The sequence below is a fragment of the Streptomyces luteoverticillatus genome, from assembly GCF_003970715.1.
Taxonomy (GTDB): domain Bacteria; phylum Actinomycetota; class Actinomycetes; order Streptomycetales; family Streptomycetaceae; genus Streptomyces; species Streptomyces abikoensis.
Map to the genome: position 1 here is coordinate 4,251,979 of NZ_CP034587.1, position 54,795 is coordinate 4,306,773.

The 54,795-nt window shown below is 72.6% G+C and carries 55 protein-coding genes and 1 tRNA gene (2 of these 56 cut by a window edge); 23 read left to right on the forward strand and 33 right to left on the reverse strand.

Annotated elements, in window-relative coordinates:
* On the forward strand, nt 1–25 hold the 3' portion of the coding sequence (locus EKH77_RS18880; RefSeq protein WP_126915510.1) for a hypothetical protein. 953 nt of this gene lie to the left of the window's left edge; only the last 25 of its 978 coding nucleotides appear in the window; its start codon lies beyond the left edge, outside the window; the stop codon is at nt 23–25.
* 111 nt (nt 26–136) lie between these two features.
* Here EKH77_RS18880 and EKH77_RS18885 read toward each other — a convergent pair whose 3' ends face one another.
* The 3 genes from EKH77_RS18885 to EKH77_RS18895 are packed head-to-tail and all read right to left on the reverse strand — an operon-like array spanning nt 137 to nt 3,026.
* Entirely contained in the window at nt 137–946 is an 810-nt protein-coding gene (locus EKH77_RS18885; protein ID WP_126915511.1) for an ABC transporter ATP-binding protein, read from the reverse strand.
* Nucleotides 943–1,998 carry a FecCD family ABC transporter permease gene (locus EKH77_RS18890; RefSeq protein WP_126915512.1) on the reverse strand — a complete coding sequence of 352 codons (1,056 nt, stop codon included), beginning with the start codon at nt 1,996–1,998 and terminating at the stop codon, nt 943–945. The genes EKH77_RS18885 and EKH77_RS18890 overlap by 4 nt, the downstream gene beginning before the upstream one ends.
* On the reverse strand, nt 1,995–3,026 hold the full coding sequence (locus EKH77_RS18895; RefSeq protein WP_126915513.1) for a FecCD family ABC transporter permease: 1,032 nt from the start codon (nt 3,024–3,026) through the stop codon (nt 1,995–1,997). The genes EKH77_RS18890 and EKH77_RS18895 overlap by 4 nt, the downstream gene beginning before the upstream one ends.
* A gap of 137 nt (nt 3,027–3,163) precedes the next feature.
* Between EKH77_RS18895 and EKH77_RS18900 the strand changes: the two genes are divergently transcribed.
* On the forward strand, nt 3,164–3,826 hold the full coding sequence (locus EKH77_RS18900) for an HAD family hydrolase (protein WP_126915514.1): 663 nt from the start codon (nt 3,164–3,166) through the stop codon (nt 3,824–3,826).
* 46 nt (nt 3,827–3,872) lie between these two features.
* Here EKH77_RS18900 and EKH77_RS18905 read toward each other — a convergent pair whose 3' ends face one another.
* Complete coding sequence (locus EKH77_RS18905) at nt 3,873–4,121, reverse strand: hypothetical protein (protein ID WP_126915515.1); 249 nt, start codon at nt 4,119–4,121, stop codon at nt 3,873–3,875.
* Nucleotides 4,122–4,363: 242 nt separating this feature from the next.
* On the opposite strand from EKH77_RS18905, the gene EKH77_RS34360 reads away from it, so the two are divergent.
* Entirely contained in the window at nt 4,364–4,747 is a 384-nt protein-coding gene (locus tag EKH77_RS34360; protein ID WP_126915516.1) for a cold-shock protein, read from the forward strand.
* A gap of 18 nt (nt 4,748–4,765) precedes the next feature.
* Here the strand turns inward: EKH77_RS34360 and EKH77_RS18915 are convergent, their stop codons facing one another.
* Genes EKH77_RS18915 through EKH77_RS18930 form a run of 4 tightly spaced genes read right to left on the reverse strand, consistent with a single transcriptional unit; the run spans nt 4,766 to nt 8,343 of the window.
* Nucleotides 4,766–5,626 (reverse strand): 1,4-dihydroxy-6-naphthoate synthase, encoded by an 861-nt coding sequence (locus EKH77_RS18915; protein WP_126915517.1) that lies wholly within the window; start codon nt 5,624–5,626, stop codon nt 4,766–4,768.
* A 1-nt stretch (nt 5,627) separates the two neighbouring features.
* The gene (locus EKH77_RS18920) at nt 5,628–6,416 is read right to left on the reverse strand and encodes a futalosine hydrolase (RefSeq protein WP_126915518.1); all 789 of its coding nucleotides are present in this window, start codon (nt 6,414–6,416) and stop codon (nt 5,628–5,630) included.
* 11 nt (nt 6,417–6,427) lie between these two features.
* Entirely contained in the window at nt 6,428–6,943 is a 516-nt protein-coding gene (locus EKH77_RS18925) for a DUF2771 domain-containing protein (RefSeq protein ID WP_126915520.1), read from the reverse strand.
* A 26-nt stretch (nt 6,944–6,969) separates the two neighbouring features.
* Nucleotides 6,970–8,343: an MFS transporter gene (locus tag EKH77_RS18930; protein ID WP_126915521.1), complete on the reverse strand. Its 1,374-nt coding sequence runs from the start codon at nt 8,341–8,343 to the stop codon at nt 6,970–6,972.
* 372 nt (nt 8,344–8,715) lie between these two features.
* Between EKH77_RS18930 and EKH77_RS18935 the strand changes: the two genes are divergently transcribed.
* From EKH77_RS18935 to EKH77_RS18950, 4 genes are all read left to right on the forward strand, one after another.
* Nucleotides 8,716–9,612, forward strand: coding sequence for a DUF3027 domain-containing protein (locus tag EKH77_RS18935; protein WP_126915522.1), 897 nt, complete (start codon nt 8,716–8,718; stop codon nt 9,610–9,612).
* Between the two features lie 295 nt (nt 9,613–9,907).
* Nucleotides 9,908–13,207, forward strand: a complete 3,300-nt coding sequence (locus EKH77_RS18940; protein ID WP_126915523.1) for a sacsin N-terminal ATP-binding-like domain-containing protein — start codon at nt 9,908–9,910, stop codon at nt 13,205–13,207.
* A gap of 56 nt (nt 13,208–13,263) precedes the next feature.
* Nucleotides 13,264–14,121 carry a poly-gamma-glutamate hydrolase family protein gene (locus tag EKH77_RS18945; RefSeq protein WP_126915524.1) on the forward strand — a complete coding sequence of 286 codons (858 nt, stop codon included), beginning with the start codon at nt 13,264–13,266 and terminating at the stop codon, nt 14,119–14,121.
* Nucleotides 14,122–14,183: 62 nt separating this feature from the next.
* Nucleotides 14,184–15,911 (forward strand): serine/threonine-protein kinase, encoded by a 1,728-nt coding sequence (locus EKH77_RS18950; RefSeq protein ID WP_126915525.1) that lies wholly within the window; start codon nt 14,184–14,186, stop codon nt 15,909–15,911.
* A gap of 58 nt (nt 15,912–15,969) precedes the next feature.
* Here the strand turns inward: EKH77_RS18950 and EKH77_RS18955 are convergent, their stop codons facing one another.
* The gene (locus tag EKH77_RS18955) at nt 15,970–16,164 is read right to left on the reverse strand and encodes a hypothetical protein (RefSeq protein WP_126915526.1); all 195 of its coding nucleotides are present in this window, start codon (nt 16,162–16,164) and stop codon (nt 15,970–15,972) included.
* 204 nt (nt 16,165–16,368) lie between these two features.
* Here EKH77_RS18955 and EKH77_RS18960 point away from each other — a divergent pair, with 204 nt between their 5' ends.
* The gene (locus EKH77_RS18960) at nt 16,369–16,563 is read left to right on the forward strand and encodes a DUF1059 domain-containing protein (protein ID WP_126915527.1); all 195 of its coding nucleotides are present in this window, start codon (nt 16,369–16,371) and stop codon (nt 16,561–16,563) included.
* 76 nt (nt 16,564–16,639) lie between these two features.
* Here EKH77_RS18960 and EKH77_RS18965 read toward each other — a convergent pair whose 3' ends face one another.
* Together EKH77_RS18965 and EKH77_RS18970 are read right to left on the reverse strand one after the other, a co-directional pair.
* Entirely contained in the window at nt 16,640–16,864 is a 225-nt protein-coding gene (locus EKH77_RS18965) for a DUF397 domain-containing protein (RefSeq protein ID WP_126915529.1), read from the reverse strand.
* On the reverse strand, nt 16,857–17,735 hold the full coding sequence (locus EKH77_RS18970; RefSeq protein WP_126918152.1) for a helix-turn-helix domain-containing protein: 879 nt from the start codon (nt 17,733–17,735) through the stop codon (nt 16,857–16,859). The genes EKH77_RS18965 and EKH77_RS18970 overlap by 8 nt, the downstream gene beginning before the upstream one ends.
* Nucleotides 17,736–18,010: 275 nt before the next feature.
* Between EKH77_RS18970 and EKH77_RS18975 the strand changes: the two genes are divergently transcribed.
* The 3 genes from EKH77_RS18975 to EKH77_RS18985 all read left to right on the forward strand — a co-directional run bounded on the left by EKH77_RS18975 (nt 18,011) and on the right by EKH77_RS18985 (nt 19,954).
* Nucleotides 18,011–18,628: a DUF6415 family natural product biosynthesis protein gene (locus EKH77_RS18975; RefSeq protein WP_126915531.1), complete on the forward strand. Its 618-nt coding sequence runs from the start codon at nt 18,011–18,013 to the stop codon at nt 18,626–18,628.
* 92 nt (nt 18,629–18,720) lie between these two features.
* A complete protein-coding gene (locus EKH77_RS18980) occupies nt 18,721–19,215 on the forward strand; it encodes a cupin domain-containing protein (RefSeq protein WP_126915532.1) in 495 nt (164 codons plus the stop codon).
* 70 nt (nt 19,216–19,285) lie between these two features.
* Complete coding sequence (locus tag EKH77_RS18985; RefSeq protein ID WP_240667419.1) at nt 19,286–19,954, forward strand: pentapeptide repeat-containing protein; 669 nt, start codon at nt 19,286–19,288, stop codon at nt 19,952–19,954.
* A gap of 4 nt (nt 19,955–19,958) precedes the next feature.
* Here the strand turns inward: EKH77_RS18985 and EKH77_RS18990 are convergent, their stop codons facing one another.
* Nucleotides 19,959–20,330: a hypothetical protein gene (locus EKH77_RS18990; RefSeq protein ID WP_126915534.1), complete on the reverse strand. Its 372-nt coding sequence runs from the start codon at nt 20,328–20,330 to the stop codon at nt 19,959–19,961.
* 161 nt (nt 20,331–20,491) lie between these two features.
* On the opposite strand from EKH77_RS18990, the gene EKH77_RS18995 reads away from it, so the two are divergent.
* Entirely contained in the window at nt 20,492–21,463 is a 972-nt protein-coding gene (locus EKH77_RS18995; protein ID WP_164737817.1) for an ArsR/SmtB family transcription factor, read from the forward strand.
* A 39-nt stretch (nt 21,464–21,502) separates the two neighbouring features.
* Here the strand turns inward: EKH77_RS18995 and EKH77_RS19000 are convergent, their stop codons facing one another.
* The 3 genes from EKH77_RS19000 to EKH77_RS19010 form a co-directional block, all read right to left on the reverse strand.
* On the reverse strand, nt 21,503–21,934 hold the full coding sequence (locus tag EKH77_RS19000) for a hypothetical protein (protein WP_126915537.1): 432 nt from the start codon (nt 21,932–21,934) through the stop codon (nt 21,503–21,505).
* Between the two features lie 33 nt (nt 21,935–21,967).
* Nucleotides 21,968–23,167, reverse strand: coding sequence for an amidase domain-containing protein (locus tag EKH77_RS19005; RefSeq protein ID WP_164737818.1), 1,200 nt, complete (start codon nt 23,165–23,167; stop codon nt 21,968–21,970).
* A 111-nt stretch (nt 23,168–23,278) separates the two neighbouring features.
* Complete coding sequence (locus EKH77_RS19010) at nt 23,279–23,779, reverse strand: GNAT family N-acetyltransferase (protein WP_126915541.1); 501 nt, start codon at nt 23,777–23,779, stop codon at nt 23,279–23,281.
* A gap of 68 nt (nt 23,780–23,847) precedes the next feature.
* Between EKH77_RS19010 and EKH77_RS19015 the strand changes: the two genes are divergently transcribed.
* Nucleotides 23,848–23,921: transfer RNA gene (locus EKH77_RS19015), tRNA-Lys, on the forward strand.
* Between the two features lie 14 nt (nt 23,922–23,935).
* Here EKH77_RS19015 and EKH77_RS19020 read toward each other — a convergent pair.
* Nucleotides 23,936–26,401 (reverse strand): HAD-IC family P-type ATPase, encoded by a 2,466-nt coding sequence (locus tag EKH77_RS19020; protein WP_126915542.1) that lies wholly within the window; start codon nt 26,399–26,401, stop codon nt 23,936–23,938.
* A 56-nt stretch (nt 26,402–26,457) separates the two neighbouring features.
* Complete coding sequence (locus EKH77_RS19025; RefSeq protein ID WP_126915543.1) at nt 26,458–26,733, reverse strand: DUF2530 domain-containing protein; 276 nt, start codon at nt 26,731–26,733, stop codon at nt 26,458–26,460.
* A 240-nt stretch (nt 26,734–26,973) separates the two neighbouring features.
* Here EKH77_RS19025 and EKH77_RS19030 point away from each other — a divergent pair, with 240 nt between their 5' ends.
* The 5 genes from EKH77_RS19030 (at nt 26,974) to EKH77_RS34365 (ending at nt 31,497) form a co-directional block, all read left to right on the forward strand.
* Complete coding sequence (locus tag EKH77_RS19030; RefSeq protein ID WP_126915544.1) at nt 26,974–28,443, forward strand: NCS2 family permease; 1,470 nt, start codon at nt 26,974–26,976, stop codon at nt 28,441–28,443.
* A gap of 190 nt (nt 28,444–28,633) precedes the next feature.
* Nucleotides 28,634–29,098: a MarR family winged helix-turn-helix transcriptional regulator gene (locus tag EKH77_RS19035; RefSeq protein WP_126915545.1), complete on the forward strand. Its 465-nt coding sequence runs from the start codon at nt 28,634–28,636 to the stop codon at nt 29,096–29,098.
* Between the two features lie 27 nt (nt 29,099–29,125).
* Complete coding sequence (locus EKH77_RS19040; RefSeq protein ID WP_126915546.1) at nt 29,126–30,565, forward strand: MFS transporter; 1,440 nt, start codon at nt 29,126–29,128, stop codon at nt 30,563–30,565.
* 211 nt (nt 30,566–30,776) lie between these two features.
* Nucleotides 30,777–31,343: an RNA 2',3'-cyclic phosphodiesterase gene (gene thpR, locus EKH77_RS19045; RefSeq protein WP_126915547.1), complete on the forward strand. Its 567-nt coding sequence runs from the start codon at nt 30,777–30,779 to the stop codon at nt 31,341–31,343.
* A gap of 28 nt (nt 31,344–31,371) precedes the next feature.
* Nucleotides 31,372–31,497, forward strand: a complete 126-nt coding sequence (locus EKH77_RS34365) for a hypothetical protein (RefSeq protein ID WP_276319227.1) — start codon at nt 31,372–31,374, stop codon at nt 31,495–31,497.
* A gap of 26 nt (nt 31,498–31,523) precedes the next feature.
* Here EKH77_RS34365 and EKH77_RS19050 read toward each other — a convergent pair whose 3' ends face one another.
* A complete protein-coding gene (locus EKH77_RS19050) occupies nt 31,524–32,105 on the reverse strand; it encodes a hypothetical protein (RefSeq protein WP_126915548.1) in 582 nt (193 codons plus the stop codon).
* A gap of 166 nt (nt 32,106–32,271) precedes the next feature.
* Here EKH77_RS19050 and EKH77_RS19055 point away from each other — a divergent pair, with 166 nt between their 5' ends.
* Nucleotides 32,272–33,354, forward strand: coding sequence for a permease (locus EKH77_RS19055; protein ID WP_126918153.1), 1,083 nt, complete (start codon nt 32,272–32,274; stop codon nt 33,352–33,354).
* A gap of 20 nt (nt 33,355–33,374) precedes the next feature.
* On the opposite strand, the gene EKH77_RS19060 is transcribed toward EKH77_RS19055, so the two are convergent.
* Both EKH77_RS19060 and EKH77_RS19065 read right to left on the reverse strand, forming a co-directional pair.
* The gene (locus EKH77_RS19060; RefSeq protein WP_126915549.1) at nt 33,375–34,370 is read right to left on the reverse strand and encodes an aldo/keto reductase; all 996 of its coding nucleotides are present in this window, start codon (nt 34,368–34,370) and stop codon (nt 33,375–33,377) included.
* 76 nt (nt 34,371–34,446) lie between these two features.
* Nucleotides 34,447–36,498 (reverse strand): hypothetical protein, encoded by a 2,052-nt coding sequence (locus EKH77_RS19065; RefSeq protein WP_164737819.1) that lies wholly within the window; start codon nt 36,496–36,498, stop codon nt 34,447–34,449.
* Between the two features lie 107 nt (nt 36,499–36,605).
* Between EKH77_RS19065 and EKH77_RS19070 the strand changes: the two genes are divergently transcribed.
* Nucleotides 36,606–37,145: a GNAT family N-acetyltransferase gene (locus EKH77_RS19070; protein WP_126915551.1), complete on the forward strand. Its 540-nt coding sequence runs from the start codon at nt 36,606–36,608 to the stop codon at nt 37,143–37,145.
* Here EKH77_RS19070 and EKH77_RS19075 read toward each other — a convergent pair.
* The 3 genes from EKH77_RS19075 to EKH77_RS33025 form a co-directional block, all read right to left on the reverse strand.
* Nucleotides 37,117–37,926, reverse strand: coding sequence for a phosphotransferase (locus tag EKH77_RS19075; protein WP_126915552.1), 810 nt, complete (start codon nt 37,924–37,926; stop codon nt 37,117–37,119). The genes EKH77_RS19070 and EKH77_RS19075 overlap by 29 nt on opposite strands.
* A 127-nt stretch (nt 37,927–38,053) precedes the next feature.
* Nucleotides 38,054–38,263, reverse strand: coding sequence for a hypothetical protein (locus EKH77_RS19080; RefSeq protein WP_126915553.1), 210 nt, complete (start codon nt 38,261–38,263; stop codon nt 38,054–38,056).
* Nucleotides 38,264–38,295: 32 nt separating this feature from the next.
* Complete coding sequence (locus EKH77_RS33025) at nt 38,296–38,466, reverse strand: hypothetical protein (RefSeq protein ID WP_164737820.1); 171 nt, start codon at nt 38,464–38,466, stop codon at nt 38,296–38,298.
* A gap of 124 nt (nt 38,467–38,590) precedes the next feature.
* Here EKH77_RS33025 and EKH77_RS19085 point away from each other — a divergent pair, with 124 nt between their 5' ends.
* Complete coding sequence (locus EKH77_RS19085) at nt 38,591–38,854, forward strand: GntR family transcriptional regulator (RefSeq protein WP_417922818.1); 264 nt, start codon at nt 38,591–38,593, stop codon at nt 38,852–38,854.
* Nucleotides 38,855–39,035: 181 nt separating this feature from the next.
* Here EKH77_RS19085 and EKH77_RS19090 read toward each other — a convergent pair whose 3' ends face one another.
* Complete coding sequence (locus EKH77_RS19090; protein ID WP_126915554.1) at nt 39,036–39,893, reverse strand: alpha/beta fold hydrolase; 858 nt, start codon at nt 39,891–39,893, stop codon at nt 39,036–39,038.
* A complete protein-coding gene (locus EKH77_RS19095; protein WP_126915555.1) occupies nt 39,890–40,477 on the reverse strand; it encodes a TetR/AcrR family transcriptional regulator in 588 nt (195 codons plus the stop codon). The genes EKH77_RS19090 and EKH77_RS19095 overlap by 4 nt, the downstream gene beginning before the upstream one ends.
* A 190-nt stretch (nt 40,478–40,667) precedes the next feature.
* Between EKH77_RS19095 and EKH77_RS19100 the strand changes: the two genes are divergently transcribed.
* On the forward strand, nt 40,668–42,203 hold the full coding sequence (locus EKH77_RS19100; RefSeq protein WP_126915556.1) for an alpha/beta hydrolase: 1,536 nt from the start codon (nt 40,668–40,670) through the stop codon (nt 42,201–42,203).
* A gap of 143 nt (nt 42,204–42,346) precedes the next feature.
* On the opposite strand, the gene EKH77_RS19105 is transcribed toward EKH77_RS19100, so the two are convergent.
* The 8 genes from EKH77_RS19105 to EKH77_RS19140 all read right to left on the reverse strand — a co-directional run bounded on the left by EKH77_RS19105 (nt 42,347) and on the right by EKH77_RS19140 (nt 53,811).
* A complete protein-coding gene (locus EKH77_RS19105) occupies nt 42,347–42,739 on the reverse strand; it encodes a hypothetical protein (protein ID WP_126915557.1) in 393 nt (130 codons plus the stop codon).
* 135 nt (nt 42,740–42,874) lie between these two features.
* Nucleotides 42,875–43,522 (reverse strand): TetR/AcrR family transcriptional regulator, encoded by a 648-nt coding sequence (locus EKH77_RS19110; RefSeq protein WP_126915558.1) that lies wholly within the window; start codon nt 43,520–43,522, stop codon nt 42,875–42,877.
* Nucleotides 43,510–44,304 carry an enoyl-CoA hydratase family protein gene (locus EKH77_RS19115; RefSeq protein WP_126915559.1) on the reverse strand — a complete coding sequence of 265 codons (795 nt, stop codon included), beginning with the start codon at nt 44,302–44,304 and terminating at the stop codon, nt 43,510–43,512. Before EKH77_RS19115 ends, EKH77_RS19110 begins: the two co-directional genes overlap by 13 nt.
* Before the next feature lie 27 nt (nt 44,305–44,331).
* Nucleotides 44,332–45,492, reverse strand: coding sequence for an acyl-CoA dehydrogenase family protein (locus EKH77_RS19120; RefSeq protein WP_126915560.1), 1,161 nt, complete (start codon nt 45,490–45,492; stop codon nt 44,332–44,334).
* Nucleotides 45,489–47,369 carry an acetyl/propionyl/methylcrotonyl-CoA carboxylase subunit alpha gene (locus tag EKH77_RS19125; protein ID WP_126915561.1) on the reverse strand — a complete coding sequence of 627 codons (1,881 nt, stop codon included), beginning with the start codon at nt 47,367–47,369 and terminating at the stop codon, nt 45,489–45,491. Before EKH77_RS19125 ends, EKH77_RS19120 begins: the two co-directional genes overlap by 4 nt.
* An 8-nt stretch (nt 47,370–47,377) precedes the next feature.
* Nucleotides 47,378–48,982: an acyl-CoA carboxylase subunit beta gene (locus tag EKH77_RS19130; RefSeq protein ID WP_126915562.1), complete on the reverse strand. Its 1,605-nt coding sequence runs from the start codon at nt 48,980–48,982 to the stop codon at nt 47,378–47,380.
* Entirely contained in the window at nt 48,979–50,853 is a 1,875-nt protein-coding gene (locus EKH77_RS19135) for an acyclic terpene utilization AtuA family protein (protein WP_126915563.1), read from the reverse strand. Before EKH77_RS19135 ends, EKH77_RS19130 begins: the two co-directional genes overlap by 4 nt.
* A gap of 48 nt (nt 50,854–50,901) precedes the next feature.
* A complete protein-coding gene (locus EKH77_RS19140) occupies nt 50,902–53,811 on the reverse strand; it encodes an FAD-binding and (Fe-S)-binding domain-containing protein (RefSeq protein ID WP_126915564.1) in 2,910 nt (969 codons plus the stop codon).
* 121 nt (nt 53,812–53,932) lie between these two features.
* Between EKH77_RS19140 and serC the strand changes: the two genes are divergently transcribed.
* Nucleotides 53,933–54,795 carry the 5' portion of a phosphoserine transaminase gene (gene serC / locus EKH77_RS19145; protein WP_126915565.1) on the forward strand. The gene runs 259 nt beyond the window's last position, so the window shows 863 of its 1,122 coding nt (coding positions 1–863); it begins with the start codon at nt 53,933–53,935; the stop codon falls past the right edge of the window.

The window sequence follows — 54,795 nt, forward strand, 5'->3', positions numbered from 1 at the left end:
GTGGCGGGCGCGGCGGCCGGGCTGACGCGCGGTGTCCTCAATCGCCGGACGGGCTGAAATCAGCCCGTCCGGCGATTGAGGACCGGGGTCTGGGGCGGAGCCCCAGGAAACGGGAAGGGGCGGGACTGGGGCATCGTCACCCCTCCCACGGCCTCCCCGGTACGACCATCGGGCCGCCCGTCACGGGATCGGGCACCACGACCGCCTCCAGGCCGAAGACCTCCCGCACCAGCTCCGCCCTCACCACGTCCGACGGCCGCCCCTCCGCCACCACCCGCCCCGCCTTCATCGCGACCAGATGATCCGCGTACCGCGCCGCCTGGTTCAGGTCGTGGAGCACGGCGACGACCGTCCGCCCCCGCTCGTGGTTGAGGCGCCGGACGAGGTCCAGGACCTCCACCTGGTGGGAGATGTCCAGGTACGTCGTCGGCTCGTCGAGCAGCAGCAGGTCCGTCTCCTGCGCCAGTGCCATCGCGATCCACACCCGCTGGCGCTGCCCGCCGGAGAGTTCGTCCACCTGACGGTCCGCGAGCGCCGCGACGTCCGTGCGGGCCATGGCGTCCGCGACGGCCCGCTCGTCGTCCTCCGACCACTGCTGCCACCACCGCTGGTGCGGCTGCCGGCCGCGCGCGACGAGGTCGGCGACGGTGATGGCCTCGGGCGCCACGGGCGTCTGCGGCAGCAGCCCCAGCGACTGGGCGACCCGCCGGGTCGGGATGCGGGCGAGCTCTTCGCCGTCGAGCAGCACCGAGCCCCGCGCGGGCTTCAGCAGCCGCCCCAGCGCGCGCAGCAGTGTCGACTTGCCGCATGCGTTCGGGCCGACGATCACCGTGACCCGGCCGTCCGGGACGTCCAGGTCCAGGCCCTCGACGACCGTGCGCTCCTCGTACGCGAGCGTCAGCTCCCGGGCACCGAGCCGGCTCGTGGCATTGGCGGTGACAGTCACGCTTTCCCTCCCGTACGCCCGCGGGCGATCAGCCAGATCAGGTACGGCGCCCCCACGGCCGCCGTGAGGACGCCCACCGGCAGCTGGGTGGGCTCCAGGAGCTTGCGCCCCAGCAGATCCGCCGTCACCACGATGAACGCGCCCAGCAGCGCCGAGCCCAGCAGCGGGATCTGCGCCGTGCGGGTCATGCGGCGGGCGATCTGCGGGGCGAGCAGCGCCACGAAGTCCACCGGGCCCGCCGCGCCCGTGGCGACGGAGGCGAGGACGACGCCGAGGCCCGCCAGCCCCAGCCGGGTCCGGTTCAGCCGGACGCCCAGCGCGGTCGCGGTGGCGTCGTCCAGCGACACCGTGCGCTGCGCCCGCGCGGCCCAGCAGATAGCGGGCAGGGCGGCCAGCAGGGTCCAGGCGAGCGGTGCCGCCTCGTCCCAGCCGCGGGCGCCCAGGGAGCCCGTCAGCCACACCTTGGCCTGCTGGGCGACGAGGTAGTCGCCCTTGGTCAGGAACAGGTGGGTGACCGAGCGCAGGGCGACGGCGAAGCCGATGCCGATGAGCACGAAGCGCGCGGCCTGCAGCCCGCCCCGCCACGCGAAGGCGTAGACGAGGCCCGCCGCGAGCAGCCCGCCCGCCACCGACAGATAGGGCAGGGTGGAGTACGAGGTGATCCCGAAGGTCATCGCCCCGACCGTCAGCGCCCCCGCGCCCTGGCTGACCCCGATGACGTCGGGGCTGGCCAGCGGGTTGCGGGCGACGGTCTGGATGAGCGCCCCGGCCACGCCGAAGGCCGCGCCGGCCAGCAGGCCCACGGTCATCCGGGGGAGCCGGGCGGTGCCCACGGCGAACTCGGCGGGGGACGGCTGTCCGAGGAGCACCTTCAGGACCTCCCCCGGGGAGGTGTCCGGCATGCCCAGGCACAGGTACGCCAGGCACGCCCCGGCCAGCAGCACGGTCAGCGCCAGGGCGACGGCCGTGGCCCGCCGGTGGACGAGGAACGAGCCGCGCCCGGCCCGGACCAGCGCGTACCCGTGGGGACGGACGGGGGATATCGCGCTCACGCCGCCACCGCCTTGCGGCGGACCAGCGTCACCAGGAACGGCAGGCCGAGCAGCGCGGTCATCACGCCGGACGGCACCTCGCCCTCCGTGTAGATCACCCGGCCGAGCACGTCGGCGGTCAGCAGGATCACGGGGCCGAGCAGCGCGGCCATGGGCAGCACCCAGCGGTGTCCGGTGCCCACGAGCGCGCGGGCGATGTGCGGGACGGCCAGGCCCAGGAAGGCGATCGGCCCGGCGGCCGCGACGCCCGCGCCGGTGAGCACGGTGGCGCCGAGCCCGGCGGTGATCCGGACGAGCCCCACGTTGCGGCCCAGGCCCTTCGCCATGTCCTCGCCCAGCGCCAGCGCGTCCAGGCCCCGGGCGGACGCCAGCACGGCCGCCGCGCCCGCGAGCAGGAACGGCCAGAGCTGCGCGGCGACGGCCGCGTCGCGCCCGGCGATCGAGCCGACCTGCCAGAAGCGGAACTCGTCCAGCGCGGACGCCTCCGTGGTCAGGACGCCGGAGATGACGGAGACCAGCAGCGCGTTGATCGCGGCCCCGGCCAGCGCCAGCTTCACCGGCGAGGCCCCGCCGCGCCCGCGTGTGGCGACGGCGTAGACGCCCACGGCGGCGACGGCGGCGCCCGTGAAGCCGAACCAGACGTAGTCGCTCAGCCGGTGCAGCCCCGCCGCCGTCATGGCCACGACGACGCCCAGCGAGGCGCCCTGGCTGATGCCGAGGACGCCCGGGTCGGCGATGGGATTGCGGGTGACGCCCTGGAGCGCGGTGCCGGCCAGGGCGAGGGCCGCGCCGACCATCACCCCGATCAGGGTGCGCGGCACGCGGAAGCTGCGCACGGTCACGGAGTCGGGGTCCGTGCCGCCGTGCAGCAGCGCGTCGAGGACGTGGGAGGGGGCCACCGGGCGGCTGCCGACGGCGAGGCTGAGCAGGGCCGCGACGACCAGGGCGGCGACCGCTGCCGCCATCCAGCCGACGCGGCGGCGGACCGACGACGGTCCGGGGCTGCTGATCGGGACGGCGGCTGACATCGCTTCCAAAACGCCGGCCTCAAAAGGGCCGACAGGTCGACAAACCGGCATTGCGGCCATGACGGCCCCAATGCCGCGAACGGCTGCGGTTAGGCGAGGCTAAGTGTACGGGTGGGATGCGCGGCACAATATGGGGCATGACCCCGTATCCGAGCACGGCCCCGCGCACGGACCACCGGTACGCCTTCACGGTCGGCTTCGACCTCGACCTGACCCTGGTCGACTCGCGACCCGGCATCAGGGCCGCCTACGCGGCGCTCGCCGCCGCCACGGGCACCCACATCGACCTCGACCTCGTCATCAGCAGACTGGGCCCGCCGCTCGTCGAGGAACTGCGCAACTGGTTCCCGGAGGAGGAGGTCGCCGAGGCCAACGCCCTCTACCTGGCCGGCTACCCCGAGCACGGCATAGCCCCCTCGCCCGCGATGCCGGGCGCCCGCGAATCCCTGGCCGCCATCCGGGAGCTGGGCGGACGGGCCATCGTCGTCACCGCCAAGAACCCCCGGAACGCCCGGCTCCATCTGGACCACCTGGGCATCGACGCCGAGGAACTCATCGGCGACCTGTGGGCCGAGGACAAGGCCCTCGCGCTGCGCGCCCACGGCGCGTCCGTCTACGTCGGCGACCACATCGGGGACGTCCTCGGCGCGCGGAAGGCCGGCGCGCTCGCCGTGGCGGTGCCCACGGGGCCGTACGGCGTGGCCGAACTGAGCGCGGCCGGGGCGGACGTCGTCCTGCCCGGCGGTCTGACCGACTTCCCGGCCTGGCTGCGCGGACACCGCGCCGGCCCGACGGACTAGCCCTACGGGCCGGCTCTAGACGGACTGGCTCGCGGAATCCGTCGCTCTAGCTCGCGGGATCCATCGCCCCGCGCGCCTCGCGGCGCTGCTCGGCGATGGAGCGCAGCACCCCGGCCCCGGAGATCACGAATCCCACGCCCATCAGCATGCAGACGAAGTACGCCGCGGGCGGCAGGGGATCGGCACCGAGGAACAGCGGGGCGACCGTGGCCAAAGTGGCCACCGCGCCGACGAGAAAGACGACGGCGCCGGTCCGTACCAGCAGATCCCCGGCTCGGGGCGTTTCGCTACTCACCTGACCAGGGTAGATCCCAGGGCGGCGGTATGGCGGCCGGATGACGGCGAACAGATCGGACGCGCACAGGTACGACCCGAGGACGTCTTGTCACCGGGCCCGGGACCATTAGCCTTGGGGGTAGCGGGTCTTGCGGCCCGCTGTAGTGCTATCCAGAGCTGTTTCAGAGCTGTTTTTTCTCTTGATTACAGCGATTTTTCGTTTTTTTCGGTATCCGACGAGACACGAGGACGAGGACAGACGTGCCTACCGGCAAGGTCAAGTGGTTCAACAGCGAGAAGGGCTTCGGCTTTCTCTCCCGCGACGACGGCGGAGACGTCTTCGTGCACTCCTCGGTGCTCCCGGACGGGGTCGACGCCCTCAAGCCCGGCCAGCGCGTGGAGTTCGGCGTGGTGGCCGGCCAGCGCGGTGACCAGGCGCTGTCGGTGACCCTGCTCGAAGCCCCCCCGTCGGTCGCCGCCGCGCAGCGCCGCAAGCCCGATGAGCTGGCCTCCATCGTCCAGGACCTCACCACGCTCCTGGAGAACGTCACCCAGCAGCTCGAGCGCGGCCGCTACCCCGACAAGTCCAGCGGCTCCAAGATCGCGGGCATGCTCCGCGCCGTGGCCGACCAGCTGGACGTGTAGGGCCGTAGGGCTACAGGGCTACACGAATTCGAGCGCGTCCGGGCCGAGGGGCGGTACGAGTCCCTCGGCCGCGGCGCGGGTCAGCAGCCCGCGCACGGCGGCGTAGCCCTCCTCGCCCAGGCCCGCGGTGAACTCGTTGACGTACAGCCCGATGTGCTGGTCCGCCACCGCCTGGTCCATCTCCTGGGCGTGCGCCAGGACGTACGGGCGGGAGGCCGCCGGGTCGTCCCAGGCCATCCGCACCGACGCGCGGGCCGTCTCGGCCAGCTCCCGCAGCCGCTCCGCGCCCAGCGAGCGCTTGGCGATGATGGCGCCCAGCGGAATGGGCAGGCCCGTGGTGCTCTCCCAGTGCTCGCCCATGTCGGCGAGCTTGCGCAGCCCGTAGTTCCGGTACGTGAAGCGGGCCTCGTGGATGACCAGTCCGGCGTCCACCTTGCCGTCCCGCACGGCCGGCATGATCTCGTGGAAGGGCAGCACCACGACCTCGCCGACCCCGCCGGGGACCTCGGCGGCCGCCCACAGCCGGAACAGCAGGTACGCGGTCGAGCGCTCGCTCGGCACCGCCACCGTCTTCCCCGCCAGATCCGCCGGTTCCGCCGGGCCGTCCGCCTCGCGGGTCAGCACCAGCGGGCCGCAGCCGCGCCCCAGCGCCCCGCCGCAGGGCAGCAGCGCGTACTCGTCGAGCACCCACGGCAGCACCGCGTAGGACACCTTCAGCACGTCGAATTCACCGCGCTCGGCCATGCCGTTGGTGATGTCGATGTCGGCGAAGGTGACGTCGAGGACGGGCGCGCCGGGGATCCGGCCGTGGGCCCAGGCGTCGAAGACGAAGGTGTCGTTGGGACACGGCGAATAAGCGGTCTTGAGCGGCGCGCTCATGTCAGCCCCCCTGAACAGGCAGCGATTCGGCCAATGTGGCAGGCGAAGAACCGGAAGAAGAACCCAATACCGGAAGGGCGGGAAAAGCCGCAAAAACCGGAAAAAGCCCACCAAAAGCGCCGGTGAGGGCCCGCAGCGCCTCCCCGATGCGCCAGGCAGCCTTGTCGCGCGGCCCGACCTCGTTGGACACCGCACGCAGCTCCAGCACGGGCACCCCGTGGGCCGCCGCGGCCTCGGCGACGCCGAAGCCCTCCATGCCCTCGGCCACCGCGCCCGGGTGACGGACGGCCAGCTCCCCGGCCCGCTCGGCGGTGCCGGTGGCGGTGGAGACGGTCAGCACCGCGCCGCGCACCGCGCCGGTCGCCCCGGCCACGGCCCGGACGAGCTCCTCCGGGGCCCGGTGGGTGTGCGAGCCGAAGCCCAGCTCGGTGACCGACAGGAAACCGCCGTCGCCGGACTGGGCGCCCAGGTCGGCGGCGACCAGCGCGTCGGACACCACCAGGGCGCCGACGGGCGCGGCGGGCGCGAAGCCGCCCGCGATGCCCGCCGAGACCACCAGGTCGTAGGGGTCGCCCGCGAGCGCGGCGGCGGTCAGCGCCGTCGCCGCCCCGGCCGCCGCGGCGGCCGGGCCGACACCGGCGGCCAGCACGTCGCACACCACCGCGCCGCCGTCCGGCACCACCCGGTGCAGCACGGCGCCGCCGGGCAGCGGGAACTCCCGCCGCTCCGGCGCCGCGGCGGTCACGGCGTCACGTTCCGCCGGGACGGCGGTGACGACGAGAACTCGCATCGGTCGCGGGGTCAGGACTCGCGCTCGACGGTGAAGTTCCAGACGCCCAGGGCCTTGCCCGTGCTCACCTCGACGATGCTGACCTGCGTCTTGGCGGCCGCACCGCCCTGGCCGCCGGCGAAGAAGGCGCTGGCCGGGATCGTCCGGTACGTCTTCTTGTTCGGCTCCTGCTCGGCGGGCTGGCCGTTGATGAAGATGGTCCAGCCCTCGTCGGCGATCTTCGGGTCGACGCCGAAGCGGAGCTTGTCCTCCATGGACGCCTTGACGGTCTCGCCGCCGCTCTCCTTGAGGCAGGAGGCGACCTTCTCGTTGCCGAGGGAGTTGCCGTCGTCGTAGCAGGCGGCCTCGGAGGTCACCGTGGTCGAACCGACGGTCACGGTCGCCAGCGGCGTGGGCTTGTCGCAGGCGGTGAGGGCGACGAGCCCGAGGGCCACGGCCCCGACGGCGGCAGCGGCGCGGCGGCGCTTGCCGCGGCCGAGCTCCCCGGAGGCGCGACCCGACACCGCGAGGTCATCAGTAACGGTCATGCGGGCAGGCTATCGGGCCCCTCGCATCAGGCCACGCGCGGGTGCGGCGAGCCGCGCCGGGCGGCCGCCAGCAGCCCCCGTACGGCAGTGGCCGCCCCCAGCGCCAGGAACGCCGCCGCCACGGACATCCCCACCACCCCGTTGAGCGGCAGCAGGATCCCGATGGCCCCGCCCACCACCCAGCACATCTGCAACAAGGTCTCCGAACGGGCGAACGCGGAGGTGCGCACCTCCTCCGGCACATCCCGCTGAATGAGGGAATCCAGCGACTGTTTCCCCAGCGCCTGCGAGATCCCCGCCACCGCCGCCACCACGACCACCATGAACGCCCCGAACAGCACCGCCGCCACGATCGTCGTCCCCAGCGTCACCGACAGCACCAGCGCGATCATCTTCTCCGGCCCGCGCGAGCGCAGCAGCGCCGCCATGGCCGTCCCCAGCGCGTTCCCCGCGCCGGCCGCCACGGCCACGAACCCGAGCGAGAACGCGGGACTCAACCCGCCCAGCGGATGCACTCGCAAAAGGAAGGCCAGGAAAAAGGTCAGGAACCCCGACAGCATCCGCAGCGCGCCGTTGGCCTGCAGCCCGTGCAGCACCGAAGCCCCCACGGTCCGCAGCCCGGGAGCCTTGGACCGCCCCCACCACCTGCCCCGCCGCCGGGACTCGGGAGCGGCCAGCCGCGCCCGGGCCTCCCCCTTCGCGGAGTCCACCTTGTGCGGCAACGACAAGGACAGATACGTCCCGAACGCGAACACCACGAACGCCCCGTACAGCGGCCACTGCGGCCCCAGCTGATGCAGCGCCGCGCCCAGCGGGGCCGCCAGGCCCGTGGCCAGCAGGCCGCCCAGCGTCACCCGGGAATTCGCCTTCACCAGCGCGATCCGCGGTGGCAGCAGCCTCGGCACCACGGCCGAGCGCACCACTCCGTACGCCTTCGACGCCACCAGCACGCCCAGCGCCGCCGGATACAGCTCCAGCCCGCCGCTCGCCACCGCGCCCGACATCATCAGCGCCAGCAGGGCACGGGCCAGCATCGCGGAGGCCATCGCCGCCCGCCGGCCGTGCGGCACCCGGTCCAGCAGCGGCCCGATCACCGGCGCGAGGAAGACGAAGGGCGCCATCGTCACCGCGAGGTAGAGCGCCACCCGCCCACGCGCCTGATCAGTGGGAACCGAAAAGAAAACGGTCGACGCCAAGGCGATCGTGATCAACACGTCACCCGCTGAATTCACCGCGTGGAGCTCGATCAGCTTGCCCAGGCCCGACTCGCCCGCGCCGTGCGCGTGCGTCGCCCGGCGCACGCCTCGCGCCGCGCCCCGGAAGGGAGCGCGCAGCACCCGGCCGGCGCTCCGGGCCGTACGGCGCAGCGGACCGCCCTCGGCTGACCGGATGGCTCCCACCACGCCATACTGCCCCAACTGACACCATGCATGGCACTTTCGCGGTACCGACGGGGCGCGCGGCCCACGACGACCCACGACGACCCACCACGACGCGCCGGGCCCGTCCGCCACGACGCGCGGGGCTCGCCGAAGCCCGGGTATCCCCCGGGTGGCCGCGCGGGGTAGCGTGCGTAGCGCGCCACCGGCCGCAGCTCCTGGCCGCACCCCGAGTCCAGATCCCGCAGAATGGGTGATGACAGGTGCGCCCCAGGCCGTCGGGCGCGGACGTCGACGCGGCCCAGCGGTCCGCTCCGTTCGCACGCCCGATCGTTCGGCTGGCGCACTCGTGAGACGGCGTGGAAGAGAGAATCGATTCTTGTGAGTGCTGCGATGCGAAGCCGTACCCCGGACCGCCTGTGCGCCGAGGCGGTCGAACTCGCCCGGGCGGCCGCCGAGGAAGCGGCCCGGCCGGGCAAGGTCGGCGACCACGTAGAGGTCGTCGCCGACGGGGACCGCGTCGTCACGCACTACTTCCTCTGCGAGGACCCCGGCTACCGGGGCTGGCGCTGGGCCGTCACCGTCGCCCGCGCCTCCCGCGCCAAGGCCGTCACCCTCGACGAGACCGTCCTCCTGCCCGGTTCCGACGCCCTCCTCGCCCCCGAATGGGTGCCCTGGAGCGAGCGGCTGCGCCCCGGCGACATGGGCCCCGGCGACCTCCTCCCCACCGACGCCGAGGACCTGCGCCTCGAGCAGGGCTACTCCGGCGAGGAGGAGCCGCCGCCGAGCTCCGCCGTCTCCGAGGAGATGGCCGAGCTCGTCGAGGCCGAGGACGCGGACGTCACGGCCGGCCCCCCGCGCGAGCTGCCCACCGCGCCCCGGCGCGGCTCCATCGCGGCCCTCGCCGAGGAACTCGGCATGCGCCGCGCCCGGGTCCTCTCCCGCTACGGCCTCCACACCGCTGCCGACCGCTGGGACGAGTCCCACGGCTCCAAGACGCCCATGGCCCAGGCGGCCCCCGCGTCCTGCGTCAGCTGCGGCTTCCTCGTCCCCATCGGCGGCTCGCTGGGCCAGGCGTTCGGCGTCTGCGCGAACGAGTTCGGACCGGCGGACGGCCACGTCGTCTCCCTCTCCTACGGGTGCGGCGGGCACTCCGAGGCGGCCGTCATGCCGCGGCCGCCGCGGCCGGCTCCGCCGGTGATCGACGAGACGCGCGTCGACGTCCTCCCGCTCCGGGAGGACGACGAGGCGGCCGCGCCGGACACCGAAGAGGACCTCGGCCACTCCTGAGGCGCTTCGGCTGCCCGCCGTGGGGGTGCCCGCGCCTGGCGGCGCGGGATTTCGCCCACCCACCCGCCCGATTGCCCGGCAACGGGACCCGCGAGGTAGTAGCGGAAGGGGGCGGGGTGGGGCGGACGGGCCCTGGTAGGGGCGTAAGGAGCTCTTCGCCGCTGGAGCAAAATACGGGGCACCCCGTACCAAAGTGGCAGGCACCGCGAAGAGCTCAGCCCCGTAAGGGCCCGTCCGCCCCACCCCGCCCCCGACCCACCCACCCACGCACCACCCGCACAGGGAGAACGCAGACGTGAGCTTGGACCCCTTCGGCACCGCCCGCCTGCGCCGCGGCGTACTGGACTCCTGGGTCACCTCCCCCGCCCGCTTCCGCGAGGACGCCAACGCCGAGGAGGACCTCGCCCTCGGCGGCTACCGCGACCGCCTCGTCGTCGAGCTCGCCCAGAACGCCGCCGACGCCGCCGCCCGCGCCGGTGTCCCCGGCCGCCTCCACCTCACCCTGCACGCGGCGAACGCCGGCACCCCCGCCACCCTCGCCGCCGCCAACACCGGCGCCCCCCTCGACGCCACCGGCGTCGAGTCCCTCTCCACCCTCCGCGCCTCCGCCAAGCGCGACGAGGGCACCCGCGCCGCCGGCCGCTTCGGCGTCGGCTTCGCCGCCGTCCTCGCCGTCACCGACGAGCCCGCCCTCGTCGGCCGCACCGGCGGCGTCCGCTGGTCCCTGGCCGAGGCCCGCGCCCTGGCCGCCGAGGCGGCAGGCGGCAGCCCCGGCCTCGGCGGCGAGCTCCGCCGCCGCGAGGGCCACGTACCGCTCCTGCGCCTGCCGTTCCCCGCCGAGGGCGCGGTGCTCAACGGCTACGACACCGTGGTCGTCCTCCCGCTCCGCGACGGCGCCGCCGAGGACCTGACCCGCCGTCTCCTCGCCGCCGTGGACGACGCGCTGCTGCTCACCCTCCCCGGCCTCACCGAGGTCGTCATCGAGACCCCGGACGCACCGCGCCGCGTCCTGACGCGCCACCAGAAGGACGACCAGGTCGTCATCGAGGACACGACGGGGGAACCCGGCGCCCCGGGCGCCGCCGGGACAACCCGCACCAGGACGACCCGCTGGCGCGTCAAGACGGCCACCGGCCCCCTCACCCCCGACCTCCTGGCGAACCGCCCCGTGGAGGAGCGCCTGCGCCCCCACTGGTCGGTCACCTGGGCCGTCCCCGTCGCCCCCGACGGCAGCCCGGAGCGCCCGCGTACCGCCCCCGTCGTGCACGCCCCCACTCCCACCGACGAGCCCCTGGGCCTGCCCGCCCTGCTCATCGCGAGCTTCCCCCTGGAGCCGACGCGCCGCCACACGGCCCCCGGCGTCCTGTCGGACTTCCTCACCGACCGCGCGGCCGAGACGTACACGGCCCTGCTGCGTGAATGGCGTCCGGTAGGCACGGGCACCCTCGACCTCGTCCCGCCCCCGCTGGCGACGGGCGCCCTGGACGCGGAGCTGCGCCGCCGCGTCCTGGCGGCGCTCCCGGACGTCCCGTTCCTGCCGAGCGCGGCGACGACGCTCCAGACCGAACCCACAACCACCGTGGGCACGGGCATCGAAGGCATCCCGTGGACGGAATCCCCGGACGCGTCAACACAGCACCCGGCAGCCCCGGCGCCGACCGTTGACGCACCCACGCCGGCCTGGGAGGACGACCCCTTCCACCGAAGCGACGCCGCAGGCGAACCGCTGCGCCCCCGCGACGCCGAACTGGTCGAGGGCGCGGGCACCGCGACCGTGGCCGTGCTCGGCGAGCTGTTCCCGAGCCTGCTCCCCGCCGGCCTGGAGCGCCGCCCGGAGCTGCGCGCGCTCGACGTGCCGCGCGTGCCGCTCGGCGAGGTCATCGACCGGCTCGCCGGGGCGGAGCGCCCGGCGGACTGGTGGTGGCGGCTCTACGACAGCCTCGCGGGCGTGGACCCGGACCGGCTGACCGGCCTGCCCGTGCCGCTGGCGGACGGCCGTACGGCGATCGGCCCGCGCCAGGTCCTGCTGCCGCTGCCGCCCGCCGACGCGACCGGCCCGGACGCGGAGCACCTGGCCCGCCTCGGGCTGAAGGTCGCCCACCCGGACGCGGCCCACCCGCTGCTGGAGAAGCTGGGCGCGACCCCGTCCTCGCCGCGCGCGATCCTGACGACGCCGCAGGTGAGGGCGGCGGTGGCGGCGTCCCTGGACACCGACGAGGTATGGGACGACGAGGAGACGCTCGACAGCGAGACCCTCGCCGAACTCGTCCTCACCCTGGTCCGCGACGCGGACCTCGCCCCCGGCGACGAGCCGTGGCTGGCGGCGCTCGCCCTGCCCGACGAGGACGGCGAGCTCGCGCCCGCCGGCGAACTCGTCCTCCCCGGCAGCCCGTTCGAACAGGTCATCCGCCCGGGAGAGCTGGCCGCGTGCGACGCGGAGCTGGCCGAGCGCTGGGGCGAGCAGCCACTGACGGCGGTCGGCGTGCTGGCCGACTTCGCGCTCGTGCGCGCGGCCGACGTCGTCCTCGACCCCGACGAACTCGAGCCGCGCGACGGCGACTTCGCGGAGCCCGACGACGCGGGGCTGCTCGACGCGGTGGACGTGTGGTGCGAGGACGTCCTCGACCGGCTCCCCGACACGCCGGTGCCGCCCGTGGCCACGGAGATCGTGGCGGTCCGGGACCTGGACCTGGTGGACGACGACGCCTGGCCGCAGGCCCTCGCCCTCCTCGCCCAGCCGCCGCTCCGGGACGCGCTGACGACCCCGCTGCGCGTTCTGCTGCCGGACGGCACGACGGAGTCCGTGCGCCCGTACACGGCGTGGTGGCTGCGCGGCCACCCCGTCCTGGACGGCCGCCGCCCGGCCGGCCTGCGGGTGGCGGGCGGCGACCCGCTGCTGGAGGGCCTCTACGAGGCGGCGGACGCGGGCGGCCTGGCGGACGAGCAGGTGCTGCGGGCGCTGGGCGTCCGCACGTCCGCGGCGGCGCTGCTGGACGAGCCGGGCGGCGCGGCGGAACTGCTGTCCCGCCTGGCGGACCCGTCCCGCGAGGTCCGACCGGACCGGCTCCACGGGCTCTACGGCCTACTGGCAGGCCTCGACCCGGAGGACGTCACCCTCCCGGACGACCTGCGGGCGGTCGTCGACGGCGAGGTACGCGTCGTGGACGCGGCGGACGCGGTCGTAGCGGACGCGCCGGACCTGCTGCCGCTGGCGACGGGCGTCGCGCTGCTGCCGGTCGCCCCGGAGCGGGCCGCCGCGCTGGCGGAGCTTTTGCAGGTGCGACGACTGAGCGAGGTCGTCGCGGCTGAGGCCCCGGAAGAGGAGGCCGAGGTACGAGAGGTCCCGCAGGAGCTACGGACCCTGCTACCGGGCGCCCCGACGACGTACGTGGAGCACGAGGAGCTCGTGATCGACGGCGTGGAGCTGGACTGGCGCCTGGGCCCGGACGGCGTCCTGCACGCGGCGACGCTGGAGGGCGTGGCGGCGGGCCTGGCGTGGGCGGCAGGCGCGTGGGCGCGCCGCTTCGAGGCGGCGGCGCTGCTGGAGGACCCGTCGCGGACGGAAGAACTGGAACGGGCCCGCTGGTTCGACTGAAACCGAGCTGCCCGAAAGGGCTGACGAACCATCGGCTGATCACCAACAATGCCGCCATGCGCTCGACGACCAGAAGATCTCTGCTGACAGGCATGGCGGCGGCGGCCGTAGCCGTACCCCTGACCGCCACCATCCCCGCGTGGGCCGCCGCCGATACCGAACTGTTCGCCTCGAACACGGAGCTGTACGCCAGCCCCCAGTTCAAGGAGGGCGTCGACTGGGCCCGCCGCTACCGCCGGACGGGCCTGGACACGGTTCCGGGGCACTCGCGGGCCACGCCCCCGCTGACGTCCGTGATCGCGCCGCACGGCGGCAACCTGGAGGACGGCACGAGCGAGCTGTGCCTGGCGATCGCGGGGTACGCGCCGGAGGACCCCATGACGCGGTACGGCGGCAGCGGCCCGGCCTACGACTACTGGATGTTCGAGGTCCTCGCGACGGACAGCCGCACGGTCCAGCAACTGCACGTCACCTCGACCCACTGCGACGACCCGGCCGCGCTGGCGATCGCCGGCGGCAGCCGCCACGCGGTCTCCGTCCACGGCTGCAAGAACCCCGGCGGCTCCGGGACGCAGAAGCTCGTACAGATCGGCGGCCGCGACAAGGACGCGAAGAAGTACCTCTACGACGCCCTCCGCGACCGGCTCGGTGCGAGCGTGGCCCTCACGCTCCCCACCGACGGCCTGGACGGCGACGAGCCGCTGAACATCTGCAACCGCACCTACAGCGGCGCGGGCGCGCAGCTGGAGATCTCCACCGAGCTGCGCAGGGCCATGTTCGGCGACTTCTCCTCCCCGGCCACGCGCGCCGCGACCTACGGCAGGTCCGCCGACGGCAAGGCGGCCCCCTACTGGAACGGCTTCGTCACAGCCGTGCGCGAGGCGATCGCTCGGATCGAGAAGAGCGGCGGCTGACCCGTACCCTGTTGCCCGCCAGATGTGGCGTGAGTGGCGAGTGTGAGGGAACGGAGCGTGCGGTGACGACGGGGGAACCGAACGGCGGAGATCTGGTCGGAAAGGTACTCGGCGGTCGTTACCGGGTCACCGCGACGCTCGGCCGCGGCGGCATGGGCGTGGTCGCCCGCGCCGTGGACGAGCTGCTCAACCGCGAGGTCGCCGTCAAGATCCTGCGGGCCTACACCGACGCCTCCGGGCCCGACCTCGCCGATCTGCGGGCCCGGATGCGGCGGGAGGCGCAGGCCGCCGCCCGCATCCGGCACGGCGGCGTGGTCACCGTCCACGACGTGACCGAGGACCAGGGCCTCCCGGTCATCGTCATGGAACTCGTCGACGGGCCCTCCCTCGACGACGTCCTCGCGGAGCGCGGCACGCTGGAGCCGCACGAGGCGGCGGCCATCGGCGCCAAGCTGATGGACGCGCTCGACGCCGCGCACCGCGCCGGCGTCCTCCACCGGGACGTCAAGCCGGGGAACGTGCTGCTGGAACGCGGCGGCCGGGTCGTCCTGACCGACTTCGGCATCGCGACGCTCGACGCCATGGGCGACGAGGCCATGGACAAGCTGACCCGCAGCGGCGAGATCATCGGCTCCCTCGACTACCTGCCCCCGGAGCGCGCCCAGGGCACGGACCCCGGCCCCGCGTCGGACATCTGGTCGCTCGGCATGACGCTGTACGCGGCGGTGGAGGGCGCCTCGCCGTTCCGCCGCACGTCGGTGTGGTCCACGCTGACGGCGATCGTCAACGAACCGCTGCCGGAGCCCAAGCGGGCGGGGGCGCTCACGCCGGTCCTGCTGGCGCTGATGGCGAAGGAGCCGGAGCACCGGCCGACCGCCGATCAGGCGCGGCAGATGCTGGAGCGGGTGGCGTCGGGGAAGACGGTGAACCTCGTGCAGAGGTCGTCCACGCCGCCGGCCGCCACCCCTCCGTCGACCTCTTTGCCTCCGGCCGCCGCCACGCCCCCGGCCTTCGGCCATCCGCCCACGATGGCCGTCACCCCGCCGCCCCAGCCCGTGGCGGGCGCCGGAGCCGGTGCCGGAGTCGGAGCCGGTGCGGCGCCGCAGCCTCCGTACGCCGGCTACGGCTACCCCCCGCCCGGGTATCCGGCGGCCCCCGCTCCGGCTCCCGCTCCCGGCCCTCCGGGCGCGGGCAAGGCACGGCGCCGCAGCCGTGCGCTCATCGCGGGGGCGGCGGCCGCCGTCGTACTCGCGGGTGGTGGCGTCAGCTACGCCCTGATGGGCGAGCACGGCGGCAAGCGCGGCGACGTGGCGCAGGGCGCGTCGCCCGCTCCGGGGTCCCCTTCGGGTGGCGGCATGGTCACCGCACCGTCGGAAGGCCCGCCCGTGGCGCCGTCGGGCAGCCCCTCGCCGCCGACGCCGAGCGGGACGGCCGGCGACCCGGGCAAGGAGAGCCCCAAGGCGACGCCGAGCGACGGCAAATCCCCGAAGGTGTCGCCCTCCCCGTCGTCGACGGTGTCCAAGAGCTGCGTCGGCTGGGCCCACAAGGACCCGAAGCCGGGCACCTACGGCTACATGATCGGCACCTTCAAGCTGGGATCCGGGCCGTATGCGTCATGCCCGACGCTGTCCGAGGCCAAGTCGGGCGTGAAGGTCTGGTTCCACTGCTACGTCACCAACAATTACGGCCACCGGTGGACGTACGTCCGAATAGACGGCACGAAGAGCATGGGCTGGATGTACAACGGCAACATCAACCGCCAGAACGGACCGGATACCCCCTGCACGTAGGACTCGGCCCGGTGCCGGGTCCACGCCGAGGGGCGTGAACCCGGCGGGGGAGGACGGCTCAGTCGGGGCAGGTCCCGCCGATGGTGAGACCCTGGTTGGCCAGGGCGGTCTGCACGAACCTGCAAAAGTCGCCACCGGTCGACATGGGGGCGGCGGGGGCGGCCTGCGCCGCCGGGGCCGTGACGACGGCTCCCAGGACGGCGAGGACCGTGCTGGCTGCGAGAGCGAGGGCGGTGCGGCGGGTACGGCTCAAGGTGTCTCCTCCAGTGGGGGGCGGACTGCGGTGAGTCTGTCCAGCCGGCCGCGTGAGGTTCCCCCGGGGGCGGGGCGCCAGGGTGCGTACGGGGTTGTGAGCGATGGCCTGGCCGGGTGCGCCCCACGACCACGACCCCACACGAGTGACTTCGCGGCTTACCCTGGAGGCACGGACGGTGTATCCGTACGCCAGGAGGCCGTCATGACCAGAAAAGTCGCCGACTGCCGCAAGGCCCCGAGCGAATCCCACTGCACGCTCACGATCACGGGCGAGGAGGAGGAAGTCCTCCGCGCCGCCACCGAGCACGCCGTCTCCGTGCACCAGCACGAGGACACGCCCGAGCTCCGCGAAATGATCCGCGGCATGCTGGAGGACGAACCGGCGCCGGGCGCCTGATCCTCCCCGCGCCGAAGGCGCGGCGCCCTCCCCGCGACCGCGCGGGGAGGGAAGGCGCGTGTGTGCCGCCGGGGCGTCAGCCCCGCCGCAGCCGCCCGGCCCGTACCTCGCCTATGAACGAGGCCCAGACCGCCGGCTCCAGCAGGATCGCGGGCCCGGCCTTGTCCTTGGCGTCGCGGACACCGATAAGCCCGGATCGAGTCGCGATCCCCGCGACCTCGACGCAGTTCTGCCCGGCGTTGCTGTAGGACGACTTCACCCAGGCAGCGGGCGGCTGTACAACGGTTCGTATGCTAGGCATCGTTGATCTCTCGCGATAGTTGCTGAAGGAATCCCGGAGTCTGTTCAGGCGGCATGGCGGAAGCCTGGAGGGCGTTGAACTTACGGGAGAAACGTCCGACCTCACGCGGCTTGTCCGACATGGACATGGCTCCCCATGACACGTCGACCTGGACGGTCGAGGGCAGCGATTCGCCCAGGTCGAGAATCGTGAAGTCGCTGGAGAAGCGATAGCCGATCTCGTTCGTTCTCAGGATCTGCACTGTGACGTTCTCGAGCTCCGACAGTGCGATGATCTCGGCGTATTGCTCGCGCATCACGTGGGTGCTTCCGATGGTATGGCGGAGCGCCGCCTCGCCGAGGATCGCCCAGAACATCACGGGATCTTCCTGCCGGGTCAGCAACTGCTTCCGCATCATCCGCAGCCGGACGCTTTGCTCGATGTACTCGCTCGTGAACTCGTCATGCATCTTCTCCGCCTCGAAGACGGCGGTCGCGTAGCGTTCGGTCTGGAGCAGGCCAAGGACGAGCGTGGGATGCCACGCCTTGATGCCGCGTGCGACGGACTCGACACCGAAGAAAGTCCGCACGGATGTGTGGACCGTGCTGGCGAAGGACGTCCACTCCTGGCTGCCTGACTCGCGGTGCAACCGGACGAGCGACTCAACGTGCCCCTCGTCGGTGATGCCGTATCGATCAAGCAGATTCCGCAGGTGGCTGGACTGCTTGAGTGGGATGCTCCCGGTCTCTACGCGTTGAAGCTGCGTCTCGCTGAACCCAAGCCCTGCGACAGCCTGTTCGAGAGTCAGGTCCGCGTCGCGACGCAACCGGCGGAGCTCGATGCCGAGTTCGATCCGTCGAGCGGTCGGCCCAATCCGCGCGCCCACCCTCATCGCCTTCCGTGGTCGCTTGGTGCTGAGTCGAGTCTGGCACCCCGTGATGGCTTCGTGCACCCCTCTGTCCCCCCTGTGCGCGCCTCTGGCCTTGATGTTCGCGCTGCCGCCGTCGCCATGTGTGCTCCTGTCGAGGCCTTGGCATTTGCCGGTTCGGAGGCTAACGAGGATTCAATGCGGATTCGCTTGAATCCTAACTTCGCCACCCGGCAGGGTGATTGGTGCGCCCGACAGCGGGCGCTCCTCAACTCCCTTTGGCCACCCAAGGAGCCGCCATGCCTCCGTACCCACTCACCGGCAACGCCGGTGGAGGACTCACCCGGGTCCCGCCCCCACGGCCGCGCCCGCGCCCGAGGCCCCGGACCGGGATCGAGGAGGTGATCCACGAGGCCGTCACGGTGGAGCGCTGCCTGCCCACCCCCGCCAGGGCGGACGCGCTGAGCGAGCAGCTCCTCGCGTACATCCGCGCCACGGCCACCGCCGTCGAGGCGGCCGTGAGCGGACGCCCGGCGGGCGACCCGGTCCGCGAGGACGCGCTGACCGTCGTCGGGGAGGCCCGGGCCCGGCTCGGGCTGACGGCGGGCGACGGCTACGTGTCAGCGGTCATCCGCATCAGGAGCCTGGGCCGAGGCGCCGAAGCGCTGCTGGAACAGCAGCAGTTGCTACAACTCACGACAGTGCAGGGGCAGGCACAGGCCCCCGTCCCCCTGCCGCACTCCGCCGGCCCCGGCGTCATCGTCCTCGCACCAGCGGAAATCTGCACGACATGCCTCGACCTCGTCGAGAAAAGGCACGACTCCCAAGCCCGGAACGACTGGACCGCGGCCCACGAGACGAACGCCCGCCTGGAAGCCCACCGCCGCACGGACCACGCGCGCCAAGCGGGAAATTGACCACCCATTCCCGCCCCGAATTGCACCCTCCACCAGGTCTCCCCGCTCCCTAGAGTCGTGATCACGACGAGGCGAACCCGGAGGCCACCGCCATGACCAGCAACAACGCCGACTTCCCCGCACTGCTCACCCGCGCCGCGGAGGCCGAGATCACGAGGGATCCCAGCAGCGTCATCACGCTGCTGGCCGACTCCGACACGACCGGCGGTCTGCTGACGAGCTACCGCTCGACGTTCGCCGAGGGGGCGCCCGGGGCGCCGGCGCACTTTCACACTCGGGCCGCCGAGATGTTCTACGTCATCGACGGCTCGCTGCGGGTGCTCGTGGACGAGGAGATCAAGGTGCTGGAGGCGGGGGACTTCCTGCTCGTGCCGCCGCGTACCCCGCACGCGTTCGCCGCCGCGGCCGGGTGCGAGGCGGACGTGCTGATCACGTTCACGCCCGGCATGGCGCGCTTCGACTACATGCGGCTGCTGAACCGGGTGATGCGGGGCGAGGCGAGCCCGCAGGAGATCAAGGACTCCTCCGAGCGCTTCGACAACCACTACGTGGACAGCCCCGTGTGGAACGCCGCGCTCCGGGGCTGAGAATGGGGTGTCCGCAGGTGTCCGCACCTGTGGACCGGACCGACCCGTACGCCGACCCGGAAGGATGCCCATGCGCGTGCCCGACCCCCGTGAGCTGGCGGCACTGCCGTACGCGCACCGCCTGGAACCGTTCGCGGGCGAGCTGGAGCGGGAGAGCGCGTACGAGTGGGTGCATGTCGACGGGCGGGAATTCGACGACGTGGACGGGGGCAGTGCCCACTTCTCCGAGTCCGCCTTGTCGTCGGTGACCCTCACCCGAGGCCGGTACCGGCGCGCGCTCTTCGACACCGTGTGGTTCCACAACCTCCGCACCGTCGGCAGCGACCTCGCCGAGACCAGGTGGATGGACGTGGAGTGCGTCTCCGGCCTCCTCGCCGGTACGGAGATCCACGGCGCCGACATCCGCCGCACCGTTTTCCACCACTGCAAGTTCGACTCGGTGAACCTGCGCGTGGCCAAGCTCAAGGAGGTCGCGTTCGTCGACTGCCTGCTGCGGGACGTGGACTTCGGCGGCGCGACCCTGACGGACGTCTCCTTCCCCGGCACGGCCCTGGACGGCGTCGACCTCACGCGGGCCACGCTGTCACGGGTCGACCTGCGCGGGGCGACAGCGCTGGGCATCACGTCCGGGGCGGAGTACCTGGCCGGGGCGACGATCAGCACCCCTCAGCTCTTCGACCTGGCCCCCGCCCTGGCCCAGCACGTCGGCCTCACCGTCACGGACGACGACCGACGTTAAGCGATCAGCAGGAGTTCCAGGCGCCGCCGCCGGAGAGGTAGGCGCCGTAGACCCAGCCGTAGCCACGGACCCACGTCCACTTGTTGCCGTAGTCGTTGTACACGTAGCAGTCGTACTTCACCCGCGCGCCGTAGCCCAGGTACCCGACGGTCGTGCACCCGCCGTAGGGGCCGGTGTGCGCGGCGGCCTGGTCCTTCGTGACTGTGCCGTAGTGGTCGCCGTCCGCGTCGTAGTGGGGCCAGTAGGAGTTGCCGCAGGTGACGCCGGCCTGCCCGGCCGGTGCGGCCGTGGCCGCCGGCCCGGCCGTCACGAGTCCGGCGCCGGCCAGGGCCAGCGCGGAGAGTGCCAGGGCCGCCTTGCGTCGGAACGTACGCATCTCAGTACCCCCTTGGGTTTCGTGTGTCCCGGACTCTTCCGTGTTCCCACCGCGCGGCGCACACTCTCGGGAGCCGCAGTCCCACCATGGGGGTCCGGGCGTGGGACACGCATTCAGTTCGGGCCCGGCCGAACCGTAGGGGGTGGGGCCTCGTGCCGCGGTTGCGTTTCACAGCTGAGGACCTGCTGCGCGTGACGTTCGCCGACGAGCCCGCGCCCATGGTGGAGTTGACGCTCGCCGTCGCGGCGCTGCAACGGTCCGACCCGCTGTTCGCGCCGTGGCGTCGGCGCACGGTACGGACCCTGCCCCGCTCCGCCGGGCCGTTGCGGGAACTGGTCCCGGCAACGGGCAAAGGACCGTTGTTCCTCGACCCGCCGGCCCGGGGATTCGACGAAGGGCTGGACGGCGTCCTGTCGACACCGGCCCGGTTCGTCCGTGCCGAGCTGCGCCGGGTGCACGCGCGGGGGACGCGCCCGCTCCCGTGGACCCGGCTGCTGGCCGACAGGGACGGGGAAGCCTGGCGGATCCTGGAAGCGGCCGTGCGAGCGGCGAGGGCGACCATGCTGGAACCCGCTTGGGACCGCGTCCGCGCCGGTTTCGACGCCGAGCGGGCCTGGCGGCTCCAGCAGCTCGCCCGTCAGGGCATCCGTACGACCCTGGCCGGCCTGGCCCCGGGCGCGCGCTGGCACGGCACCGCCCTGGAACTCGGCGGCGCCGATACCGAAGGCGCGGCGGAGGGCCTCGAGTTCGCGCTCGACGGGCAGGGCATCACTCTGCTCCCGTCGGTCTTCTGGACCGGCCGGCCGCTGGTCGGTACGTACCCCCAGGGAACGTTCCTGGTCTACCCGGCCGTGACCCCGCTGCCCCTGCTCGACGACCCCGGGCGCCCCCACGCGCCGACGGCGCTGGTCGCGCTGCTCGGGCGAACCCGCGCCGCCGTCCTGGAGTGCCTCGTCCAGCCGCGCACCAGCACCGATCTCGTCCGCGAGCTCGGGCTGGCGAAGTCCTCGGTGTCCGAGCACACGAAGGCCCTGCGCGCCGCACGGCTGACCACGGCCCAGCGCGACGGCAAGGCGGTCTGGCACTCCTGCACACCCTTGGGGCTCGAACTCCTCGGCGGCTTCCCCGCGTGAACCTTCACGAATCGCCGGTGGACGTCGAGATGTCGGCTGTCACGGACGTGACGTCTGCGCCGGCGACTTCGGCGTGGAGCCCGGCGCGGTGCCCAGGGCGACGTACCACGTCCCGCCGCGCCGGGTCAGAGTGAGCGTCTCGCTGAAAGGGCGGCCCTCGCTGTCGGTCGCCCGGAGCCGCGCGTCAGCCGTGTCGGGGCCGAACTCGTGGCCGACCCGGACATCGTCCACGCGCAGCCCGCGTCCGCCCTGGGTGCCGACCAGCTCCCGCGCGGCCTGCTCGGCCCCCTCGTTGCCGGGAGGGCTGAGCTTCACCAGCGCCGGTACGTCACGGTCGTTGATCGCCTTCACATACGCGACCGCCGTGTCGCGCTCGTCCCTCGCCTTCCCCTGGTCGTCGCACGCGGTCAGGGCCAGGACCGCGACCGCCGTCGCGCACGCGATGCGAACGATGCGAAGTGGTGTCTTCATGTCGCTCCAGAGGGCAGCAGGTCGAGCCGGACGTCACGTGCGGTGCGCGTACCACCAAGCGTGCGGGTACTTGGCGAGGAGGTTGGTGAGCTTCCGGTTGTGGGTGTTGCTCGTGTGGTACGTCAGGTAGATCTCACTCGTACCGGAGAACCCCGTGACGATCATCGTGTGGTCGATGGTGTTGTCGCGGTCCCAGTCCGCCTGGAGCACGTCGCCCAGAGCCATCTGCCAGACGTTGCTCAGGGGCTTGGCGCGCTGGGAGTACTTCCTGGCGAACCAGAACCAGTTCTCGGCGCCGCCCCAGGTGTAGCTGGTGGTCCAGGTGTGGTCGCCGTAGTACCACTTGTCGCGGTCCTTCCGGTCGAAGAAGCCGCTGCCCTTCTTCTTCCAGCCGCCGGCCTTCATGGCCTGGGAGACGAAGTTGGTGCAGTCGTTCCCATAGGTGCGGTAGGCGCCGTTCGGGTGCTGCCAGTACCTGTTCGCGTAGTTGACCATCGCGGTGTAGTCGTACCCGGCGGCCAGGGCGCTCTTGCCGGTCTTGGCCTTCTCGTCGGCGGGGGTGCCGGCCGCCGGGCGTCCGGTGTCTGCGGGCGCCGAACGCGGGCCCTCGTCCTTCGTGTCGCCCGTGGGCTGCTCGGTCCGTGGCGGGGTGTTGTACGTGGTGACGTCCCCGGTGCCGATGTCCGGGCGGTCCGAGGCGAGGACCCACGCGCCGGCCGCGTCACGGGTGAAGGTGAGCGTGTGGTCGAGGGTGTACTCCTCGGCCTTGGGCTCGTCCGCGGAGCGGACGTTCGGGTAGAGGAGGCTCGTCGTCTCCGTCAGCCGGAGCGTGGCCCGGTCGCCCTTCTGCTCCGCCTTGCCGGGGGTCACCGCCACCTCGGCGCGGGAGTAGCCGCCGCTCGCCTTCTCGTAGGCGCGGCCCTGCTCGGCGAGCTGGGCGAACTCCTTCGCCAGGCTCTGCTTCAGGGCCGGTGTGGCGCGTTCGGGCGTGACCGGGGCCAGGCGCTTGGCGCCGGCCAGGGTGACGGAGTCGGCCCGCTGCCGCAGATACGCGCGGGCGATGCCGGTGAGGTCCTGCACGTCGGCGGCGGCGAGCGGCCGGGACTCCTCCGCCGATCGGGAATCCGGTGGGGAAGCCGAAGGCCCGGCCGCGGAGGCCGAGACGGCTGTGGTGAGCGTGAGCACGGCCGCGGTGAGCAGTGCGCACGGTAATCCGGGAGCGATCTTTCTCATGATTTCCCCCATGTTGTTGTGGCTACGCCCGTATCAGGCTGCGTCGTAAGGACACGTATGGGGGTTGTCGTGGTGCCGCGATGGCCGGATCGCGGCTGTTCTTTGGCCGGTCTACAGCGCCCGCTCGTAGCGCCCGCCCGGGCGGCCGTCGAGGGCGATCCGTTCCACGACCGTGAAGCCGTTGCGTTCGAGAACGGTCCGGGAAGCCGGGTTGTCCAGGGTGGTGCGCGCCGTGAGGGAGGTGAGGCCGTACGTCGTGGCGGCCAGGCGGCACAGCGCGGCGACCGCGGCCGTCGCGACGCCCCGGCCCGCCGCCCGCTCGCCGACGCGGTAGCCGAGCTCGGCGCTGCCCTGCTCGACGTCGATGAGGTTGACGCGGCCGATCAGCCGACCGCCGGCGCCGTCGCCGCCGTCGTCGTCGTCCAGGACTACGTGGAAGTGGATCCCGCCCGTGGCCTGCTCGGCGAGCCGGGCCGCGTGGCAGGCCGCGAAGTCGGTGAAGTAGGCGTCGCCGCGGTCCGGTACGGACCGGGCGAAGTACGCGCGGTTCTCCCGCTCGAAGGCCAGCAGGGCGGGCGCGTGGTCCGCCCTGAGCCGCTCCAGTCTCACCATGCCGCGGAGCGTACGGTGACCGCCGTGGTCAGAGGTACTCCTTTTCCGGGGTACTATGGATGAGTCACGCGCCGCTAGCTCAGTTGGTTAGAGCAGCTGACTCTTAATCAGCGGGTCCGGGGTTCGAGTCCCTGGCGGCGCACAGTGACGATGGCCTCACCGTTCGGTGGGGCCATCGTTCGTTTTCAGCCACCTCCACGTGAGCTCCAGCGCCACCCCCGCCGCCACCGCGATGGCGACCGCCGTCCACGGCATCGTCGCCCCGATGAGCTTGAGCGCGAAGAAGCGCTGGAGCCAGGGCACCACGAGGACGACCACGAACCCCGCCCCCATCGCCGCGACCAGCGCCACCCGCCACCACGTGTACGGGCGGGCGATGATCGCGAGCACCCACAGGGAGATCAGGAAGAGGGTCAGCGTCGCCGCGCTCGTCTCCGCGCCGAGCGTGTCGGTGCCGAGTCCGGCGTCCGCGTAGTGGGCGCGGGCCAGCAGATACGCGGCGAAGGTGGCCGCGCCCGCGATCAGGCCGGACGGGATCGCGTACCGCATCACGCGGCGGACGAAGTGGGGGCGGGCCCGTTCCTTGTTGGGGGCGAGGGCGAGGAAGAAGGCCGGGACGCCGATCGTCAGCGTCGACAGCAGCGTCAGGTGCCGGGGGAGGAAAGGGTAGGAGACCCGCGTGCAGACGACCAGGACCGCGAGCAGCACCGAGTAGACGGTCTTCGTCAGGAACAGCGTGGCCACGCGCGTGATGTTGCCGATGACGCGCCTGCCCTCCGCCACGACCGAGGGCAGGGTGGCGAAGCTGTTGTTCAGGAGGACGATCTGGGCGACGGCCCGGGTGGCCTCCGAGCCGGAGCCCATGGAGACGCCGATGTCGGCGTCCTTCAGGGCGAGGACGTCGTTGACGCCGTCGCCGGTCATGGCGACCGTGTGGCCCCGGGACTGCAGGGCGCCGACCATGTCCCGCTTCTGCTGCGGGCTGACGCGGCCGAAGACCGCGCCCCGGTCCAGGGCCGCCGCCATCTCTTCCCGTTCGCGCGGCAGCTTCCGGGCGTCGACGGGGGCCTCGGCCCCGGCCAGCGCGAGCTTGGCGGCGACGGCGCCGACGGAGACCGCGTTGTCGCCGGAGATCACCTTGGCGGAGACGTTCTGCTCGGCGAAGTAGCGCAGGGTCTCCGCCGCGTCGGAGCGCAGCCGCTGTTCCAGGACGACCAGGGCGGTGGGGCGCACGTCCTCGGCGACGCGCGGGTCGTCCAGCTCGCGCGCGGCACGGGCGAGGAGCAGGACGCGCAGGCCCTGGGCGTTGAGCCCGTCGACCTCGGTGAGCGCGGGGTCGCCGGCGGGCAGCAGCACGTCGGGGGCGCCGAGCAGCCAGGTGCCGGACTCGCCGTCGGGGCCGTGGAGCGAGGCGCCGCTGTACTTGCGGGCGGAGGAGAACGGCAGCGCCTCCGCGCAGCGCCAGCCGCTCTTGCCGTCGGGGTAGGCGTCGACGATCGCCTGGAGGCTGGCATTGGGCCGGGGGTCGGACTCGCCGAGGGCGCCGAGCACCTGGCGCACGTACGACTCCCGGGCCTCGGCCGACTCCTGGACCTCGGCCGTCTCCTGGACCTCGGTCGTCTCCTGGGCCTCGGTCGTCTCCTGGGCCCCGGCCAGGACGCGCAGCTCGCTGACGTCCATGCCGCCCTCGGTGAGGGTGCCGGTCTTGTCGAGGCAGACGACGTCGACGCGGGCGAGCCCCTCGATGGCGGGCAGCTCCTGCACCAGGCACTGTTTGCGGCCCAGCCGGATGACGCCGATGGCGAAGGCGACGGAGGTCAGCAGCACCAGCCCCTCGGGGACCATCGGCACGATCCCGGCGACCATGCGCCGCACGGCCTCCCGCCAGTCGTGGCCCTGGACGACCAGCTGGCTGACGACGAGGCCGAGGGCGGCGGGCAGCATCAGCCAGGTCACGTACTTGAGGATCGTGCTGATGCCGGTGCGCAGCTCGGAGTGGACGAGGGTGAAGCGGGTGGCCTCCTCGGCGAGCTGGGCGGCGTAGGCCTCGCGGCCGACCTTGGTGGCGGTGAAGGCGCCGCCTCCGGCGACGACGAAGGAGCCGGACATCACCGGGTCGCCGGGCTTCTTGAGCACCGGGTCGGCCTCGCCGGTGAGGAGCGATTCGTCGATCTCCAGGCCGTCGGCCTCGGCCACCTCGCCGTCGACGACGCACTTGTCGCCGGGGCCGAGCTCGATGACGTCGCCGAGGACGATCGAACCGGTGGGGAGGGGGACGGGGACGCCGTCGCGGCGGACGACCGGCTTGGCCTCGCCGATGACGGCGAGCGAGTCCAGGGTCTTCTTGGCGCGCAGTTCCTGGAAGATGCCGATCGCGGTGTTGGCGATGATGACGAAGCCGAAGAGGCCGTCCTGGAGGGGGCCGACGGCGAGGATGATCAGGAAGAGGACGCCGATGATGGCGTTGAAGCGGGTGAAGACGTTCGCCCGGACGATCTCCTTGGTGGAGCGCGAGGACCGTACGGGTACGTCGTTGACCTCGCCCCGTGCCACGCGCTCGGCGACCTCGGCGGCGCTCAGCCCGGGGTGCGCGGTTGTCACGATCTGCGAGGGATCGCTCATGTTCCGACGGTAACCGGACCCATCCGGCCCCGCCTGGTTATGGCCTCAGCCGTAAGTCAGCGCTGCTCCGCGTCCAGCGCGGCCTTCGCCGCAGCATGCCGCTTGATCGCCGCGTCCCGCTTGCGGACGTACCAGACGCCGATCAGCCCCAGCCCGCCGCCCGCGAGGCACGTCCACAGCCACCACAGGTGCCCGTGGTCCCGGTACCAGCCGTAGAACGGCAGTTGCGCGAGGAAGAGGACGAACCACACGATCGTGCCGCCCGTGATCGTCGCGACGACCGGGCCCTCCAGGGGCTCGGGCGCTTCGTGCGTCGGTGTCCACTTCGTCATGGCGGCCAGCCTAGTGCGTCCGGGTTCGGCCGGGGGCGGTGGAGCCCTTGCGCCGTCGGGGTCTACGCGCGGAGATAGCCAAGTGGCCTTTGTTTATTCATACTGAATCGAACTGGATTTGATTGCTCGCTTATGTTCGATCACACGAGAATGATCGAGAGAAGCGCGACGAAGCACTCTTCTGATCCATTTGTTTTGTCCCGACGGCCTCCCCGGCCGCCCTCACGACTGAGGTCACGCATGCCCACCTCGGCCACCCCAGCCGTCGACGCCCAGCAGCCGTCCCCCACGCCCCCCACGGGCAACGTCCTTGACCGGTACTTCCGGATCAGCGAGCGGGGCTCGTCCGTCTCCCGGGAGCTCCGCGGCGGACTGGCGACCTTCTTCGCGATGGCGTACATCATCGTGCTGAACCCGATCATCCTCGGGGCCGGTCACGACAAGTACGGCCATCAGCTGGACAACGGCCAGCTGGTCACGGCCACCGCGCTGATGGCCGGTCTCACCACCGTCCTCATGGGCGCGATCGGCAACGTCCCCATCGCCTGTGCCGCCGGCCTCGGCATCAACGCGGTCGTCTCGCTCCAGCTCGCGCCCAAGATGACCTGGCCGGACGCGATGGGCATGGTCGTCCTCGCCGGCCTGGTGCTGATGGTGCTGGTGGCCTCCGGTCTGCGGCAGCGCGTCATGGACGCGATCCCGAACGGGCTGCGGCGCGCGATCGCGATCGGCATCGGCCTGTTCATCTCGCTGATCGGCCTGGTGGACTCCGGCTTCGTCAGCCGCAACCCCGACGCCGCCCACACGACCGTCCCGCTCTCCCTCGGTCAGGGCGGTCAGCTCCAGGGCTGGCCGGTGCTGGTCTTCGCGGCGGGCCTGCTGCTGACGTTCGTGCTGCTCGTCCGGAAGACGCCGGGCGCGATCCTCATCGGCATCGTCGTGATGACGTTCACCGCCATCGTGATCAACTCGCTGGTGAAGATCCCCGACGCCGAGTGGGGCCTGTCCGTCCCCAGCTGGCCGGACAAGATCGTGGACACCCCCGACTTCGGGCTCGTCGGCAAGGTCAGCCTCTTCGGCGGCTTCCACGAGGTGGGCTGGCTCACCGGCTGCCTGTTCGTCTTCACCGTGCTGCTGTCCGGCTTCTTCGACGCGATGGGCACGATCATCGGCGTCGGCGAGGAGGCCGGGCTGACCGACGAGAACGGTCAGCTGCCCAACATGGGCAAGATCCTGATGATGGACGGCGTCGCCGTCGCCGCCGGCGGCGTGGGCTCGGCCTCCGCCAACACCTGCTTCGTGGAGTCCACGGCCGGCGTCGGCGAGGGCGCCCGCACCGGCCTCGCCAACCTGATGACCGGCGGCCTCTTCCTCCTCGCCCTCGTCTTCACCCCGCTGGCCAAGATCGTCCCCTCGCAGGCCGCCACCCCGGCGCTGCTGGTCGTCGGCTTCCTGATCATGGCGTCCAACGTCAAGGAGATCGACTGGAGCGACTTCACGATCGCCATCCCCGCGTTCCTGACGATCGTCTCCATGCCGTTCACCTACTCGATCACCAACGGCATCGGCATCGGCGTCCTCGCCTTCATCGCCCTGCGCGTCGCGGACAAGCGGGCCCGTGAGATCCCCTGGCTCCTCAACGCGGTCGGCGTCTGCTTCCTGATCTACTTCCTCCTCGACCCGATCGAGCGGGCGCTGGGCGTGAAGTAACGCCCGTAGGGCACATCGCACGACAGAGGGTGGGTATCGGGCCGCACGGCCCGTACCCACCCTCTTCGCGTCCTATGACCAGGGTTTCGGGTCGGGATGCACCCGGACGCACCCGGACGCACCCCCACGTGCCCCCATGCGCCCCAGTGCCCACTTTCTTTAGTTCAGGTAATGAGTTAATCTAATAAACATGCCGGACCTGTCCAGCGCACCGCACCACACCCCGCGCGACACCCCAGACGACGTAGCCGCCGTGAACGCCCTGCGTTCCGCGGTGATGCGGCTGGGCCGCAGGCTCAAGCACCAGCGGGTCGACGAATCGCTCAGCCCCGCCGAGATGTCGGTGCTGGGCACGCTCGCCCGCTGTGGCTCCGCCACGCCCGGGGAGCTCGCCCGCAAGGAGCATGTGCAGCCGCCGTCGATGACGCGCATCGTCGCGCTGCTGGAGAGCAAGGGCCTGGTCCGGCTGGAGCCGCACCCGGAGGACCGCCGCCAGAAGGTGGTCCGCCAGACCGAGCAGGCCGAGGCCATGCTCGAGGAGAGCCGGAGGAAGCGGAACGCCTGGCTGGCCCAGCTGGCCGGGCAGCTGACCGAGGACGAGTGGGAGACGCTCCGCGCCGCCGCGCCCGTCCTGGAGAAACTCGCGCACCTGTAAGTGCACGGAGAAGGAGGCGACCCCACTTTGAGTACGGGACCCGGAGCAGATTCCGCACCCGCACCGAACCGCCACCACGACGCACCCACCACCTCCCTGCCGCACCTGGACCGCAGCCCGAAGCGCAGCCTGAAGCGCATTCCGAGGCGCGGTTCCGAGTCCGGTTCCAAGGGTGGAACCTTCAGCTCGCTCCGGATCCGCAACTACCGGCTCTTCGCCACCGGCCAGGTGGTCTCCAACACCGGTACCTGGATGCAGCGAATAGCCCAGGACTGGCTGGTCCTCAGCATCACCGGCTCCTCCGCCGCCGTCGGCATCACCACGGCGCTGCAGTTCCTGCCCCTGATGCTGCTCGGCCTCTACGGCGGCGTCATCGCCGACCGCTGCCCCAAGCGGCAGCTGGTGCTGATCACCCAGGCCGCGATGGCCGTCACCGGCCTCGCGCTCGGCGTCCTCACCCTCACCGGGCACGTCCAGGTCTGGCACGTCTACCTCACCGCGCTCGCGCTCGGCCTCGTCACCGTCGTCGACAACCCCGCCCGCCAGGCGTTCCTCGTCGAGATGGTCGGCCCCGCCGATCTGCGCAACGCCGTCAGCCTGAACTCGGCGAACTTCCAGTCAGCGCGTCTCGTCGGCCCCGCCGTGGCCGGTGTGCTGATCAGCGCTGTGGGAAGTGGCTGGGCGTTCCTCCTCAACGGGCTGTCCTTCGCCGCGCCCATCGCCGCGCTGCTGCTGATGCGCGCTTCCGAGCTCCACAAGGTCGACCCCACCCCGCGCGGCAAGGGCCAGCTCCGGGAAGGGCTCCAGCACGTCGCGTCGCGACCGGAGCTCATCTGGCCGATCGTGCTCGTCGGCTTCATCGGCACCTTCGGCTTCAACTTCCCCATCTGGCTCACGGCGTTCGTCAACGACGTCTTCCACGCCGACGCCAGCACCTACGGCCTGCTCAACACGCTGATGGCGGCCGGTTCCCTGGTGGGCGCCCTGCTCGCAGCGCGCCGCGGCAGCTCGCGGATGCGGATGCTGGTCGGCGCGGCCCTGGGCTTCGGCCTGCTGGAGATCACCGCCGCGCTGGCGCCCTCCTTCTGGGTCTTCGCCCTGCTGCTCGTGCCGATCGGCATGTGCGGCCTGACCATCAACGTCACCGCCAACTCCGGAATCCAGCTGGCCGCCGACCCCGCGATGCGGGGCCGGGTGATGAGCCTGTTCATGATGGTCTTCATGGGCGGTACGCCGCTGGGCGCGCCGCTCGTCGGCTGGGTCACGGACGTGTACGGGCCCCGGGTGGGCTTCCTGGCGGGCGGCGTCGTCTCGACGCTGGCGGCGGCGGCGATCGGGCTGGTGCTGCTCCGGGCGGGTGGCCTGCGGATGCGGGTCGGCTTCCGCCGGGGACATCCGGTGGTGGCGTTCGTGCCGCGGCAGCCCTCCCGGCGGGAAGCGGAGGCGCGGGTGCCGGCGACGGCCTGACGGCCGCCGCCCGGACCCCCGGTCCTCATGCGCCGGACGGACGGGCAGGCAGAGCCCGTCCGTCCGTCCGGCGCACGAGGACGACGCGCGTCTGCACGGACGGGGGGCGGGGGCGAATATCCCCCGGTTACGGGAAGGGGCGGGGCCGGGGAACAACTCCGCAGGGCCCCGGCTCCGCCCTGTCGATCTCCCCGTGCGCGACACTGGCCGTATGCGCCTGTTCGTCGCGGTGAATCCCCCGGAGCCGGCCGTCGCCGAACTCGCCTCGGCCGTCCACGACTTGCGTGCCCTGCCGGGCGCGGAACGGCTGCGCTGGGCCGAGCGGCCCGGCTGGCACTTCACGCTCGCGTTCCTCGGCGAGGTCGACGAGGCGCTGCTCCCCGAGCTCACCGAGCGCCTGGGCCGCGCCGCGCACCGGCATCCGGCGCACGCGCTGCGGCTCGCGGGCGGCGGCCGGTTCGGGGACCGGGTGCTGTGGGTGGGTGCCGAGGGCGAGGTGGAGACCCTGCGCGGGCTCGCCCGTTCCGTGATCGCCGGGGCCCGCCGGGCGGGCGTCGTCGTGGACGGGACGCACTCCTTCCACCCCCACCTCACCCTCGCCCGCTCCGGCGGCGGCCGGGTGAACCTCCGCCCCTACGTCGCCGCGCTGGTGGACTTCCGGGGCCGGGAGTGGCGGGCCGAGCGCCTGGAGCTCGTCCGCAGCCGGCTCCCCGGCGGGGGCGTCCCGGGCGAGCGGCCCCGCTACGAGACGATCGCGGCGTGGGAGCTGGGGCGGTAGCCCGGGCCCAGGGGCGGTAGCCGGGCCCATGGGACGTGCGCTCCGTCCGTCCGGTTACGCTCGTGGGGTGGACCCGAAGACCAGGAACCGGATCATGACCGGTGCGCTCGCCCTCATGCTCGTCGTCGTCGCCGTGGTGTCGGCGGTGAAGTAGCCGCACCGAAGTAGTCGGCGGCGTCCTCACTTCCAGGTGGCGAGCGTCTTCGTCCCCTGCTCCCAGGTGACGCCGGTCGGCGCCCCGGCCCCCGCGTCCGCCACGTAGACGGCGCAGCCCGTCACGCTCTGTCCCGGCGCGGCCTTGTCGAAGTCGGACGGGCTCGAGGACTCGCACTTCTCGAAGCCCCGGTACTTCAGCGGGTTCTTCGGATCGCCGGTGGTGTCCAGGGCGCCGAGGATCGTCAGCTTGGTCAGCCGCTTCTTGTTCCCGTCGGCCACCGAGAAGTACGTGGAGGCGCCGCCCGATGTCCCGGCCTCCGTCTTCGTGAGCTTGTAGCGGAGGTAGTAGGGCGTCCTGCCGGCGTACTTCGACGCGTCCTTGAGGACGCTGAGGTCGGAGCTGCTGCCCTGCTCCAGGCGTTCGACGGTCACGTCGAGCTTGGTGTCCTTGTAGCCGGGGAGGCTCGCCGTCTCCCCGAACCGCAGCTCCTTCCCCTCGTCGGAGGAGGAGCCCGAACAGCCCGCGCAGCCCGCCAGTACGGCCGTCGCGAGTGCCGCCACGCAGAGGGTCTGGCGCCGTCGCCGAACCGCTGTCCCGTTCACCATGGCGCTCACGATAACGAGCCATGGAACGACTGTCCGAGGGATCACTTCAGTTGAACGGAAGCTTTGAACGGAAGCGTGTTGTGGGCGCCCGAGGCGGGTGCCGCTCGGCCATGCTGAGGGGGTGATCCTCGACGCCGTCCTGCGCGCCCTGGCCGTCACCGGGTCCATGACCTGGGAGATCACCTGGGCGCTGGTCCTGGGGTTCGCGCTCTCCGCCGTCGTCCAGGCCGTGGTCCGCAGGGCGGCCGTCGTCTCCCTGCTGGGCGACGACCGGCCCCGTACGCTCGCCGTCGCCGCCGGACTGGGCGCGGCCTCGTCCTCCTGCTCGTACGCCGCCGTGGCGCTGGCGCGCTCGCTGTTCGTGAAGGGCGCGCACTTCACGGCCGCGATGGCCTTCGAGATCGCCTCCACCAATCTCGTCGTGGAGCTCGGGGTGATCCTGGCCCTGCTCATGGGGTGGCAGTTCACGGCGGCCGAGTTCCTGGGCGGGCCCGTGATGATCGCGGTGCTGGCGGTGCTCTTCCGGCTGCTGCTGCGCGAGCCGCTGCTGCGGCGGGCGAGGGAGCAGGCCGAGCGGGGCGTGGCGGGCTCGATGGAGGGGCACGCGGCGATGGACATGTCCGTGGGCGGCGAGGGCTCGTTCCTCCGGCGGCTGCTGTCGCGCGAGGGGTTCACCGCGACGTCCCACGTCTTCGTCATGGAGTGGGCGGCGATCCTCCGCGATCTCGTGCTGGGCCTGTTCGTCGCGGGGGCGATCGCCGCGTGGGTGCCGGACTCCTTCTGGCGCGCGTTCTTCTTCGAGGGCCATCCACTGCTCGCGAAGGTGTGGGGACCGCTGGTGGGGCCCCTGGTGGCCCTGGTGTCGTTCGTGTGCTCGATCGGGAACGTGCCGCTGGCGGTGGTGCTGTGGAAGGGCGGCATCAGCTTCGGCGGCGTGGTGGCGTTCGTCTTCGCCGACCTGCTGATCCTGCCGATCCTCGCCATCTACCGGAAGTACTACGGCGGCAGGACCGCGCTGTTCCTCCTCGGCACCTTCTACGTCGCGATGGTGATCGCGGGATACGTGGTCGAGACCGTCTTCGGCGGACTCGGGCTGATCCCGGACCAGGCGGCCGCGAAGGTGCCGATGGCGGGGGTGAGCTGGAACTACACGACGTACCTGAACATCGCCTTCCTTGCCCTGGCAGGGGTGCTGCTGGTGCGCTTCCTGCGGACGGGCGGGAAGGCGATGCTCGGGATGATGCGCTGAGCCGGCGGTTTACTGTCTCTTCACCAAGCGAAAGCCTCCGGCGACGCCCCCGGCCCGGGGAAGATTTCGTCCAGATCGACGAGCAGCTCCTCCGGAAGCTTCAGCTCCGCCGCCCGCAGCGCGGACTCCAACTGCTCCGTCGTACGCGGCCCCACGATCGGCCCGGTGATCCCGGGCCGGGTCAGCAGCCACGCCAGGGCCACCTCGCCGGGCGCCAGGCCGTGCTTGTCGACGACGTCCTCGTACGCCTGGATCTGGTCGCGGATCCTGCTGTTCGCGAGCGCGTCCGCCGAACGGCCCGACGCGGAACGGGCGCCGCCGCCCTCCCGTTCCTTGCGGAGGACGCCGCCGAGCAGCCCGCCGTGCAGCGGCGACCAGGGGATCACCCCGAGCCCGTACGCCCGCGCCGCCGGAATGACCTCCATCTCGGCACGGCGCTCGGCGAGGTTGTACAGGCACTGCTCGCTGACGAGGCCCAGCGAGCCACGGCGCCGGGCGGTCTCGTTGGCCTGGGCGATGTGCCAGCCGGCGAGGTTGGAGGAGCCCACGTAGAGGATCTTGCCCTGCTGGACGAGGACGTCCATGGCCTGCCAGATCTCTTCCCACGGCGTGCGCCGGTCCACGTGGTGGAACTGGTAGAGGTCGATGTGGTCCGTGCGCAGCCGCCGCAGGCTGGCCTCGACGGAACGGCGGATGTTCAGCGCGGAGAGCCGGTCCTCGTTCGGCCACGGCTCCCCGGCGGCGTTCATCCCGCCGAAGACCTTGGTGGCGATGACGACCTTGTCGCGCCGCCCGCCGCCCTTGGCGAACCAGCTGCCGATGATCTCCTCGGTACGGCCTTTGTTCTCGCCCCAGCCGTAGACGTTGGCGGTGTCGAAGAAGTTGACGCCGGCGGCGAGCGCCGCGTCCATGATCGAGTGGCTGTCGGTCTCGTCGGTGTGCGGCCCGAAGTTCATCGTCCCGAGCACGATCCGGCCGACCCTGAGTCCCGTGCGTCCGAGCTGCGTGTACTCCATGGGCCCTAAGCCAACGCCCTGGGGGCGGGTGCGGGCAAGAGCGTCCGCCCGATCGGCGGTGCGGAAAGGCCGGGGATCAGGGCTTCTCCAGCGTCCGCAGGGCCTCCACGAGGGCCCGGCCCTCCTCGTGCGCGGGTTCGAGCCGGTCGATCAGGTCCTGCCGGACCCGGTTCTCGGGGTTGGCGATGCGCTGCCGCGCGAAGTCGCGCGTGCTCTCCAGTTGCTCCCGGTACTGCGCCAGGTTGTCGCTCAGGTGATCGATGACGATCGTGCCCTGGACGGCGGCGGACCGCGCGAACTGCTCCATGACAGCGGTGACTTCGGCGTCGATGGCGCTGATCCACTCCTCCTGGAGGACCTGGAGCGAGTTGAGCTTCCTCTTGCGGTACTCGATCCCCATGAAGACCATCCCGGCCATGCCCGCGACGACCGTGGCGGGAGGGAAGACGGTGCCGGCCGCCGCCAGTCCGTACAGCCACGTCCCGCCCGCCGCGACCGGCGCCACGACCCCGACCAGCGCCGACGCGCGCTGGACGATGTCCTGCGCGGTGGCCGGGCGTTGTGCGCGCGCGGGCAGGGAGAGGTCGTTCACGTCGAAGACGGAGTCGGGCAGCCGCCCGGTGAGGTCCTTGTCCCCGAAGAAGTGCTCGACGGTCTGCGCCACGTCCTGCTTGAACGCCGCCAACTGCTCGGTCCACAGCGTCGCCGGGCCGGTCGGGGCCTCCAGCCACGTCCGGAGCGTCTGGGTCTTCGTCACCTGGATCTGGTGCGCCTTGACCGGCTTGCTCACATCGGTCTGCCGGATGGTGGAGTCCAGCGAGCCGTGGAGGTGGGCGGCCAGGCGGCCGAACGGCCGGACGGCCCGCCCGACGCGGGCCTGGAGCTTCCGCTCCAGCTGCTCGCGCAGCTCCGGCAGCACCCGGTCCAGCAGTTCCAGCCGCCGCTGATGGCCGTCCAGCAGCTCCTTCAGCCCGTCGATCTCGAGCCGCTCCGTCCGCAGCCGGTCCTCGATCAGGCGCAGCCGGGGCACGAGCCTGACGCGCGCCTCGGCCGCCACGGCGGCGATGTGCCGGGGGCCGGTCTCCGTCCTGATCAGGTCCTCGATCGCCTGGCGCAGGGTGTCCATGCGGCTCTCCGCGCGACACCGCCGCGCGGGCGCCTCGGCCTCGTCGGCCTCCAGTTTCGCCGCGCGTGCCTCCAGGGCCGGGGAGACGGGGATGAAGCCCTCGCCGATGAAGGCCAGGTCCGGCCGGCCGTCGGAGAGGGTGAAGTTCTCCTTCAGATAGCTGGTGTTGCGGGCGACGGTCGCCTTCCATTCGGGTTCGTCGTGCAGATCCAGGTTGGACGCCGAGTCGATCGCGGTGACCACCCACACGACCCGCTTGCCGGAGAGCTGGTAGTGCTCGTAGAGGGTGCGGATGAGGGACAGTTCCCGTTCGGAGAGCGTCCGGCTGGCGTGCGAGACGTACATGAAGCAGTCCGCGTCGGCCAGCGCGGCCCGGACGATCAGATCGTGGACGGGGTTGGGGGAGCCGTAGCCCGGCAGGTCGTAGAACTTCGCCGGCAGCAGCGTGTCCGCCAGGAGCACCTCGACCTCGGCGACCTCGCGGCCCCAGTGCGCCCTGAGCCGGTTGGTGACGTCCGCGTCCTGCATGGCGTACGCCGCGACCACGGAAGGGGCCGGGGAGTTCCCGACGTCCTCCCACTCGCCGTCGGCCGAGTCCGTGAAGCGCACCCGCAGATAGCCGTTCCCGGAGGCGTCCACTCCGGACTGGCTGCCGTCGACCGGCACCACGCTCGCCGGGCAGGCCGTGGTGGGTACCGGCGAGGACGGCAGCAGCCCCACGAACTTGTCCGCCGTCCGCCCGTCGGCGGTCTCCACCTCGACCAGCTCCAGGCCGCCCTGCAGCCCGCTCAGCAGGAAGCTCTTGCCGGACGAGAAGGCGCCGAGGAGCGCCACGTTGATCAGGGCCGAGGCCGCGCGCGTCCGCAACCGTTTGACGGTCGCCGCGTCCGTTCGTAACTCCTCCGGCCACTCCGCCGGAACCTCGGGGAGACGGGCCGCGTCCCGCAGCCACGCCTCGGACCGGTCGAGAACGTCGCGCAGCTCACCGCGCGTTTCATCCACATCCCTGGGCACTTCCCTTGGCACTGTCACGCCAACGGTATAGCCGTGGCCGAAAGGCGGCATGGCCGAAACGGCGACCTTGCCTCCGTTCCGTTACCTTGCCCGGCGTGAACGATCTACGAATCCGTCCGGCAAGTGAGGCCGATCTGTCCGAGCTCGTCCGGCTCCGCGACGACGCGGCGCGCTGGATGCTGGCCCGGGGGATCACCGGGCAGTGGCGGCCGGGGGAGCTGGACGAGGACCACTTCCGCCGGGTCATGGCGCGAGGGGAAGTCTGGCTGACGGAGGGGGACGGGGGTGCTCTCGGCGCCTGGGAGCTGTGGTGGGAGGACGAGGACGCGTGGGGCCCGCAGCCGCCCGTGGCCGGATACGTCCACCGGCTGATGGTGGACCGCCGCGTCGCCGAGCCCGGGACGGGGCAGCGGCTGCTGCGGGCGGCGGAACGCCGGGTGGCCGAGGCGGGACGGGCGTGGGTGCGGCTGGACTGCCTGGCGGGCAACGAGCGGCTGAACGCGTACTACCGGGCGGCGGGTTACCGCGTCGCGGGCCGCAAGGAGGGCAAGCCGCAGCCGGGCGGGGCGCCGAAGTCCTTCACGCTGCTGGAGAAGGACGTACGCGTTACCGGAAGAGTCCCAGCAGCGCGGTGAACCGCTCGTTGCTGGGCCGGGCGTCGACGGGGCCCACGCGCGAGGTCCAGGCCCGGCAGTTGGCGGTGACGAAGGCGCGGAGGGCGGCGGTGGTGGCAGACCGCCAGCAGGCGGTGAACCCGGCGGCCCAGGCGAGGGCGTCGCCGGGCGGGCAGTCGGCCTCCATCAGCCGGACGGCGGTGTTGGCGACGTCCACCCAGGCCGGGCCGAGGGCGGGCATCGCCCAGTCGACGAGGTGCGCGCGGTCGGCGGTGACGAGGAGGTTGTGGGGGTTGGTGTCCGTGTGCAGGAGCGAACGGCCGTGGAGGAGCGGCAGTTCGCCGGTCTCCAGGAACCCGGCCCAGCGCCGGGCGAACGACGGCACGGCGAGGCTCGGGGGCGGCGGCCGCAGGCCGCACGCCCCGGCGAGCGCCTCGGCGACCAGGGCGTGATCCGCCGCCCCGGCGGACAGATCCGCGTGCCGCGCGCCGCCGACGTACTCGAACCCGAGCAGCTCCCAGCCGCCGACCGCGACCCGCCACAGCAGCCGGGGCCCGACGTCGCGCGTGTACGGATTGACGGCGGCTTCCCAGCGCTGGCCGGCGCGGGCGACGGTGTTCGTCACGGGCGTGCCCTTGACGAACGTGGCCGTGCCGTCCGCTGTGGTCAGCGCTGCGGCCACGGCGCAGTTGAGCCCGCCGGGGAGCGCCCGCGCCGTCACGACCGGCCCGGTGCGCTCCTCGACGGCCGCCCGCACGGGACGGGGCAGCTCGTGCCATTCGGTGCGCGACGTCGACGTCATGGCACCCCCTCATGGACGGCTACTGCTGAGTCGTCCCGCACTTGCGACAGCGTGACGCGCCGCTCCACTGGACCCAGTCGTGCTCACAGTCGCGGTTCCGGGTGCGGCTCGACACTCTCATGGCGTTCTATGTTCCCTTCGTCTGCGGCGCGGATGCCGGTACGACAACTGGCGCCCAGGCCCGCTCCGCGGCCTCGAACTGCTCTCTCTCCGCCGGCTCCGGCACCCGGAGATTGCTGACGTAGGCCCGCCAGCTGACCCCATTGGGATGCTGCATCCGGACGAGCCCGTTGGCGGACTCGATCACCACGCCGACGGCGCTGCTGAAAGTGTCCACGGCGACGGTCCCAAGTGCGACGTCCGGCACGCTCACTTGCCCCACCGCCCCTGCGAATTCACCACGGCGTGTTCGTCGTAGCGGATGCCGCCGGTGTGGGGGAGGGAGAGGACGGGAGGCGGGGTGGGCAGGGGTTCGGGCGCCGTGCGAACGGCGCCGCGAGCCCTGTTCCGGCGGAGCAGGCGGGAGATAAGGTCGCGCATGTCATCAGCTCCTTGCTGGCTGGTGGCCATGCCCCCGGGCCGGTGATGACGGTCGCGGGGGTCTTGCTTGCGGCCACGTTACATAGACCCCCCTGTCCATGCCTATACAAGTACAGTACTGTCTATGTCCGCCTGCATATCGATGCATACAGTCACGCGCGTGATGGAGTTTGATCCGACGCGACCGAAGTGGGCTCAGATCGCGGATGAGATCCGCAGGCGGATCGCCAGCGGTGAATACCCGCCGAACCATTTGATCTCCGAGGTCCAGATGGAAGCGGAGTTCGACGTGGCACGAGGAACCGTCCGCAAGGTGACGGCCGCCCTCCGCGCCGAGGGCCTGATCGTCACCACGCCCGGCATGGGCTCGTTCGTCGCGAAGCGGTAGCGACGCTCACGCCGTGGGGGAGACGGCGGGGTCGGAGAGCCGGGAGACAGCGCGGATCTCAACGACCTGCCGCACGCACGCGGAGGTTTTCGCTGGCACGAACGACGCGCGTCCTCCATCGCGACGGTAGACGGGAGTTCACCGTCCACCAGTCCGGCCCCCGCAGAGACTGCTGGTCCGCCTAGACCAGCACCGCCAGCAGCCGCTCCGCGAACGCCTGCGGCTGCTCGACCGCGCCCAAGTGCCCGCCCGGGAACTCCTCCAGCGGTCGGCCGACCAGCGATGCCAGCCGGGCGATCGGGCCGTACAGCGGCAGCAGGTCGCGTGACTCGTGCGACGCTGCCGGGACGAGCTTCGTGGCAGCGCTGCGCAGCGCGTCGACGGCCGGGACGGTCGAGGAGAACGGGACCAGCATGTGCTCCAGGAAGACCGGCTGGTTGGCGTGCATGCGGGATGCCATTTCCTGGATCTCGGGCGGGAGTTCCATCGCCTCACGGTCCGCCTCACGGTCCGCCGGACGGTCCGCCGGGCGGTCTCCCATCAGGCCCTCGCTGAAGCGTGCCATCGCCGCGCCCACGCCCTCCGCGCGGAAGACCTCGCGAACGTCCGCGAACAGCGCCTTGTGCGGAGCGGGGTCGTCCAGGAGCTCCAGCAGCGGCGGTTCGTGTGCGATCACGCGGTGCACCCGGTCCGGGTGGCGGGCCAGCAGGTCGAGGGCGACGACGGCGCCAGCGCTGCAGCCCAGCACGGATGCCGGCTCGTCCGGTGACAGGTGGTCGATCAGCAGTCGCGCGTCCTCGCTCCACTCCGCGACCCGCTGGTCGCCGAGCGGGACGTGGAGGCGGCTGCGCGACAGGGCGCGCGGGTCGAAGGACGCGACGGTGTACCCGGCGTCGGCCAGGATGCCGGCCATGCCCGCGTACATTCCGGCGTCCCCCGCGCCGCCGGGTATCAGCAGGAGCAGCGGGCCGCTGCCTCGTACCTCGTAGTGCAGGGTCGCGCCGGGTACGTCGAGCTTTCCAGATACGGGCTTGTTCATCGGTTGTCCCCCTCGTTGTTGGTCGGCCAGTTCTCCAGGATCATGTGGAGGGCGTCGAGCGTGCGCGACCACGACGACTCCACCGGGCGGGAGTGGCCGAAGGCTCCGCTGAGTTCCAGGTGGATGTAGCCGTGGAACGTGCTGCGCAGCAGCCGTCCCGCGTCCGTCAGGTCCGGCTCCGTGAGGCCGTAGGCGCGCAGCATGCCGTACGTCAGCTCGATGTTCCGGTGGAATCCGACGGAGTCCCCGATCTCCTCCGGCGTGAACTGCCGCTGCGTCGCCGCGTAGCGGCCGGGGTGCTCCAGTGCGTAGTCGCGGTACGCGTCCGCGAAGGCGACCAGGGCGTCCTTCCCGGCCCGCCCCGCCACGGCGACCGCGATGCGGTCGGCCACCTCCTCGGCGCTGAGCAGGGCGACCCGTACGACCAGCTCCCGCAGGTTCTTGACGTGCGAGTACAGGCTGGCGTCCCGTACCCCGAACTGCCGGGCGAGCGCCGAGACGGTGACCTTCTCCAGGCCCTGCTCGTCCGCCATCGCCGCCGCCGCGGCCGTCAGCTTGGCGGCGGTGATTCCTGCGCGCACCATTCGGGCACCTCATTCGTTCCTGGAGTTCATTCCTAGAGCTCCTAGGGAGGAAGCTAGTGGATCTAGGGTCTGGTGCGCCAGCCCATTTCTTCCGCCCGTCCATTCGGCCCCGCCCGTGTGGCGGGCTCCCCGGCCCCGGCGAAGGATGCGGCGTACAGGTCTCGACCCAGCCCGGACAGGAGAAGGCGCAGTGGACGGCAGTCGGAAGAGTGACGGGTGGTCGCCGGGCCGGTGGTGGCGGAGCCGGCCGCTCTGGCACCGGTGGTGGATCGCCGTCGGGACCTGCCTGGCCGTGGGCGCCTTCGGCGTGGGCGGGCTGCTGGCCGTCGACGCCATCCGGATCGAGCAGGCGCCCTGCGACGACAAGCCGACCGACATCACCACCAGCGACTACACGCTGGACTTCACCGTGCCGAACGGCATGATGCCCGACCCCCAGTTCAACGGGCAGAAGGCGCAGTTGAGCGTCCACCGCGTGGCGCCCGAGTACGCGCACGGGCGGTGCGCGCAGACGCCCGCCCGGGCCGCCGTGCTGATCCACGGCCGCTCGGTTCCCGGACGGGCGGTCTTCGACCTGAAGGGCAAGGACCAGAACAACAACAAGCTCAGCGTGCAGGAGGGACTCGCCCGGGCGGGCGTCGACACGTTCGTGCCGGACCTGCTCGGCTACGGCCGGTCCACGCGCTTCCCGCACGGCCTGGACGACCCCCACAACGCGAGCCGCCCCGCCTTCAACGCCGGCAGCACCACCTGCGCCTTCCCGACGGGGTGCGACCGTACCCACAACGCCCAGATCTTCCCGCTCGACCAGCAGCGCACGAAGCTCGGCACCAACCCCCTCGCCGGCAAGATGTTCGCCCACTCCAGCGACGTGCGCTTCGCGACCATCGACACCTGGGTGCGTGACATCCGCCAGGTCATCGACGACGCCATCGCCAAGGCCCAGCCCACGAACGGCAAGGTCACCCTCGTCGGGTACTCGCTCGGGGGACCCCGCGTCGGACGGACCCTCTACGCGGCCAACCCCAACCCGCTCCTCCCCGACAGCGCGACCTGGATCGGGAAGGTCGACCGGGCCGTCTTCATCGCGTCGATCTTCGGCATGCCGACGGAGGAGACGACACCGGCGGGAGGGTTCGTCTCGTTCCCCATGACGGTCGCCGACAAGGCGGCGATGACGTCCATGCCGCTCGCGAACGGACCCGGCACGAACGAGCAGAGCTGCTCCGGCCGCGTCGTGCCGGGCAGCCAGGACGAGGTCTGGAAGGAACTCATGAAGGACGACGGCGCCGGGAAGGACTGGGGCGGCGACGACCCCCACCACCCCGCCGGCCTCAACCGCTCGCCCACCTTCTCCACCTACGGCTGGAACACCGCGGTCGCGGGCCAGGTGACGGTCCCGACCCTGATCCTCCACGGCTTCGGCGACGGCACCGCGCCGGTGGCGAACTCCACGGCCATCTACAACGCGCTCCCGGCCGCGACGAAGAACAAGGTGGTCGTCCAGATCACGTGCGCGAGCCACGTGTTCATGTACGAGGGCTGCTCCGGCGACCGCTGCAACGCCCCGAGCCCGTCGACGGTCTACGGCCAGCAGCCCGGTACGCCGTGGGCGGGGCCGCACGGCACGGCCACCGCGGCGCTCGCCGAGTGGATCACGAACGGCACCTTCAACGGGGCGGCGAGCGGGAAGTTCACCGTGGACGGGAGCGGGGTCGTCCACTAGGGCCCCGACGTCGGCTAGAGCCCCGACGTCGGCGCCGGGGCCGTGTCCACGACACGACCCCGGCTGTCAGACGCGGCTGCCCCGCGTCCCGCCCGTTCCGTCCGTTCTCAGGAGCGCGGCGGTTGCGAGGCGCTGCGGTCGCCTCACGGGCGCACCAGCACGATCGAGTTGATCGGCGTCAGGTTGAGGTAGAGGCCGTTCTGCGGGGCGATGTCCGTGCAGGATCCGCCGCCGTTGTAGCCGGTGCAGGCGCGCGCGTGGGCGCCGCCGTACTGGTTGTTGAGGACCCAGTGGTTGCCGTACTGGTTGTTCAGGTTGTGGGCCCCGTAGCTCTCGAATACGAGCGACGGGCTGACGGCCGGGTTCTGGTCCTGCGGGTACACGCAGACCGCGCCCCACGGACAGCCGGCCCATGGCCCGTCCGCGGGCTTGGCCTCCGCCGTGCCCACCGCCATCACGGCCGCCGTGGCGGTCACGGCGGCCACGGCCGCCGCCCGACGGAACAGCTTGCGCTTGCCGTTCTCACGCAGTGCCATGCGAGATTCCCCCTTGTGCATCCTGAATCCCTGGTTCACGCCCGCCGCTCCTGCGACGGGCACGGAAACGAGTCTCCACAGGAGGCGGGGGGAGCGCCTCCGGGTTCGGTCGTGGTCGAAACGCACTGGTGGGATTCAGCCGCGTCCGCGTGGTCGGAGGACGTCGTCGAGGAGGGCGGCCCAGTGGGCCACGACGCGTTCGCGGCGGGCGCTGTCGTCCGTGAGGAGGTTGGCCAGGCCGAGGCCTCGCGCCATGTCGAGGAAGCCCTGGACGGTCTCCCGTACGCCCGGGACGCTCTCGTCCGCGCCCAGCAGTTCCACGGCCATCCGGTGCACCTCCCGTCCCACCCGTACCTCCAGGTCCACCACCCGGCTCCGGAGCGGCTCCTCGTTCGCCGCCGCCACCCACAGCTGGAGGGCCGCGCGGAAGAGCGGGCCGGTGCAGAGGTCCGCGATGCCCTCGACCACGGCGTACGTACGGGCCGGGCCCACGACCGGGCGGGTGGCGGACAGCAGCCCGCGCAGCGCCGCCGACCGCTCCTCCGCCACGTGCTCCACCGCCGCCGTGAACAGGTCCTCGCGGGTGGGGAAGTGGTGCTGGGCCGCACCTCGCGACACCCCCGCACGCTCGGCGACGACCGCGACCGTCGAACCCGCCCAGCCGTGCTCGGCCAGGCACGCCACGGCGGCCTCCAGGAGGTGGCGGCGGGTGGCCCGGCTGCGGTCCTGCTTGGGGAGGTTGGGGGCATGGGGGGCGTTGGTACGGCTCGTCAACGTGCCCATGCCGGATCCCGCTTCTCCAGGAACGCCGCCATGCCCTCCCGGGCCTCCGCCGAGGCGAACAGCCGCGCCGACCGCTCCGCCAGCTCGGCCGCGTCACGGTCGAAGGCCCGCAGGACCTCCGCCGTGACCAGGCGTTTCGACTCCGCCAGGCCCTGGGGGGAGGCCCGGCGGAGGCCGTCGAGGATCGCTTCCAGGGGCACGTCGACGGCGCTTGTCGCCCCCGTGATCAGGCCGATCCGTGCCGCCTCCGCCGCGTCGAAGCGCTCGCCCGTCAGGTAGTAGCGGCTCGCCGCCCTCGGGTCCAGGCGGGGCAGCAGCGGCAGGGAGATGACCGCGGGTGCCAGCCCGATCCTCGACTCCGTGAAAGCGAACGTCGAGGTTTCGTCCGCCAACGCGATGTCGCACGCCCCCACCAGCCCCAGGCCTCCCGCCCGTACATGCCCGCGCACCACCGCCACCACCGGCTTGGGCAGTTCCACGACCGTACGCAGCAGGCCGACGAGCGCCTCCGGGCCCGTGGCAGGCGCCTCCGGGCCCGTCGGGGCCGGCTCGGTGAGGTCGGCGCCCGAGCAGAAAGTGGTGCCGGTGTGGGTGAGCACCACCGCGCGGGTGTCCGCGTCGTCCGCCGCCCGCGCCAGCCCCTCCCGTAACTCGGCCACCAGGCGGGTGGAGAGGGCGTTGCGGTTGTGCGGGGAGTCCAGGGTCAGGGTGGTGACGCCCCGCTCGTACGCGCTGTTGACCGGGCTGTGGGCCGATCCGTGGACCGAGCTGTGATCCGACACGAGCGCTCCTTTCCATAGGACGTGAGCTCAGTAGGACTTGGGCAGGCCCAGCGTCCGGTGCGACACATAGTTAAGGATCATTTCCCGGCTCACCGGCGCCACGCGTGCCACCCGCGCCGCCGTGATCAGCGAGGCCAGCCCGAACTCCGAGCTCAGGCCGTTGCCGCCGAGGGTGTGCACCGCCTGGTCGACGGCCCGGACCGCCGCCTCGGCGGCCGCGTACTTGGCCATGTTGGCCGCCTCGCCCGCGCCCTCGTCGTCCCCGGCGTCGTAGAGGTGCGCCGCCTTGTACATCATCAGCCGGGCCAGCTCGATCTCGATGTGCGACCGCGCGAGCGGGTGGGCTATGGCCTGGTGGGCGCCGATCGGTTCGTCCCACACCCGGCGGTCGCGGGCGTACCCGACGGCTCGCGCGATCGCGTACCGGCCCATCCCGATCGCGAACGCCGCCGTCATGACGCGCTCCGGGTTGAGCCCGGCGAAGAGCTGGAGCAGGCCCGCGTCCTCGTCGCCGACGAGCGCGTCCGCCGGCAGCCGGACCTCGTCGAGGACGAGCTCGAACTGCTTCTCCGGGGAGGCGATGTCCATGGGGATCCGGAGGCGGGTGAAGCCGGGCGCGTCACGGTCGACGATGAACAGGCAGGGCTTGAGCCGGCCCGTCCGCGCGTCCTCCGTCCGCCCGACGATCAGCGTCGCGTCGGCGACGTCCACGCCGGAGATGAACACCTTCCGGCCGGTGAGCAGCCAGTCGCCGCCGTCGCGGCGGGCGGTGGTGGTCAGCCGGTGGGAGTTGGAACCGGCGTCCGGTTCGGTGATCCCGAAGGCCATTCTCGTGGTGCCGGCCGCGAGGCCCGGAAGCCAGGCGCGCTTCTGCGCGTCCGTGCCGAAGCGGGCGATCACCGTGCCGCAGATGGCGGGGGAGACAACGAGCAGGAGCAACGGGCAGCCCGCGGCGCCCAGTTCCTCCAGCACGATGGTGAGTTCGGTGATGCCGCCGCCCCCGCCGCCGTACTCCTCCGGGAGGTTCACGCCGAGGTAGCCGAGCTTGCCGGCCTCCGCCCACAGCTCGTCGGTGTGTTTGCCGTCGCGTACGGACGCGGCGAAGTACTCGCGGCCGTAGCGGGCGCCGAGGGCGGCCACGGCGGTGCGGAGGGCGCGCTGTTCGGGAGTTTCGATGAGCGTGCTCATGAGTTCTCCTCCGTCTCTGTCACCACGGCGAGCGTTTCGCCCGTCTCCACCTGGCGGCCCGGCGTCGCGTGCAGGGCGGTGAGCGTGCCGTCGACGGGGGCCGTCACGCGGTGCTCCATCTTCATCGCCTCCAGCCACAACAGCGGTTGTCCCGCTTTCACGGGCTCGCCGATCGCGATTCCGTCCGCCACGCGTACGACCGTGCCGGGCATGGGCGCGAGCAGCGACCCGGGTTCGGCCGCCGCGCGGTCGGCGGGGTCGGGGAAGCGGGGGAGGGCGGTGAGGGCGTACGAGTCCACGTGCACCCGGCCGTCGGCGTATGCGGTGACCTCGAAGGTGCGGGTGACGCCGTCCGTCTCCAGGGCGACGCGGCCGGGGACCGCCGACACGACACGCACGCCCGGGAAGTCCTCGGGGACGAGGCCGTCGCGGGTGCGGTGGTAGCGGATTTCGTGCTCGGTGCCGTCGGGCTCCGAGCGGTAGCGCTTGGTCTGCGGCTGGGAAGGGACGTTCCGCCAGGCGCCGGGGGCGTGGGCGCCGGCGAGGGCCGCCGCGAGGGCGGCGAGCCGTGCGTCGCGGGGGCGGGTGAGAGCGGGGAGGTTGCGTTCGAGGAAGCCGGTGTCCGGCGCGCCCGCCTGGAACTCCGGGTGCCGGAGGGCTCGTACGAGCAGGTCGCGGTTGGTGTGCGGGCCGTGGATGGCGGCGTGTTCGAGGGCGTGGGCGAGCTTGCGGATCGCTTCGCGACGGGTGGGGGCCCATGCGATTGCCTTGGCCAGGAGGGGGTCGTAGTGGGGAGGGACGGTGTCACCCTCGGCGTACCCCGCGTCCAGGCGGAGTCCCGGACCCCCGGCCCGCAAACGCCGGACGGGCCGGTCCAGACTCCCCTCCGCCGCCAGCCGGGCCTCCACCGCGTGGCCGTACGGCTCAGGGGCCGCCCCCAGCGCCTCCCCCTCCGCCACCCTGATCTGCAGCGCCACCAGGTCCACCCCGTACACCGCCTCCGTCACCGGATGCTCGACCTGGAGCCGGGTGTTCATCTCCAGGAAGCACGGCCCCCGCCCGCCTGTGGGGAGCAGGAACTCCACCGTCCCCGCGCCCACGTACCCGATCGCCCGTGCCGCCGTCTCGGCGGCCGAGGTCAGCGCGGCGCGCACCGGGTCCGGCAGGTCCGGGGCCGGGGCCTCCTCGACGACCTTCTGGTGGCGGCGCTGGAGGGAGCAGTCGCGCGTGCCCAGCGTCCACACGGTGCCGTGGGTGTCGGCGAGGACCTGCACCTCCACATGGCGCGCGCCCTCCACGTACGGTTCGACGAAGACCTCGCCGTCGCCGAAGGAGGCCGCCGCCTCCGCCCGCGCCGAGACCAACTCCTCCTCCAGTACGGCGAGATCGCGCACCACCCGCATCCCGCGCCCGCCGCCGCCCGCCGCCGCCTTGATCAGCACGGGGAGGTCGGAAGCGGTCAGTCCCGCCGGGTCCAGCGGGGCGAGGAGCGGTACGCCGGCGTCCGCCATGACGCGCTTGGCTCGGGTCTTGGAGGCCATGGCCTCGATCGCCTCCGCCGGTGGGCCGATCCACACCAGCCCCGCGTCCGTGACGGCCCGCGCGAAGCCGGCGTTCTCCGAGAGGAAGCCGTACCCCGGGTGCACGGCGTCCGCGCCGGCCGTCAGCGCGGCCCGTACGACGAGGTCGCCCCGGAGGTACGTCTCCGCCGCCGTGGTGCCCGGCAGGCGGACGGCCGTGTCGGCCGAGCGCACGTGGAGGGCGCCGGCGTCCGGGTCCGCGTGGACGGCGACCGTGGCGATGCCCGCCTCCCGGCACGTACGGAAGACCCGGCAGGCGATCTCGCCCCGGTTGGCCACCAGAACCGATGCGATCATTCAGCCCCTCACATCCGGAAGACGCCGAAGCCGCCCCGCGCGCCCTCCACCGGGGCGCCGTGCGCGGCCGACAGACAGATGCCCAGCACGGTCCGCGTGTCGCGCGGGTCGATGACGCCGTCGTCGTACAGCCGCCCGGACAGGAACAGCGGCAGCGACTCCGCCTCGATCCGCTCCTCGACCATCGCGCGCAGCGCCACGTCCGCGTCCTCGTCGTACGGCACACCCTTTGCCGCCGCCGACGCTCGGGCGACGATCGACAGGACGCCCGCGAGCTGCTGCGGTCCCATGACGGCGGACTTCGCGCTCGGCCAGGCGAAGAGGAAGCGCGGGTCGTAGGCCCGGCCGCACATCCCGTAGTGCCCGGCGCCGTAGGAGGCGCCCATGAGGACGGACAGGTGCGGGACCCGGGAGTTGGACACCGCGTTGATCATCATCGCGCCGTGCTTGACGATGCCGCCCTGCTCGTAGGCCCGGCCGACCATGTAGCCCGTGGTGTTGTGGAGGAAGACCAGCGGGATGTCGCGCTGGTTGGCGAGCTGGATGAACTGCGCGGCCTTCTGCGACTCCGCGCTGAAGAGCACTCCCTGGGCGTTGGCGAGGACGCCGACGGGGTAGCCGTGCAGCCGCGCCCAGCCGGTCACCAGGCTCGGCCCGTAGAGCGGTTTGAACTCGTCGAAGTCAGAGCCGTCCACGATCCGCGCGACGACCTCGCGCGGGTCGAACGGGATCCGGAGGTCGTCCGGTACGACGCCGAGCAGTTCCTCCTCGTCGTACAGCGGGGGCGCGACGGAGGACGGCGGCGGGGCGGGGTGGGCCCGGCGGTGGTTGAGGCGGGCGACGATCCGGCGGGCCTGGCGCAGCGCGTCCCGCTCGCCTGTGGCGAAGTGGTCCGCGAGCCCGGACGTGCGGGCGTGCATCGCGGCGCCGCCCAGCGACTCGTCGTCGCTCTCCTCGCCCGTGGCCATCCGCACCAGCGGCGGGCCGCCCAGGAAGACCTTGGCCTGCTCCTTCACCATGATCACGTGGTCGGACATGCCGGGGACGTACGCGCCGCCCGCCGTGGAGTTGCCGAAGACGACGGCGACGGTGGGGATGCCGGCGGCCGACAGCCGGGTCAGGTCGCGGAAGAGCGCGCCGCCCGGGATGAAGATCTCCTTCTGGCCGGTCAGGTCCGCGCCGCCCGACTCCACCAGCGAGATCACCGGCAGCCGGTTGGCGCGGGCGATCTCGTTGGCCCGCAGGGCCTTCCGCAGCGTCCAGGGGTTGCTGGCCCCGCCGCGCACGGTCGGGTCGTTGGCGGTGATCAGGCACTCGACGCCCTCGACCACGCCGATCCCGGTGACGATCGACGCGCCGACGGTGTGGTCGCTGCCCCAGCCCGCCAGCGGCGACAGCTCCAGGAACGGGGTGTCGGGGTCGAGCAGCAGCTCGACGCGCTCGCGGGCGAGCAGCTTGCCGCGGGCGCGGTGCCGGGCGGTGTACTTCTCGCCGCCGCCCGCGACGGCCTTGGCGTGCTCGGCCTCGACCTCGGCGAGCTTGGCCAGCATGGCGGCGCGGTTGGCCGCGTGGTCGGGGGAGGCCGGGTCGAGAGCGGAGCGCAGGACGGTCACAGCTCCTCCAGCCCTCGTGCCTCCCGCGTCTCGAGTAACTCCCGTGCTTCACGTGCCTCCCGCGTCTCGCGTAACTCCCGCAGCAGCGCCTCGGGGAGGTCCACGTGCCGGGAGCGCAGCCACTCGCCCACCGCCTTGGCCTGCGGGTCGAAGCGGGCCTGGGAGGCGACGCCCTCACCCAGCAGGCCGTGCACGACGAAGTTCAGCGCCCGGAGATTGGGCAGCACGTGCCGCTCCACGACGAACCCGGCCGTCTCCGGCAGCAGTTGCCGCAGCCTCGGCACGGTCAGCTCGTGCGCGAGCCAGCGCCACGCTCCCTCGCCACGCGCCCACACACCGATGTTCGCGCTGCCTCCCTTGTCCCCGCTGCGCGCCCCCGCGATCAGCCCCAGGGGCGCCCGGCGCGTGGGCCCGGCGGGCAGCGGATCGGGCAGCAGCACCGCCGGCCGGCCCACGGCCGCGCCCCGGCCCCCGGTCCGGGCCGGCGGCGGCAGGACCGGCACCCGCGCGCCGTCCGGCAGCACTGCCACGTGCCGGACCGCCTCCGGCGGCACGTACGCCGCCTCGAACACCCCGTACGGCGTGCCCTTGCCGGGCGGCGCGGCGATGTGGAAGCCGGGGTAGCTGGCCAGCGCCAGCTCGACGCACGCCGCCCGCACGGCCCGGCCCACCTCGGGGTCGCGGTCGCGCACCACCAGCCGCAGCAGCGCGCTCGCCTCCTCCTGGACGGGCGCGTCGGACCGGTCCGTACGGGCGAGGGTCCAGCGGACCTCGGCGGGGTGCCGGGCGGCGAGCACGCTGTCGAGCTGCGCGCGGACGAGCCGGGCCTTGGCCTCGACGTCCAGGCCGGTCAGCACGAACGTGACCTCGTAACGGTGGCCCCCGGCACGGGTGACGCCCACCTTCAGCGTGGGCGGCGGGTACTCGCCGCGCACCCCGTCGACCCGCACCCGGTCCGGGCCGTCGGCGGTGAGCCGGACCGTGTCCAGCCGGGCGGTCACGTCGGGGCCGGGGTAGCGGGCACCCGCCGTCTCGTACAGCAGCTGCGCGGTGACGGTCCCGACGGTCACCGCGCCGCCCGTCCCCGGGTGCTTGGTGATGACGGCGGAGCCGTCGGCGTGGATCTCGGCGAGCGGGAAGCCGGGGCGTGGCGGGGTGCGTTCGCCGAGGACGTCCTGGAAGAAGGAGTAGTTGCCGCCCGTCGCCTGCGTCCCGCACTCCAATATGTGCCCGGCGACGACCGCGCCCGCGAGCGGGTCGAGATCGTCGTCGGTCCAGCCGAAGTGGGCCATCGCCGGGCCGGTGACCAGCGCCGCGTCCGTCACCCGGCCGGTCACCACGATGTCCGCGCCCGCCCGCAGGCACTCGGCGATGCCCGCGCCGCCGAGGTAGGCGTTGGCGGTGAGGGCGCCCTTGACCCAGGGGGCGTCCGCGAGGGCTTCGGGGAGGCCGTCCGCGCGTTCGGCCCGTTCGGCCCGTTCGGCTCGTTCGGCTCGTTCCGCCAGGAGGTCGTCACCGGTGACGTAGCCGATGCGCGCCGGCACGCCGACGCGGTCGGCGAGCTCCGCGATCCGCTCGGCGAGCCCGGCGGGGTTGAGGCCGCCCGCGTTGGCGACGATCTTCACACCGTGGTCGGCGGCCAGCCCCAGGCCCTCCTCCAACTGGCCGAGGAACGTGCGCGCGTAGCCGGTCCCGGGATCCTTCAGCCGGTCCCGGCCGAGGATGAGCATGGTCAGCTCGGCGAGGTAGTCGCCGGTCAGGACGTCCAGGGGGCCGCCGGTGAGCATCTCGCGCAGGGCGTCGAAACGGTCGCCGTAGAAGCCGGAGGCGTTGCCGACACGCAGCACCGGGGCGGAAGCGGGTTCGGGCATGGCACCGGAGGGTGACAGCGGGCCCGGAAACAAGCAAGCGTGCTTGCATCATTTTCGGCCGGTCGAGGAGGTCGAGGAGGGGAGATGGCGGGCCAGCACCTCGGCCAGATGGAGACTTTCGGTAAACGCGAGTTGACGAATCTGTGTACGGCAGGAAAACCCGTCCGCGAGGACGTAAGCCCCCTCGGGCGCCCGGCGCAGGGCGGGGAGCAGTTGCTCCTCGGCGCAGGCGACGGACACGTCGTAGTGGCCGCGCGTGAAGCCGAAGTCGCCGGCGAGGCCGCAGCATCCGCCGCTCAAGTCACCGTGCAGGCCCGCCCTTTGGCGGAGGCGGCGCTCGGCCGCGTCGCCGAGCACGGCGTGCTGGTGGCAGTGCGTCTGCCCGGCGACGGGCCGGTCGACGCGGGGCGGCTCCCAGTGCGGGGCACGCTCCTCGAGGACCTGCGCGAAGGTCCGTACGGACGCGGCGAGGCGCGCGGCGCGCGGATCGTCCGGAAGCAGCTCCGGGAGGTCGGTGCGGAGGGTGGCGGCGCAGCTCGGTTCGAGGACGAGGACGGGGGTGTCGGAGGGGAGAACGTCCAGGGTGCGGCGCATGACGGCGCGGGCGCGGTCGAGCTGGCCGGTGCTCAGCCAGGTCAGGCCGCAGCAAACGGGCCGGTCCGGGACGGTGACGTGCAGCCCGGCGTCCTCCAGGACAGCGACGGCGGCGCGGCCCACGCCGGGGGAGAGGTGGTCGGTGAAGGTGTCGGGGAAAAGGATCACGCGGTTCGCGGCATCGGGGAGCGGGCTTCCGTGATGATGCGCGCTGTCACGACGCTCCCGCTGGCGCTCCTGCCCCCGCCACCAGCGGGTGAAAGGTTCCGCCGCGAGCGGTGGGATGTCCCGTTCCGGGGCGATGCCGCCCAGCCGTTTGGCGGCGGCCGCCAGCGGCCGGACCCGCGCCAGGCCGTTGAGCACGGGCGCGGCCCGTACGGCGGCGGCCGCGCGGAGCCACACCGGCAGCCGGCCCATCGAGTAGTGGGCCGCCGGCCGCAACCGGCCCGCGTAGTGGTGGTGGAGGAACTCGGCCTTGTACGTGGCCATGTCCACGCCCACCGGGCAGTCGCTGCGGCAGCCCTTGCACGCCAGGCACAGGTCGAGGGCCTCGCGCACCTCCTCCGAGCGCCAGCCGTCCGTGACGAGCTCGCCCGCCAGCATCTCGTGCAGCAGCCGGGCCCGGCCCCGGGTGGAGTGCCGCTCGTCACGGGTGACCCGGTAGGACGGGCACATCACACCCGTACCGGCCGTCGTCTCGCGGCACTTGGCCACCCCGACGCACCGCCGGACCGCCGCCGTGAAGTCCCCGCCGTCCTCCGGATAGCCGAACTCCACGGGGACCGGCCCCTTGGGCAGCACCTCGAAGCGGAGGTTCCGGTCGAGCGGATAGGGGCGGACGACCATGCCGGGGTTGAGGCCGCCCGCCGGGTCCCAGAGGTCCTTGAAGCGCTCGAAGAGGCGGACGGCCTCCGTCCCGTACATCCGGGGGAGCAGCTCCGCCCGGGCCTGGCCGTCGCCGTGCTCGCCCGAGAGCGAGCCGCCGTGGGCGACGACGAGGTCCGCCATGTCGTGGGAGAAGTCGCGGTAGCGGCGCACTCCCGCCGGGGTGAGGAGGTCGACGTCGACGCGGATGTGGACGCAGCCCTCGCCGAAGTGCCCGAAGGGCGCGCCGCGCAGCCCGTGGCGGCCCAGCAGCGCCCGGAACTCCCGCAGGTACGCGCCGAGGCGCTGCGGCGGAACGGCGCAGTCCTCCCAGCCCGGCCATGCCTCGCCGCCGTCGGGCAGCCGGGTCGCGGTGCCGGCCGCGTCCTCGCGGACGCGCCACAGGGCCCGTTGGGCGGCCGGTTCGGTCAGCACGGTGTGGCCGCCGGCGCCGTCGGCGGCGGCCGCGCGGCGGAGTTCCTCCGCCCGGGCCGCCGCCGCGCCGGGCGTGGCGCCGCCGACCTCGACGAAGAGCCAGGCCGTGCCCTTCGGCAGCGCGTCCCGGTCCGGGCCCGGGACCAGGTCGGCCGCCATGCCCTCGACCGTCAGAGGCTTGTGCGGCAGGAGCGTGGACGCGGCGTCGGCCGCCGTGCCCTCGTCGGGGTAGCCGAGCACCACCAGCGCGCGGGCGGCGGGGGTGGCGACGAGCCGGACGGTCGCCTCGGTGATCAGCCCGAGGGTGCCCTCGGTGCCGGTGAAGGCCCGGACGAGGTCCGTGCCGCGCTCGGGCAGCAGGGCGTCGAGCGCGTAACCGGAGATGCGGCGGGGGAGGGTGGGGGAGGGGAAGCCGGTGCGGAGGAGGGCCAAGTGGCCGTCCACCAGGGCCTGTACGCCCCTCGCGAGGCGGGCGGGGAGCCCGTCGAGCCCTCGGCCTTTGTCGAGCCGGGCGTGCTCGCCGCCGTACGTCAGCACGTCGAGGGAGAGGACGTTGTCGGCCGTGGTGCCCCAGGCCACCGAGTGGGCGCCGCAGGCGTTGTTGCCGATCATCCCGCCGAGGGTGCAGCGGCCGTGTGTCGACGGGTCCGGCCCGAAGGTCAGCCCGTGGGCGTCGGCCGCCGCCCGGAGCGTGTCGAGGACGACACCGGGGCGGACGACGGCGGTGCGGGCCTCGGGGTCGATCCGTACGACGTCGGTCATGTACCGGGTGAAGTCGAGGACCACGCCCTCGCCGGTCGCCTGCCCGGCGATCGACGTCCCGCCGCCGCGCGCCACGACCGGTACCCCGTGCTCGCGGCAGACGGCGAGCGCGGCGGCGACGTCGTCGGCGTCGCGGGGTGCGACGGTCCCGAGCGGGACGCGGCGGTAGTTGGAGGCGTCCATGGTCGTGAGGGCGCGGGCGGAGGCGGTGAAGTCGACGTCGCCGCGCACGGATGCGCGGAGGGACGCGCGGAGTTCCCCTGTGAGGCCGCGGTGGCTGTCGTGACTGCGGTGATCGCCCATACGACCACCCTTCCCCCGGACCGGGGAGGTTACCGGCGGACCGGGGAGGTTACCGGCGGAATCGTCTCATCGGGTGGACGAGACGTTTCCGCAGGCAGGAGGCACGGACTAGGCTGCGGCCGTGGCTGATATCCAGATTCCCGCTGACATCAAGCCCGCCGACGGTCGTTTCGGCGCGGGCCCGTCCAAGGTGCGGACGGAGGCGCTCGACGCCCTGGCCGCGACCGGCACCTCCCTCCTCGGCACGTCCCACCGCCAGGCCCCGGTGAAGAACCTGGTCGGCAGCGTGCGCGACGGCATCCGGGAGCTCTTCTCCCTCCCCGAGGGCTACGAGGTGATCCTCGGCAACGGCGGCTCCACCGCGTTCTGGGACATCGCCACGCACGGTCTCATCGAGTCCAAGTCGCAGCACCTGTCCTTCGGCGAGTTCTCGTCGAAGTTCGCCAAGGCCGCGAAGCTGGCGCCCTGGCTGGCCGAGCCGACGGTGATCTCCTCCGAGCCGGGCACCCACCCGGAGCCGCAGGCGGAGGCGGGCGTCGACGTCTACGCCCTCACCCACAACGAGACCTCCACCGGTGTCGCCGCGCCCGTCAAGCGCGTCGCGGGCGCGGATGAGGGCGCGCTGGTGCTGGTCGACGCCACGTCCGGCGCGGGCGGCCTGCCCGTGGACATCGCCCAGAGCGACGTCTACTACTTCGCCCCGCAGAAGTCCTTCGCCGCCGACGGCGGTCTGTGGCTGGCGGTCTTCTCCCCGGCGGCCCTGGAGCGGGCGGCGCGGATCCATGCGTCCGGGCGGCACGTCCCGGAGTTCTTCTCGCTGCCGACGGCGATCGACAACTCCCTGAAGAACCAGACGTACAACACCCCCGCCCTCTCCACCCTGTTCCTGCTGAACCAGCAGCTGGAGTGGCTCAACGGCCAGGGCGGCCTGGACTGGGCGGTGCGGCGCACGGCGACGTCGGCGCGGACGCTGTACGGCTGGGC

Coding starts and splice junctions, on each gene's coding strand:
- EKH77_RS19060 (WP_126915549.1), bottom strand. CDS start 34,370: ATGGAGTACACGCAGCTCGGACGCACGGGACTCAGGGTCGGCCGGATC.
- EKH77_RS19000 (WP_126915537.1), bottom strand. CDS start 21,934: ATGAAGACACCACTTCGCATCGTTCGCATCGCGTGCGCGACGGCGGTC.
- EKH77_RS19135 (WP_126915563.1), bottom strand. CDS start 50,853: ATGCCCGAACCCGCTTCCGCCCCGGTGCTGCGTGTCGGCAACGCCTCC.
- EKH77_RS19090 (WP_126915554.1), bottom strand. CDS start 39,893: ATGAACAAGCCCGTATCTGGAAAGCTCGACGTACCCGGCGCGACCCTG.
- EKH77_RS18895 (WP_126915513.1), bottom strand. CDS start 3,026: ATGTCAGCCGCCGTCCCGATCAGCAGCCCCGGACCGTCGTCGGTCCGC.
- EKH77_RS18985 (WP_240667419.1), top strand. CDS start 19,286: ATGCGCGTGCCCGACCCCCGTGAGCTGGCGGCACTGCCGTACGCGCAC.
- EKH77_RS19030 (WP_126915544.1), top strand. CDS start 26,974: ATGCCCACCTCGGCCACCCCAGCCGTCGACGCCCAGCAGCCGTCCCCC.
- EKH77_RS19035 (WP_126915545.1), top strand. CDS start 28,634: ATGCCGGACCTGTCCAGCGCACCGCACCACACCCCGCGCGACACCCCA.
- EKH77_RS19120 (WP_126915560.1), bottom strand. CDS start 45,492: ATGAGCACGCTCATCGAAACTCCCGAACAGCGCGCCCTCCGCACCGCC.
- EKH77_RS19085 (WP_417922818.1), top strand. CDS start 38,591: ATGTCCGCCTGCATATCGATGCATACAGTCACGCGCGTGATGGAGTTT.
- EKH77_RS18915 (WP_126915517.1), bottom strand. CDS start 5,626: ATGAGCGCGCCGCTCAAGACCGCTTATTCGCCGTGTCCCAACGACACC.
- EKH77_RS18975 (WP_126915531.1), top strand. CDS start 18,011: ATGCCTCCGTACCCACTCACCGGCAACGCCGGTGGAGGACTCACCCGG.
- EKH77_RS19095 (WP_126915555.1), bottom strand. CDS start 40,477: ATGGTGCGCGCAGGAATCACCGCCGCCAAGCTGACGGCCGCGGCGGCG.
- EKH77_RS18935 (WP_126915522.1), top strand. CDS start 8,716: ATGCGAAGCCGTACCCCGGACCGCCTGTGCGCCGAGGCGGTCGAACTC.
- thpR (WP_126915547.1), top strand. CDS start 30,777: ATGCGCCTGTTCGTCGCGGTGAATCCCCCGGAGCCGGCCGTCGCCGAA.
- EKH77_RS18920 (WP_126915518.1), bottom strand. CDS start 6,416: ATGCGAGTTCTCGTCGTCACCGCCGTCCCGGCGGAACGTGACGCCGTG.
- EKH77_RS18980 (WP_126915532.1), top strand. CDS start 18,721: ATGACCAGCAACAACGCCGACTTCCCCGCACTGCTCACCCGCGCCGCG.
- EKH77_RS34365 (WP_276319227.1), top strand. CDS start 31,372: ATGGGACGTGCGCTCCGTCCGTCCGGTTACGCTCGTGGGGTGGACCCG.
- EKH77_RS18965 (WP_126915529.1), bottom strand. CDS start 16,864: ATGCCTAGCATACGAACCGTTGTACAGCCGCCCGCTGCCTGGGTGAAG.
- EKH77_RS19020 (WP_126915542.1), bottom strand. CDS start 26,401: ATGAGCGATCCCTCGCAGATCGTGACAACCGCGCACCCCGGGCTGAGC.
- EKH77_RS19105 (WP_126915557.1), bottom strand. CDS start 42,739: ATGGCACTGCGTGAGAACGGCAAGCGCAAGCTGTTCCGTCGGGCGGCG.
- EKH77_RS18945 (WP_126915524.1), top strand. CDS start 13,264: ATGCGCTCGACGACCAGAAGATCTCTGCTGACAGGCATGGCGGCGGCG.
- EKH77_RS19055 (WP_126918153.1), top strand. CDS start 32,272: ATGACCTGGGAGATCACCTGGGCGCTGGTCCTGGGGTTCGCGCTCTCC.
- EKH77_RS18990 (WP_126915534.1), bottom strand. CDS start 20,330: ATGCGTACGTTCCGACGCAAGGCGGCCCTGGCACTCTCCGCGCTGGCC.
- EKH77_RS33025 (WP_164737820.1), bottom strand. CDS start 38,466: ATGCGCGACCTTATCTCCCGCCTGCTCCGCCGGAACAGGGCTCGCGGC.
- EKH77_RS18960 (WP_126915527.1), top strand. CDS start 16,369: ATGACCAGAAAAGTCGCCGACTGCCGCAAGGCCCCGAGCGAATCCCAC.
- EKH77_RS19050 (WP_126915548.1), bottom strand. CDS start 32,105: ATGGTGAACGGGACAGCGGTTCGGCGACGGCGCCAGACCCTCTGCGTG.
- EKH77_RS19025 (WP_126915543.1), bottom strand. CDS start 26,733: ATGACGAAGTGGACACCGACGCACGAAGCGCCCGAGCCCCTGGAGGGC.
- EKH77_RS19140 (WP_126915564.1), bottom strand. CDS start 53,811: ATGGGCGATCACCGCAGTCACGACAGCCACCGCGGCCTCACAGGGGAA.
- EKH77_RS19125 (WP_126915561.1), bottom strand. CDS start 47,369: ATGATCGCATCGGTTCTGGTGGCCAACCGGGGCGAGATCGCCTGCCGG.
- EKH77_RS19110 (WP_126915558.1), bottom strand. CDS start 43,522: ATGGGCACGTTGACGAGCCGTACCAACGCCCCCCATGCCCCCAACCTC.
- EKH77_RS18925 (WP_126915520.1), bottom strand. CDS start 6,943: ATGACCGTTACTGATGACCTCGCGGTGTCGGGTCGCGCCTCCGGGGAG.
- EKH77_RS19075 (WP_126915552.1), bottom strand. CDS start 37,926: ATGACGTCGACGTCGCGCACCGAATGGCACGAGCTGCCCCGTCCCGTG.
- EKH77_RS18970 (WP_126918152.1), bottom strand. CDS start 17,735: ATGAGGGTGGGCGCGCGGATTGGGCCGACCGCTCGACGGATCGAACTC.
- EKH77_RS18900 (WP_126915514.1), top strand. CDS start 3,164: ATGACCCCGTATCCGAGCACGGCCCCGCGCACGGACCACCGGTACGCC.
- EKH77_RS19005 (WP_164737818.1), bottom strand. CDS start 23,167: ATGAGAAAGATCGCTCCCGGATTACCGTGCGCACTGCTCACCGCGGCC.
- EKH77_RS19010 (WP_126915541.1), bottom strand. CDS start 23,779: ATGGTGAGACTGGAGCGGCTCAGGGCGGACCACGCGCCCGCCCTGCTG.